This window comes from Streptomyces sp. NPDC001401, from assembly GCF_042895385.1.
GTDB lineage: Bacteria > Actinomycetota > Actinomycetes > Streptomycetales > Streptomycetaceae > Streptomyces.
This window is the reverse complement of sequence record NZ_JBIAWI010000009.1, coordinates 1-56,610: the sequence shown is the minus strand read 5'-3', so window position 1 is coordinate 56,610 and position 56,610 is coordinate 1. Positions and strand designations below refer to the sequence as shown.

The window sequence follows — 56,610 nt, the reverse complement described above, 5'->3', positions numbered from 1 at the left end:
CTGCGGATCAGCGCGGGCCGCGACGAGACGTGGGACGAGACGCGCACGGACATCTTCAGCGAGGAGTTCCTGCTCACCCGCCCCCTGCTCACGGCCATCCGGGGCGACGACCCCAAGGTGCTGCTGATCGACGAGACCGACAAGGCGGACGTCGAGGTGGAGGGCCTGCTCCTGGAGGTGCTGAGCGACTTCCAGGTCACGGTCCCCGAGCTGGGCACCATCACCGCGACCCGCCGCCCCTTCGTCGTGCTCACCTCGAACGCGAGCCGCGAGCTGTCCGAGGCGCTGCGCCGCCGCTGCCTGTTCCTCCACATCGGCTTCCCCGAGCAGGAGCTGGAGCGTCGGATCGTACGGCTGAAGGTGCCCGCCCTGGACGAGGCGCTGGCCGGCTCGGTGGTGCGGGTGGTCGGTGCACTGCGGGCGATGGACCTGCGCAAGGTGCCTTCGGTCGCCGAGACGATCGACTGGGCGCGTACGCTCCTCGCGCTCGGCGCCGACACCCTCGACGAGACCGTCGTACGCGACAGCCTGGGCGTTCTCCTCAAGCACCAGGACGACGTCGTCAAGGCGGCCGCCAAGCTCGACCTGGACGCCGTGTGACCGCGCCCGGAGTGGCGGAGCGCCTCACCTCTCTCGTCGGGGCGCTGCGGGCGCACGGCATGCGGATCGGCACCGGCGAGACCGTGGACGCGGCGCAGGCGGTGGCGGCGCTGGGCCTCGCGGACCGCGAACTGCTGCGGGAGGGGCTGGCCGCGACGCTGCTGCACGGCACGGTGCAGCGGCAGGTGTTCGACCCGGTCTTCGACCTGTACTTCCCGCGGGGCATCGGCGCGCCGGAGACGGAGCCCGCCGACCGGGACGACCTGCGGGAACGGCTCGCCGCCGCACTCGCCGTGGGCGACGTCGTCCTGATGGGGCAGCTGGCGGCGGAGGCGGTCGACGGCTTCGGCGGATACGGTTCGTCGCCGGGAGCGGACGGCTGGTCGTCGCACCAGACGCTCGACCGGCTCCGCCCGCAGACCCTGCTCGCCCGCGTCCGCGAGAACATCCGGGCCCGGAACGGCAGTTCCGGGTTCGCCGACCGGCTGCTCGACGACGAGATCCGGCGACGCATCGAGACGTTCCGCAGGCAGGTGGCCGTCGAGGCGCGGCGCCGGATCGCCGAGCGGCGCGACCGGGACGAGCTCGCCCGGCGCGCGGTGGCCACCACGCCCGACCGGATGGACTTCCTGTACGCCGGCAAGCTCCAACTCGCCGAACTGCGCAGGACGGTTCAGCCGCTCGCCCGTAAGCTCGCCACCCGGCTCGCGGCCCGCCGGCGCCGCGCCTCCCGCGGCAGCATCGATCTGCGGCGCACCCTGCGCGGTTCCCTGTCGACGGGCGGGGTGCCGATGAAGCCGGTGCTGCGCAGGCGCCGTCCGGTACGGCCCGAACTGGTGCTGCTGTGCGATGTGTCGGGGTCGGTGTCCGGGTTCTCGGACTTCACGATGCTGCTGGCGCAAGCGCTGCACGACCAGTTCAGCAAGGTGCGGGTGTTCGCCTTCGTGAACCGGCTCGACGAGGTGACCGGGCTGCTCGAGCACGGCGCGGCGGACCCGGAGGGGCTGGGCGCCCGCATCCGTGCGGAGGCGACGCTCACGGGCTGGCACGGCAGCAGCGACTACGGCGTCGCACTGGGCGAGTTCGCGCAACGGTACGGCGACGCGGTCGGCCCGCGCACCACGGTGTTCGTGCTCGGCGACGCCCGTACGAACATGAGCGACCCGAACCTGGCGGCGGTGCGGCAGGTGGCCGAACGGGCCCGCCGCGTCTACTGGTTGAACCCCGAGCCGCATGCCCAGTGGGGCACGGGCGACTCCGCCGCACCCGAGTACGCCGAGTTGGTGGAGATGCACGAGTGCCGCAACGCCCGGCAGCTCGGCGCGCTCATCGCGCGCCTGCTGCCGGTGTGACTCCTAGCCCTTCGACTTCGCGTACTCCGTTGCCATCTGGCCCGCGAAGTCGTACACGACGCACGGTTCGTCGCTGACGACCCAGGCGTCATGCCCGGGCGACACCACGAACACATCGCCGGGTCCGACCTCCTGCTCCGCGCCGTCGTCCATGCGTATGCGCATACGCCCCTCGACGCAGTACCCGTTGTGATGGACCTGGCAGCTGGTCGTCCCGGCGATGGGCGCCACGGACTCGGACCAGCGCCAGCCCGGTTCGAAGGTGCCCACGGCGAAGTCGAGCCCGGTCATATGGACGGCTTCGAGGTGGCCGCGCGGGAAATCGCGCCGCTCGTCGGGCTTCTCAATGGCCTTGATCTCAATCATGTCGGCTCCCTTCGTTGCGAGCCCGCCCCACCACTCAATCGTCGGCCTGTCTACTCGGCACCGCCATTCGGGAGCGTAGAAGTACGCCCACAATCGGACAATCCCGCCAAGGTGGCGCAGAATGTTGCGCGTAGGCCGCCCATCGCCGAACCACCGGAAAGGTGGCGATCATCGTGGCTGAACACCCGCACGCACAACTCGTCCGCAAGGGCTACGAGGCCTTCACGCGCGGCGACATGGACACCCTGCGCTCGCTGATGTCGGGCGACGCCACGCACCACGTGCCTGGAACCCACCCGCTGTCCGGCGACTTCAAAGGCACGGACGCAGTCATCGACATGTACCGGCGGCTCTTCGAGGAAACGAACGGAACCCTGCAGGTCGAGCTGCGCAACATTCTCGTGGACGGCAGGGGCCACGCTGTCTCCATGCACCACTTCACCGCCCAGCGGGGCGACAAGCGCATCGACGAGAACGGAGGCATAGTCTTCCGGATCGTCGGGGACAAGATCACCGACCTCGACGAGTGCGTCGAGGACATCGACAAGGGCAACGAGTTCTGGTCATGACCCAGTCGCCCGGCCGCACAGCCGGGCGAAGCGATCCGCATCCACGTTGCCGCCGGAGACGATGACCCCGATCCGGCGCGGCAGCGCACTCGCACGCCCGGCGAGCAGGGCGGCCAGCGGGGTGGCCCCGCTCGGCTCGACGACGATCTTCAGACGCTCGAATGCGAACCGCATGGCGTCCCGGATCTCGTCGTCGGACACGAGCGCGATCCCGTCGACGAGCCGCCGGTTCACCGAGAAGGTCAGCTCGCCGGGCGTGTCCAGGGCCTGTCCGTCGGCGATGGTGCGCGGCACGGGGATGCTGACGCGCCGGCCCGCCTCCAGGGACCGCTTGGTGTCGTCCCCGGCCTCCGGCTCGACGCCGATCACCCGGATCCCGGTGTGCAGTCCCTTGGCCGCCGTGGCGGACCCGGCGATCAGCCCGCCGCCGCCGACGGGCACGATCAGTGCGTCCAACTCCCCTGTTTCCTCGAGGAGTTCGAGCGCGGCCGTGCCCTGCCCGGCCATGACGTGCGGGTGCTCGTAGGGCGGGATGAGAGCGAGACCCCGCTCGGCGGCCAGGGCTTCGCCGACGGCTACGCGGTCCTGGGTGTAGCGGTCGTACGTCACGATCTCGGCGCCGTAGCCGACGGTGGCGTCCACCTTCGAGCGCGGGGCGTCCTCGGGCATGACAATGACGGCGGTGGTGCCCAGTTCGCGGGCGGCGAGGGCGACGGCCTGGGCGTGGTTGCCGGAGGAGTAGGCGGCGATGCCCCGGGCCAGCTGCTCGGGGGTGAGCCGGGAGGCCGCGTTGTAAGCGCCGCGGAACTTGAAGGCGCCGACGCGCTGGAAGTTCTCGCACTTGAGGAAGACCTCGGCGCCGACGAGTTCGTCGAGCGTCCGGGAGCGGAGTACGGGGGTGTGGTGGGCGACGCCCTTGAGCCGGTCGGCTGCGTCGCGGACGGTGTCGAGGGTGACCGGCGGGGTGGTGGTCGTCACGCGTGTCCTCCAGCGGGGGTCGGGTCGGTGGTGGCTCGGGCCTGGGAGAGGTAGCTGTAGGCGGAGGCGCGGGAGATGCCGAGACGGGCGGCGACCTGCTCGATCGCGCGGCGCACGGCGAACACGCCCTGTTCGTCGAGTCTGCGGAACAGGTCGAGGCGCTCGGCCCGGTCGAGTGCGGCCCAGGTCCGGGTCTGGCCGAGCCGGTGCGCGTCGAGGATGGCGTCCACGACCGAGTCGATGTCGTTGCCGAAGGCGGTGACCGGCGGCTCGGCGGCCCCGGCGCCGAGGCCGGCCAGTGCGCCGAGCAGGGTGTGGGCCTCGTTCACCGCGGTGATGTCCACGTTGACGCACAGCGCTCCGAACACCGCCCCCGTGGAGTCGCGCAGCACCATCGTGGACGACTTGACCAGCTTTCCGGCCGCGGTGCGGGTGACGTAGTTCAGGTCGTCGGCCGCCTCGTCGCCGCGGGCCAGGACCCTCATGCCGATCTCGCTCATCGCCCCGCCCACGGCCCGCCCGGTCACCTCGCCGGCGACGGCGACGACCGACTTCTCCGGCTGCCGGTAGTCGTGCAGGACCACCTCGCACACCGGGCCGAACGTCGCCGCAATCCCGTCGACGACGGGTCTGAGCGCCGTGAGGATCGCATCCCGCTCGGCGTCGTGGACCTTCTCATCAGCCATGCCGCTTAGACTACTGGTCCAATGTCTGGACGAAAAGTCCAGGAACCCGTGTCGTGGGTCGCGGCGTGCGTCAGCGCCTCCCGTGCGGCATGACGGTCGCCGACCGTCTCCCACCAGGGGTGCGTGTGCATCTCCTCGGCCAGACGCCGGCACCGCTTGCGCGCGTCCGCCAGGCGCTCCCGCTGCTCGCCGGTGATCTCGGCACGCCCGGCCGCGATGTCCGCGCCGCTGGGCAGGCGCGCGGCGATGTCCGCACAGTGCTCCAGCGCCCGGGTGAAGGTCCGCCGGGCGGCGACCAGATCGCCGGGTATGACGAACTCGCCCACGGTGAAGGGCCGCGAGAATTCGGACGATCCCGGCTCGGTGTGCCACAGCGAGGCGTCGATGGGCCGTTCGTCGTCACGCGCCCGGGTGAGCTCACCCCGAAGCCCCGCTTCCAGGTCGCCGCCGGTCTCCCACGCGCCGGCCCGAGGCGCGGGCAGAGGGTCCGCCGTGCCCGCCCGGCCCGCCGCCGACTGCCCCGGCAGGGGTTCGGGACGGCCTTCGAGGAACTCGTCCTTGTCCGTCGGGCTGACCCACATGTGCCATCCACGGCGGCCCGCCGGGTGGGGCAGGTAGAGCGAGACGAGTTCGCCCGTGGCCGTGCGCCGGATGACGTCGTCGTAGTAGAGGCCGCGCACCGGTTCCCACAGGGCGTGCCGTCCGCCGCACCGGCCGGCGCCCTGCTGCGGACAGGGAACCGGATTGCTCCAGTCGCAGCGGGACATGTGCAGTTGCTTGATGCCGCCGCGCACCGGCAGGGCCGCGCGGTCGGTCACGTCCCGCCAGCTCTGCACGTTCAGCCGGGCCCAGGGCGCGCGGTCGATGGGGATCGCGTTCTCGTTGTTGACGAGCCACAGCGGGGTGAGCCCCTCCTGGAATGCGCTGCGGGTGCGCTCGTCGACGGAACCGCCGGCTATGGCCGCGAGCTGTATTTCGTACGCGAGCCGGTGCCTGCCGCCGCCCTCCACGGTCACATCCGTGCGGTGCTTTCCGCGCTCGGCCCTCTCCGCTCCCGTAACCCGGAAACCCTCCCCGGAGGCGACCTTGACGGTGTACTCCCTGAGCGCCTTGTGGAGATCGCTTTCGGCCTTCGTCTCGGGGCGCTCCCCTTTTGCCACGTGCATGGCGTGCGGCCGGCCGTCGACCTTGCGGATGGCCATGAAGCCGGGGCAGATGAACCCCTCGTCCTCATGGGCTTCCAGGCAGTACAGAAGATCCGGCTGGTAATTGCCGTAGATCTCGTCGAGCAGCCGCGGGTATTCGGGGTGCCCGAGATCCACCTCGGTCAGGTCGAGCGTGATGCCGAGGCCCCTGTGCCAGACGCTGTAGGTCATATGGCGAGAGTAGGAGGCACCACTGACAATGGGCCTCGGCCATGATCGGCTACGTTCACACCTGGTGAACGAAATCTTGCGGCTTTCTTAGCGGCCTACCTAAGATGCTTTCGTCACTCCTCGTACCTGACGAAACATCTCCTGTTCGCGGCTATCGAGAGTAGGTGCCTCCATGACGGTTGCTGCTGCGTCGACGATCCATCCGGGCGAGGTGCACGAGAGACTCGGCCGTCATGTGCTGACCGACGGTTTCAAGCTTGTGCTCGACCCGCTCGCCAGTCGGGGCTCGTGGATCGTCGACGCGCGTTCCAGCGAGAAGTTCCTCGACCTCTACTCGTTCTTCGCATCCGCTCCGCTGGGGCTCAACGCCCCGGGCATCGTGGAGGATCCGGAGTTCATGGCGCTGCTTGCGCAGGTGGCGGCCAACAAGCCCGCCAACCCCGACATGTACACCACGCACTATGCCGAGTTCGTCGAGACGTTCGCCCGGGTGCTGGGTGATCCGGACCTGCCGAGGCTGTTCTTCGTCGAGGGCGGGGCGCTCGCCGTCGAGAACGCGCTGAAGACGGCGTTCGACTGGAAGAGCCGCCGCAACGAGGCCGCGGGCCGTTCACCCGAGCTCGGCACCAAGGTGCTGCACCTCCGGCAGGCCTTCCACGGCCGCAGCGGTTACACCCTTTCGCTGACCAACACCGAGCCCAACAAGACGGCCCGCTTCCCCAAGTTCGACTGGCCACGCATCGATGTGCCCGCGGTGCGGTTCCCCCTCGAGCGCCACCTTGCCCAGGTCGAGGAGGCCGAGCGACGGGCCCTCGATCAGGCGCGGCGAGCCTTCGAGGACAACCCGCACGACATCGCCTGCTTCATCGCCGAGCCGATCCAGGGCGAGGGCGGCGACAACCACATGCGCGCACAGTTCCTCCAGGCGATGCAGGCGCTCTGTCACGAGTACGACGCGCTGTTCGTGCTCGACGAGGTGCAGACCGGCGTGGGGATCACCGGCACGACCTGGGCCTACCAGCAGCTCGGCCTCGAGCCGGACATCGTCGCCTTCGCCAAGAAGGTCCAGCTCGGCGGCATCATGGCCGGCCGCCGGGTCGACCAGGTACCCGACAACGTCCTGCGGGTCTCCGGGCGGATCAACTCCACCTGGGGCGGCGGGCTGGTCGACATGGTCCGGGCACGCCGCATCATGGAGATCATCGAACGGGACGACCTGGTGGCCCAGGCCGCTGCCGTGGGATCGTGGTTCCTGGCCGAACTGCGCGATCTGGAAATCCGGCACTCGCCGGTGGCGTCCAACTCGCGGGGGCGCGGACTGATGAGCGCCATCGACCTGCCGGACAGCGGCGCACGCGACGAGGCGGTACGCCGCTTGCGCACCGAGGAGCAGGTGATCGCATTGCCGTGCGGTGAGCGTTCGGTGCGCTTCCGCCCCGCCCTGTCCATCACCCGGGACGAGCTCGGGATTGCCCTGCGAGCCCTCGACCGGGTCCTCGCCGGTCTGCACTGACCCACTGCCCTCTCCCAGCGGACAAGGAGCAATGCCATGGCCCGTTCCGTCGCTTCGGTCGTTGCCGGCCACCTGGTTTCCGGCGCTCCCGGCGGGACTCTTCAGCGCCCCAACCCCGGTCGTACCGCCGAGCTGGTCAGCGAAGTCTCGCTCGGAAACGCCGCGACGTTCGTCGAGGCCGCCGAGGCCGCGAAGGCGGCCCAGCGGTCCTGGGCCGACGTCCCGGCGCCGGTGCGCGGGTCCGCGATCGGAAAGATCGGCCGGCTCGTCGAGGCCAACAAGGACCGGCTCGCGCGCATCGTGACCGAAGAGATCGGCAAGCCGCTCGCGGAGGCTCTCGGCGAGGTCCAGGAGATCATCGACACCTGCGACTTCTTCCTGGGCGAGGGGCGCCGGCTGTACGGGCAGACGGTGCCGTCGGAGATGCCCGACAAGCAGCTGTTCACCTTCCGCAACCCCATGGGCGCGGTCGCGGTGATCACCGCGGGCAACTTCCCGGTGGCCGTGCCGGCCTGGTACCTCGTGCCGGCGCTCGTGACCGGCAACACCGTGGTGTGGAAGCCCGCCGAGTACGCCGCCGCGAGCGCCAAGGCCCTCTTCGAGCTGTTCGTGCACGGAGGCGGCCTGCCCGACGGCGTACTCAACCTCGTACTCTCCGACGGGGAGCAGACGTACGCCGGTCTGGAGGCATCCCTCGAAGCCGGGCTGGTCGACAAGGTCGGCTTCACGGGGTCCACGCTCGTCGGCCAGAAGATCGGCGCCCTGTGCGGAAGCCACCTGCAGACCCCATGTCTGGAGCTGGGCGGCAAGAACCCGCAGGTGGTCGCCCCGAGCGCCAATCTCGATCTGGCGGTCGAGGGGGCGCTGTTCTCCGGTTTCGGCACCGCGGGGCAGCGCTGCACCTCCCTCGGGACGGTCATCGTGCACGAGTCGGTGCACGAGGACTTCCTCGCCCGCTTCGACGCGGCTAGCCGCGCGGCCCGGATCGGCGACGCGTTCGAGGACGTCCTGTACGGCCCGATGCTCGACGAGCGCTTCGCGCGGCGCTACGAGACCTTCCTCGGGTGGATCAAGGACCACCACCGGACTTACGGCTCCGACGGCATCGGGCGGATCACGGCCGGCAACCCGCGCAAGGGCTTCGTCGGGGACCCCGAAGCGGGCATGTTCTACCACCCGGTGATCGTCGACGGCGTGCGCCGCGACGACGACCTGTTCCTCACCGAGACCTTCGGCCCCATCGTCGGAGTGACCACCTACCGGGACTTCGACGAGGCCCTCGAGCTGGCCAACGCCCACGGTTACGGGCTGTCCGCCGCGATCTACACCACCGATCCGCACGAGGTGTGGGCGTACCGGCGCGGCATTTCCGCGGGCATGGTCAGCGTCAACAACACCACCTCCGGGGCCGAGGCACACCTGCCGTTCGGCGGCAACGGCAAGTCGGGCAACGGCAGTCGACAGTCGGGGCAGTGGGTGCTCGACCAGTTCACCCGCTGGCAGTCGATGAACTGGGACCACTCCGGCCGTCTGCAGAAGGCGCAGATGGACGTGGCCGTGCTCGAGCCCGACATGGCGTTCCGTCTGTGAACGGCGTCGAGGACCTGGACCGGCACTTCCGCGAGGCAGTGGCCGGTCTCCGCTCTCCGGACGCGGCGGTCCCCCGGCACGGCGGCGGACTGGACACCCATACCGCACTGGACCTGTTCGACGCCCAGCTGGAGAGCCGGCACACCGACGCCGCGGCGCGCTGGATGCAGCAGCAGGGCCGCGGCTACTACACCATCGGATCGAGCGGGCACGAGGGCAACGCCGCGCTGGCCCTCGCGCTGCGCCCCACCGATCCGGCGCTGCTGCACTACCGGTCCGGCGCCTTCTACTGCGCCCGGGCCCGGCAGGCCGGCGGCGTCGATGCGGTCAGGGACATGCTGCTGGGCGTGGCCGCCGGGGCCGACGAGCCGATCGCCGGCGGACGGCACAAGGTGTACGGCCGCCGCGAACTGGCCGTCATCCCGCAGACGTCGACCATCTCCTCCCACCTGCCCCGGGCGGTCGGGGTGGCGTGGAGCATCGCCCGCGCAAAGCGGCTCGGGACCGAGTGCGCCTGGCCCGGCGACGCCGTCGTCTGCTGTTCCTTCGGCGACGCCTCGGCCAACCACTCCACGGCGGCAGGCGCCATCAACAGCGCCTGCCACGCGGCCTACCAGGGCCTCCCCATGCCGGTGCTGTTCGTCTGCGAGGACAACGGCCTGGGCATCAGCGTGCCGACACCGCACGACTGGGTGCGGCAGGCCTACGGCAACCGGCCCGGCCTCGCCTACTTCGCCGCGGACGGCTGTGATCCGTCAGCCGCCTTCGACACCGCGTGCGAAGCAGTGGCCCACGTACGCAAACACCGCCAACCCGCGTTCCTGCACCTGTCGATGGTGCGCTTCCTCGGCCATGCGGGCTCGGACGCCGAAGCCGCCTACCGGATGCCGTCCGAAGTCGCCGCGGATCTGGAACGCGACCCGCTGCTGGCCACTGCCCGGCTGCTCACAGACGCAGGCGTCCTCACCCACCAGCAGATTCTCGACCGGTACGACGAGGTGGGCGCACGGGTGTCCGCCGTGGCCAAGGAGGCCCTCGAGAGCGAGCCCCTGACCACCGCCACGCACATCGCCGCCCCCATCGCACCCCGCCGTCCCGCCCTCGTAGCCACCACGGCACGCCGTACGACCGAACCACCCACAGCCCCCGTGGGCGAGCCCGTCACCGTCGCCCAGGCCATCACCCACACCCTCGCCGACCTGCTCGGCAGCCACCCGGAGATGGTCGTCTTCGGCGAGGACGTCGGCCGCAAGGGCGGGGTCTACGGACTGACCCGGGGACTGCAGCGGCGCTTCGGTACCGCCCGCGTCTTCGACACCCTGCTCGACGAGCAGGCCATCCTCGGCCTCGCGCTGGGGGCGGGGCTGTCCGGGCTGCTGCCGGTGGCGGAGATCCAATACCTGGCGTACCTGCACAACGCCGAGGACCAACTGCGCGGCGAGGCCGCCACGCTGCAGTTCTTCTCCCAGGGCCAGTACCGCAACCCGCTCGTGGTGCGCATCGCCGGCTACGGCTACCAGCGCGGGTTCGGCGGTCACTTCCACAACGACAACGCGCTGGGCGTCCTGCGTGACATTCCCGGTCTGGTCATCGCCTCCCCGTCCCGCCCCGACGACGCCGCCGCAATGCTTCGCACCTGCGTGGCGGCCGGCAAGGTCGACGGAACGGTCAGCGCCTTCCTCGAGCCGATCGCGCTCTACCACACGCGAGATCTCCATGCGGAGGACGACAACGCCTGGCTCGCCGCCTACCCGCCGCCCGCAGAGCACGTACCCATCGGCCGGGCACGCACCTACGGCACGGGCGCGGACCTGACCCTCGTGACCTTCGGCAACGGACTGCGCATCTCGCTCCGTGCCGCACGCCGGCTGGAGCAGCAGGGCATCGCCTGCCGGGTCGTCGACCTGCGCTGGCTGGCACCCCTGCCGGTCGACGACCTGCTGCGGGAAGCCCGAGCGACGGGACGCGTCCTCGTGGTCGACGAGACCCGCCGGACGGGGGGCGTGTCGGAGGGAGTCGTCACCGCCCTGGTCGATGCCGGATTCACCGGCGCCGTCCGACGGGTCGCCAGTGTGGACAGCTTCATTCCACTGGGGCAGGCGGCGCAGTTGGTGCTCGTGTCCGAGGACGACGTCGCGCGCGCCGCGGCCGAGATGCTCTCAGCAGGCCCGCGTACTGACCGGTGACCGCTCGTCAGGAGCAAGGACCTCCGCAGGGGTCCTCGGCGCACCTCTTTGCGTGCACTGATGCGTTTCTTGGTCTGGACCCGGTGCGTACGACCGCTTCCGTACACGTTCTGCCACTCCCATGTCGTTGCACGGATCGCCGCCGCCCCCCGCGCCGTACAACCGAGGAGCACCGTTGTTCCGACGTCCAGTCCGACCCGCTCGTACCGTCACCGCGGCCGCAGCCGCGCTCGCCGCCGCGGGCGCCCTCACCGCCACGGCCATCGCGCCCGCGGCGGCACACGCCCCGGCGCAGGCACACTCCCGTGCCCGGCACGTCCTGCTGCTGTCCGTCGACGGCCTGCACCAGTCCGACCTGGCCTGGTACATCGACCGCCACCCGCACTCGGCGCTCGCCCGGCTCGCCGGCAGCGGTGTGGAGTACACCCACGCGAGAACCACCGTCCCCTCCGACTCGTTCCCCGGCATGGTCGGCCAGCTCACCGGCGGCGACCCGGGCACGACGGGCGTCTACTACGACGACAGCTACGACACCGCGCTTCTCCCGGCCGCCACCACCGCCTGCGCGGGCGCCAAGCCCGGTGCCGAGGTCGACCTCACCGAGGACCTCGACAAGAACAAGGACTCCCTCGACGCCGGCCAGGGCCTCACGGGGCTGCCGGGCAGCATCCTGCGGATGACCGGCGACGCCGCCTCCCTCATCGACCCGTCCAAGCTGCCGGTCGACCCGAAGACCTGCAGGCCGCTGTACCCGCACAGCTACCTGAAGGTGAACACGGTCTTCGACGTGGCCCGCAAGGCCGGCCTGCGCACCGCCTGGTCCGACAAGCATGTCGCGTACGACATCCTGAACGGCCCGGCCGGCAACGGCATCCAGGACCTGTTCGCCCCCGAACAACAGCAAGGCGACCGGTTACCCGGCCGGTGACTGGACGAAGGACAACGCGGCGACCGAACAGTACGACGGCTACAAGGTGCAGGCCGTGCTGAACGAGATCGACGGCTACGACCACGGCCGCACCCACCAGGTCGGCACCCCCGCGGTCTTCGGCATGAACTTCCAGTCGGTGTCTACCGCCCAGAAGCTGCCCACCTCCGACGGCCTGACGGGCGGCTACCAGGCGAAGGGCGTTCCCGGACCGCTGCTGGCGAAGAACCTCGACTTCGTCGACCAGCAGGTCGGGGCGTTCCTCGCCGAACTCCACAAGCAGCACCTGGACCGCAGCACCACGGTCGTCCTCTCGGCCAAGCACGGGCAGTCGCCGACCGACCCGAAGGCGCTGACCCGCATCGACGACGGCGCCCTCCTGGACGGGCTCAACGCCGCCTGGAAGGCCGCCCACCCCGGTGCCGGCGACCTGGTCGCACACGCCGCGAACGACGATGCGATGCTCCTCTGGCTCACCGACCGCTCCCAGGCCGCCACCGACTTCGCCAAGGCGTACCTGCTCGGCCGGTCCGGCACCGGAAACGGCATCGACGGCACGGCCAAGCCCTTCACGGCGAGCGGCCTCAAGACCGTGTACGCGGGCGCCGAGGCCGCCCGCTACTTCCACACCCGGCCGGGCGACTCCCGCGTCCCCGACCTGTTCGGCATCACCCAGTACGGCGTCGTCTACACCGGCGGCAAGGGCAAGATCGCCGAGCACGGGGGCGCCCACGCCGACGACCTCGACGTCCCGCTCGTCGTCTCCGGCGCCGCCACCCCGCAGGGCGTCAGCATCGGCGCCCGGGTGCGGACCACGCAGATCGCCCCGACGATCCTGCGGCTCCTGGGCCTGAGCTCCCAGTCCCTGGACGCCGTACGCATCGAGCACACGCGGGCGCTCCCCCTGCACTGACACGGACCCGAGACCAGCAGGATGAGCGCTTGGCCGCACGGACGACCGGGCCAGGCGCTCATCCTCCGTGGTGTCAGTAGCCGACGGTGAAGCGCCGGCCCAGATGGCGCGGGTTCCCGATCTCGTCGACGAGCGCGACTGCGTAGTCCTCGTACGAGATGCGGGCCTGTCCGTCGTCCCCGACGACGGGGCTGTCCAGCCCGGTGCGGTAGCGGCCGGTGCGCTCGCCCGGGGCGAAGTGGACCGGCGGCGGGGAGAAGTAGGTCCAGGTGACGTCGTCAGCCAGGGCACGGTACGCGTCGAGAGCCCGGATCTGGCCGATCGCATACGGCTTGAACTCCTCGGGGAAGTCGGGGGCGTCGTAGAACCGCACGCCGTCTGCGTTGAGCAGGCTCGCGCCGCCGCCCATGTGCACGATGCGCGGGCCGGCGGGCCCCAGCTCCCGGACCGCCGCGGCGGCCGTGGCCACGGCGTCGGGGTAGAGGGTGGCGTCGGGCCCGCCGACGGTCAGCACCAGCGCGTCGGCGTCCTTGGCCAGGGCGGCCACCGTCTGCGCGTCGGTCACGTCGCCGGCCACCACCCGTACGCCGTCGGGGAGTTGGCGCAGCCGGGAGATGTCCCGGGCGACGGCGGTGACCTCATGGCCGCGTGCGGCGGCCTCGGCGACGACGCGGGAGCCCGCCTTGCCGGCGGCCCCGAACACCACCATCCTGCTCATCGGTCGCTCACTTTCCTTATGGCGTCGGGCAGTTCAGGCGTTCTGCGTGCCGAAGAGGTACTGGTTGCCGATGTCGATCAGGAACGGGGCACCGTAGGACGGATGGCGCTCCAGGATCGCCTTCTTGTACGCCTCCCCGTCGTCGCCGAGCAGCTCGCGCGCATCGGCCAGGTAGCGGCGCAGCTCTCCGTACACCTCCGGCCCGGCGGGCAGGCCGTGTCCGGCCAGGATCGTGTCGTAGGACGAGTCGGCGGCCAGCTGCTCCACGGCTCGCTGCCAGCCGGCGAGGTCGTTGTTGCCCAGGAACAGGTGGACGGCGTGGTAGACGAGGTCCTGGGCGACCAGCACGCCCTGCTCGGGCAGCTTGATCACCAGTTCGTCGGCGGCCTCGCCGCCCGAGACGGCCTCGAAGACGAACGGGACACCGTCGATGACCTCCGCACCCGGGACGATCTCCACGGTCGGCGTCACGTCCGCGACCGGGATGACCACACCGGTGGGGTCCTGTGCGTCGCCCTGCGCGGCGATCTGCTCGCGCACGGCGGCCAGTGCGTGCACCGGCACGCCGAAGCGGCCGGCGCCGTGGAAGTGGTCGGGGTGGGCGTGGGTGACGATCAGCCGGTCCAGAGGCTTCCCGAGGCCCTTCGCGTACGACACGACCTCGTCGGCATACGCGAGCGCGTACTGCGCGTCGACGGCGATCACCCGGGCCGGGGTCTCGATCAGCTGGGTGGTGACATTCAGACTGTCGGCCGGGGACATGTAGCTGTGAACGCGAACCGCGCCCTTGTCCACGACCGTAACCGTGCCGTGCATGATGGCTGCTCCCTCGCTCGGTCGGACGGCATCCGGTCTGCCGCACCGCTCCTTCCACTCTCACCGGGCGGGGACGCGGAGGCGAGATATCCTGGGGACCCGTGATGGTCGAAAACGGACATGAGCGAGGTTTCCGTGCCGACGCCGGAGGTCACCGACACACTCCGTCCCGCTGACGGCCCGATCCCCGGCTTCGGCTTCAATCCGCCGACCGCTCCGGTGCCCGGCTTCGAGATCACCGACCTCGCCGCCCTGCACGCCCGGATGGCCGACGGCACTCTCGAACGGATCCACCGCGTCGACTTCCACACCATCACGCTGATCACCGACGGGAGCGGGGAGCACGCCGTCGACTTCGTCAGCCACCCGTGCCGCCCCGGCACACTGCTGTGGATCCGCCCCGGCCAGGTCCAGCGCTTCGGCCGCCCCGGTGCGATGAACGGCCGGCACCTGATGTTCACCCCGTCCTTCCCGGCCCACCTGCCCGGCACCGACCGGCTGATCCACGAGTGGTACGGCCCCGTCTGCCGGCAGCTCGGCACCGGCCACGACTACGCCACTCTGGCCACCCTGCTGGCCCAGCTGCGGGCCGAGTTCACCCGGCCGCACGGCTCGGTGTCGCCAGAGATCCTCCAACTCCAGCTCGCCACGCTGCTGTTGCACATCGACCGCCTGCCACAGTCCGGCGCGACGGGCGACCAGCACGCCGGCACCGAGATCTACACGCGCTTCCGCGCCGAACTCGAACGCTCCTACGCCACCACCCGCCGCGCCGAGGACTACGCCCGGCGCCTGGGCTACACCGTCAAGACCCTCACCCGCGCCTGCCTGGCCGCAACCGGACAGCCCGTCAAGCAGGTCATCGACGCACGGGTCGCCCTGGAGGCCCAGCGGCTGCTGGCACACACCGACACACCGGTCGCGCTCATCGCCCGCCGCCTCGGCTTCTCGGAAGCCACCAACTTCGGCAAGTTCTTCGCCCGCCACACCGGCACCGCCCCCGGCGACTTCCGCCGCGCCCATCAAAACCCGCGGTGAGTGCACATTGCCAACCAGCAGCGACAGCACCAAGGCTTGTCAACTCTCCACAAAACAACAGCGCGAGCACCGTCCTCCCGCAACCGAGCGGAAATCGGGTTGTGTCATCCGCGATCCCCCTCTACGGTCCTGATTCAACACCCGCGTCGGCAGCGCACCCCGTCCTTACCGACCGGCGCGCCGAGAGGTGTCTTCTGCGGGCCGACCCCTGCCCGTGTTGCACGCGGGCGATCCGCCGGACCACGGCTGTTCCCTCGTCAGCCCCACCCCTCCCACCGGCACTTTGTGGCCAGGGGATCCTTGTGATCAGTCACCCGCTGCTGCGCCTCCTGCGCGATGCACGCTGCCTCACCTGCGCCCCCCTGTCCTCCGACGACTGCGGCAGCCCGGAGGCTGAACCGACGCCATGACCCACTCCCCCGCCCCGCCCCGCGACCGCTCCTTCGTCGTCATCGGCGAAACCAACCTCGCCCGCCACGTCTGTGCCTCCCTGCGCGACGGCGCACACACCGTCCGGCACCTGACCGGGCCCGGCGACGAGGAACTGCGCGCCGCCATGACACCACCGCCGGACGCGGTGGCCGTGCTGCTGCACGACGACGTCGCCGCCCTGCGCTACGCCCTGGCCGTCGCCCACATGTCCGCCCACACCCCCATCACCGTCACCATCTTCGACCGGACCATGGCCGGTGAACTGCTGCGGCTGCTCCCGCAATGCCACGTGACCTCCCCGGCCGACCTGGCAGCCCCCGCCCTGGCCGGCCCCTGCCTCGACCCCGCCATTGCCGCCCTGTCCCACACCAACGGCCACCCGCACGCCGTCCAGATCGCCGACGGCCGGCCCCCGTCCACCCAGCCCTGGCAACCGGAGCGAGCCGACCGCCGCTTCCAACTCGGGCGAATAGCCGGGCAGTTGCGCCCCCATGACGCCGGAACACGGCTGCTGCTCACCGGCCTGCTGGGCATGCTCGCCGTCCTCCTGGCCGACTTCAGTTGGCTGCTCACGCTCGGACACCACCCCGCGCAGGCTCTGTTCGACGCCGCCCGCGTCGTCGCCACCGTCGGCCCGGCGGCCGCGCCCCACCACTCCACTGTGTATCCGGTGGCGGCCGGCACGTTCATGCTCGCCACGATCGTCTTCAGCGCCATGTTCACCGCCGGCCTCATCGACCGCATGCTCGGCCCCCGACTGGTCGGACTCATCGGACCCCGCACCATCCCCCGCGCAGGTCATGTCATCGTCGTCGGCATCGGCCAGGTCGGCCTGCGCCTGTGCGGTGAACTACGGCGCCTGGGCGTCCCCGTGGTCGGCGTGTAGCGGGACCCCGACGCACCGGGTGTCCGCCTCGCCCGTTCCCTGGGCATCCCGGTCCTGACCGGCCACGGCGGCGACCGGGCCGTCCTGGAAAAGCTCCACCTCGACCGCGCCCGGGCCCTGGCCGCCGTCGGCTCCGACGACCTCGACAACATCGCCGTCGCCATCGCCGCACACGGCGTCTCCCCCGGAACACGCGTCGTCCTGCGCGCAGGCGAGCACGAGGCCATCGCCGAGACCCGCTCCCTGCTGCCCCTGGGCACCATCCGCGACGTCACCAGCCTGTCCGCCGCCTACGTCCTGGCCCGCCTCCTGGACACACCGGCCACCGGCGTCGTCGCCCACCAGCACCGCATGTTCGTCCAACTGCCCGCGGACACCTTCAAGCCCTGGCCGCTCGCGGCCCGTCACGGATGCGCCCATGTGGACATCGCCCTGTCCTCCTGACGAGTGGTACGCCGACAAGCACGGCACCGGTACTCCAGCTCCCGCCGGTTCCCCATCCGGCGCTGAAATGCCGCCTGCGCCAGGGATGTTCGGGGCCTGCGGTTACCAGCCTCCGGCCCAGGTCGCGGCGCACTGCGGTGTTCAGCGGGGTGGTACGGGCGAACAGACACAGATCACCGGCATCGGTATAGCGGCCCAGCAACAGAGTGAGTGGACTCCTCAGCGAGCCCGTCGGACCGGGGCGATGCCGACCATCCAACCCTGACGTGCGCCCGTTGCGTGCGGGTGGGCTGAGCGGGCGATACCGCTGACCGACAGCCGCTCACGGTGGAAGACGTCGACCATGCCCTCGACCTGGTCGCTGCCGGAGCCGATGCTCGCCACACCCACATCGCGCCCCACGCTGGTTCCCGGGCACGCGGCCGAGCCGAAGTGGGACGGCTAGCGGGCTTTGCTGGGCCGGTGGACCGGCGAGGAGATCCTGATCCGTTCGCGCCGCGGCGGGAACCTGATGGGCGCCTTTCCCGAGATCGTCGCCGCGGCTTCGCAGCTGCCCGAGGACACCGCGCTCGACGGCGTTATGTGACCTGCGGGGGTGTCTCAGCCCCAAGGTGCCTCAGGCGGCGCAGCTCCCATGGACGAGACGTGACGGGCGTCGCGGCCACGTGCCGCAGCGGCCGCTCAGAGGTGGCCGTCCAGGAACTTCCGTACCTCGGCGATGGTCATAGGCCCCGCGCCGTGCGCCACCGCCTCTCCCTCCTTCAGCAGGACGTAGGACGGGGCTCCGCTGATTCCGTATCGCTCGGTTGCGGCCGGACAACGCGTGATGTCCGCGCGGACGGCCGTCAGGCGGCCCGTGTAGTCGTCGGCGATGCCACCCATGACGAGGTCCATCACCCGGCAGGGCTCGATTGCCTTGGGCCATGTCCCGGTGAAGTATGCGAGGACCGGAACTGCGCTCATCCCGAGGATGAAATTGAATTCCGCGTCTTCACGGGGTCGGTGAACCCGCTTCGTCATGGAAGCTCCTGACCTCACGTTCCGTCATTCCATCCCCATCATCCCTCGCGCGGTGTGCCAGGCCGGCCCGGTCGGTCGTCCGGTTGACCTGTCGGAAGGGAGGCACGGGGCCGTCGCAGAACCACGGTGGTCCCCGGCGCGAGCCGCCCGGCCCCCCTGGTGACCCGGCCTCGCCGCCCCGCCGGTCACCCAGCTGCAGCACGCCGCACGCCCGTGGGTCGGCTCGTGCCAGGACAGCGCCCTCCACGACGACATGAAAGCCGTTTTCCGGGGCGTAGCGGCCCAGATCATCGACCAGATGCTCGATGAGCGCGCCGACGAGCGGGCCGGTGCGCATCGTCCACCGGATCCAGTCGAGCCGTATCCGTCACCGCGCTTCTCAGAGACAGCGCCCCCGACGGGCTTCCCGAGGCCTTGTCTGGTCTTCACATCAACCCCCGGTCTCAGCTGGCTCATACCGCTCTTCGACGGGCCGCATGAGCCAGCTGATGGCACCCAGAACGAGGGCGATTCCTGGACCGCTCGCGGACGCGGTCGTGGACGGTCGAAGTACGCGTCAGCTGACCCGAAGACCGACCGCCAGCGTCAGTTCAAGGACCCGGTGTGGCGATGCGAGATCCGGAAACAGCTCCCGCAGCTGCGACATCCGGTACCGGACTGTCTGGGGATGGACGAACAACTCAGCCGCCACCTCGTCCCGTCTGCCCTGGTGCAGCAGCCACGCCCGCAACGTCTCCTCCAGCCGCCGTGCGGTCGCGACAGGCAAGGTCCGCAACGGTGCGAGGGCTCGGGCACGCAGGTCTGCGAACGCGTCCACGTCGGCGCTCAGCACCAGCTCGGGCAGGTGGTCCTCGGTGTCGCGAATGTCAGAGGAGAGGGACCGCGCGCGTACGGCTCGTGCGTACGAGGCGGACGCACGAGTCCATGGCCGGGCCGGGCCGACCACGGCGGTGCGGTCGGTCAGCTGCCGCAAGAGATGTGATCGGTCGGCGTCGGGGACGAGCAGCACACCGGTGGAATCGGGCAGATCGTCGAGGACGAGGGCGCTCGGGTCGAGCGCGCGGTAGGCAGGCCGGGCCTGGGCGGCGGGCAGCAGGACGGCGGTCAGTGAAACCGGAGGCTGCCACCCGGCCCGTTGAGCAGAGGCCAGCAGCACGTCCGGGCTCGCGTCGGCGAGGAGGTCGCGGGCCAGGTGTTCCAGGTGGCGCTCCTGGTCCCTGCCCCGGGCGGCCAGTTCGTCGGCGTGGCCCGCGGCGCTCGCGGCGGAGAGCTCGTCGATGTAGGCGAAGGTCAGCTCGGCGAACTTGGCGACCTCGGCGGCGGGCAGACCGGCGGGTACGGCACCCGCTGCCAGGCATCGCCAGGCCACGCGGGCGCCGACGCGGTAGGCGCTGAGCAGGGCGTCCATCGAACGGCCGTCGCGCACCTCGCCGCGGCCCAGCTCGTAGGCTGCGTCACCGGCGTCGCCGCCTGTGGCGTTCCCGCTCGCGAGGTCCAGGTAGTGCCCCAGGGCGGTGCGGACGGCTCGGCGGATGGTGGCGCCCATGTGGCCCGACAGGGCGTTGGCGTAGGGAGGGACCTCGTCGATGATCGCCTGGACGACCTCGTCGGCGGTGGTCTTCAGCGCGGCCCGAAGTGCGGTGACCGTCGTCTCATCCAGGGCCAGTTCGCTGACCCTCCGGATTGCATGGCTCATGTTTTTGTTCCCTGCGAACAATTCAGCCGACCAGATTTACGTCCTGCGGTCAGGACTTTACGCCTTGAGGCGCAGCAGGCTGGAGTCATGACGAGTACAGCCCTCCGCAGTAGGGCGTGGAAACTGCTGGAGATGGTCACGACGCCACTGCTGCCGTCGGACTACCTCGACCTGGTCAGCCCGCTACGTGCGGGCGCTGACCTGCGTGGGCGCATCGAGGCCGTGCACCCCGAGACGGGTGACGCCGCGACCATCGTGATCAGGCCGGGACGGGGCTGGCGCGGCCACACGGCCGGTCAGTACGTGCGGATCGGGGTCGACGTCGACGGGGTGCGCCTGTGGCGTGCGTACTCGCTCACTTCACCGGCAAAGCGCCAGGACGGCCGCGTCACGATCACCGTGAAGGCGATCCCGGACGGCAAGGTCAGCAACCACCTGGTCCGCAGGACCAGACCGGGCACGCTGATCCAGCTCGACCAGCCGACCGGTGACTTCGTGCTGCCGCAGGCCAAGCCCGCCAAGGTGCTCTACCTGACGGCCGGCAGCGGCATCACGCCCGTGATGGGCATGCTGCGCGACACCGAGTTCGACGACGTCGTCATGGTCCACTGCGCGCCACAGCCGCAAGACGTGATCTTCCGCAACGAACTGCACGACCTGGTCGCGGACAAGAAGCTGCGGCTCACCGAGGTGCACACCGACACAGACGGCATGCTCGACATCGCCCGTCTCGACGAACTCGTGCCCGACTGGGCCGAGCGCGAGACCTGGGCCTGCGGGCCCGCGGGCCTGCTCGACGCCGCCGAAGAGCACTGGACCGAGCACGGCGTACAAGAGCGCCTGCACACCGAACGCTTCCGCCCCAGCATCGCCGTCGTCGGCGACGGTGGCGAGGTCACGTTCAGCACCACCGGCAAGACCGTCGACGCGGACGGCGCCACGCCGTTGCTGGACATCGGCGAGGAGGCCGGCGTGCTCATGCCCTCCGGGTGCCGCATGGGCATCTGCTTCGGCTGCGTCACGCCGCTCAAGGCGGGCGCCGTCCGCGACCTGCGCACCGGCGAGATCACCGAAGCCGAGCCGGGCGTCCTCATCCAGACCTGCGTGTCCGCCGCGGCGGGCCCCTGCGACATCGAACGGTAGGAGCACCTTGACCGCCATCGACCCCACCGCCCACCTGACCGCGGAGCAGATCGAGGAACTCGGCCGAGAGCTGGACGCGATCCGCGACGAGGTGATCGCCGGCCGCGGCGAGAAAGACGCCGCCTACATCCGTAAGGTCATCTCGGCGCAGCGCAAGCTCGAGCTGGTCAGCAGGGGCGTGCTGCTGTTCTCGATCTTCCCGCCCGCGTGGCTGCTCGGCACCGCCGGTCTGTCCGTGGCGAAGATCATGGACAACATGGAGATCGGCCACAACATCCTGCACGGCCAGTGGGACTGGATGCGAGACCCGAAGATCCACTCCACGACCTGGGAGTGGGATCACGTCTCGCCGTCCGAGCAGTGGAAGCACTCGCACAACGAGCTGCACCACACGTACACCAACGTGATCGGCAAGGACAACGACCTCGGCTACGGCATCATGCGCGTCGACGAGGACCAGAAGTGGCACCCGTTCCACCTCGGCCAGCCGCTGTGGAACTTCATCAACGCCTGCTTCTTCGAGTACGGCATCGCAGCGTACGACCTGGAGCTCGGCAAGAACCTGCACAAGCGCCGCCGCAACAACCCGGAGTTCCGCGCGCGGGCCAGGGCCGTGGGCCGCAAGATCCGCAAGCAGGTGCTCAAGGACTACGTGATCCACCCGCTGCTGTCGGGCCCGTCGTTCCTGCCCACGCTCGCCGCCACGTTCACCGCGAACCTGGTCCGCAACATCTGGTCCCACTCGGTGATCATGTGCGGGCACTTCCCCGAGGGCGTGCAGGTCTTCGAGCGCCGGTCGATCAAGGGCGAGACTCGCGGCCAGTGGTACCTGCGCCAGATGATGGGCTCGGCGAACATCAGCGGCAGCAAGGCCATGCACTTCATGACCGGCAACCTCTCCCACCAGATCGAGCACCACCTCTTCCCGGACCTGCCGAGCAACCGGTACGCCGAGGTCGCGGTGAAGGTGCGCGCGCTGTTCGAGAAGTACGAGCTGGAGTACGTCACCGGGCCGCTGCCCAAGCAGGTGTTCTCCGCGTGGCACAAGGTCTTCCGGCTCTCGCTGCCGAACAAGAAGCCCACAGTCAAGGTCAAGACGCCGGACCGCGAACAGGAACTCGTCGCGGCCTGATTGCCGGTATTGGTTCAGATCTTTGGGCCGTACCGGCGGCAGCGCCGGGTTCGGTGAGATCCGTTGCGGACGGGGGCGGCCGCGACATCAGACCGTACGACACGGGATCCGGGCAGCCCGGTGTCCGGCTGCGCTGCCTGGACGTGCGCCAGGAGCTCAGCACACAGCGCCCGGCGAGGTGTTGTAGTGCACTGACCTGCCGTGGTCGGGCCGGTAGTCGGGTGCGTACGCGCACTCGGTTTGCCGACGGGCGGGCTGAGTGGAGGGCATGGGCTGTGACGTGGACACTGCCGGAACCGATGTTCGCCGCCCCTGTGTCCGACCCTGCGCTGCTGCCGGGTTATGGATGGGGTTTCGTTCTGTCCGTTGTCCACTTCGGGCATGGGTCAGGGCCCTCCGGTGTGAAGGGCCCTGGCCCCGTGGCGGCGTCGGTTCTGCCAGCCGCACCCCGACGCGGTCGCGAACGCGTCCTCCAAGCTTTCGATGCTGCCCTGCGCGGCGACGCGCAGGGCACCGTGTCCGGGATCGCCCGCGCCGCGAGCGCCGCCCGTCGCGGCCTCAAGTTCTTCTCTCAGCTGCCGGTTCTTCAAGGTGATCCACCGGATGCGGCAGGCGGCGAGTGCCGCCACCAGGCACATAGGTCAGGACCAGAGGACTTCGGTGGCCTGACGCGCCGCGTCTTGCCTCCGCACTCGCCGGCGATGACCCTTTTCAGTTCACGCGCTGTCGGCGGGCAGCGTCGGGTAGTCGGTGTAGCCGCGGTGGTCGCCGCCGTAGAAGGTGGCCGCATCGGGGGTGTTGTAGGGGCCGCCGTCTGCGAGGCGGGCGGGCAGGTCCGGGTTGGCCAGGAACAGCGCGCCGAAGGCGATGATGTCCGCGGTGCCGTCCTCGATGTGGTTGAGAGCGCCGGGGCCGGTGGTCTCGGGGTGGGTGAAGGGGTTGAGGATGAACGCCGTCGGCCACTCCTTGCGCAGCCGGGCGGTCAGGACGCGGTCCGGGCTCTCGACCAGGTGCAGGTAGGCGAGGTCCAGCCGGGCGAGACCGGCGATCAGGGTGGTGTAGGTCTCCAGCACGTTGGCCGGGTCGGTCTCGGCGATGTCGTTGTAGGGGTTGCCGGGAGAGATACGGAAGCCGGTCCGGTGGCCGCCGATCGCCTCCGCGACGGCCGTGGCGACCTCGATGCCGAAGCGGGCCCGGTCCGCGGCGCCGCCTCCCCACCTGTCGGTGCGCAGATTGGTGTTGGGGGCGAGGAACTGGTGGATAAGGTAGCCGTTCGCCCCGTGGATCTCCACGCCGTCGAAACCGGCGGCGATCGCGTTGCGCGCGGCGTCGGCGTAGTCGGCGATCGTCTGGGCGATGCCGTCGGGGTCCAGTTCCTTCGGCGTGACGTAGTCCTGGGGGCCCTGGTAGGTGAACACCTGACCCGCCGCCGCGACGGAGGAGGGGGCGACGGGGAGGAGTCCGTCGGGCAGCAGGCTGGGGTGGCTGATCCGGCCGGTGTGCATCAGCTGCGCGAAGATCGTGCCGCCCTGGGCATGGACGGCGTCGGTCACCTTCCGCCAGGCGTCGACCTGCTGGGCGGAGTGCAGGCCGGGGGTGTTGGTGTAGCCCTGGCCGCCGACCGACGGCTGTATGCCCTCGGTGATGATCAGGCCGGCGCTCGCGCGCTGGGCGTAATAGGTCGCCATCAGCTCCGTCGCCGTGGCGGCAGGAGCATCCGCGCGGCTGCGGGTCATCGGCGCCATAGCGATGCGGTTGGCGAGCGTCTTGCCGCTCAGGTCGATCGGGTCGAACGCGGTGGTCATGGCAGCTTCCTTCGAAGAATGGGTCGAGTGAAAGAGACAGGCGGCAGCACGGTCCTGCGGGATGTCGGGGAACTGGTGATCGACAGAACAGAGACCTCAGCAATCCCCATGCCGCTGGTCAGAGGCGCTTTCTGCTTTGCCGATCAACAGTCGGACAGCCTGCTTCACGAAAGGCGCGGGCTCAGCTGAGCGGCACGTCCGCGACAGCCTTGAGGTGGCTGAATGCCTCCAGGGAGTACCGGCCGTGGTACCGGCCCATGCCGCTTTCGCCGACGCCCCCGAAAGGCAGGCCGGGCATGAGCAGCTGCATCACCGGCTGGCCCCAGGCGACGCCGCCGGAGGACGTCTCCTTCACCAGGCGCGACTTGATGGCCTCGGAGGTGGTGAAGGCGTAGAGCGCGAGGGGCTTGTCGCGTTCGTTGATGAAGGCGATAGCGGCATCGAGGTCTTCGACTTCGACGACGGCGAGGATCGGACCGAAGATCTCCTCCTGCATGACCGGCGATGCGGGGTCGACATCGGTGAGCACCGTCGGTGCGATGAACAGGTCGTCACGGTCGTGCTGGCCTCCCACCGCCGCCCGGCCGGAATCCAGCAGACGCGTGAGCCGGTCGAAATGCCGCTCGTTGATGATCCGGCCGAAGTCGGCTGCGGTCTGCGGAGCGGAGCCGAACTGGGCTTCGACCGCCGCGCGCAGGGCGGGAACCAGCGCGGCGGCAGTGGCAGGATCAGCCAGAACGTAGTCAGGGGCTATGCACTGCTGCCCCGCGTTGCCGAACTTGGCACCGACCAGCCGCTTCGCGGTCTCGTCCACATCGGCGTCGGGCGCCACGAAGACCGGCGACTTGCCCCCGAGCTCAAGCGTGACCGGGGTGAGGTTCTTGGCTGCCGCGGCCATGACGATCCGGCCGACCGTACCATTGCCCGTGTAGAAGATCTGGTCGAAACGCTGCGCCAGCAGGTCCGTGGTCTCCTCGGCGCCCCCCTCGACCACGGTGAGCACGTCGGCGTCGAAGTACTCACGCAGCAGGCGTGAAGCGACCGCCGAGGTGTGCACCGACATCTCGCTCGGCTTGGCCACCACGGTGTTCCCGGCGGCCAGCGCGCCGATGATGGGGTCGATGAGAAGGTGTAGCGGGAAATTCCACGGAGCGATCACCAGGACGACCCCGAGCGGGTCGTACGTGGTGTAGGCCGTGGTCGTGGGACCGAAGTGGGCGGGAACCTCCACCGGGCGAGGCTGAAGCCAGTTCTCAAGATTCGCCAGTGCCTCGTCGATGTCGGCGACGGTGAAGTCGATCTCCTGAGTCTTGGCCTCGGCGGCGTTCTTCCTCAGGTCCGCCCAGAGGGCTTCGATCAGTTCCTGCTCGTTCTCGACCAGCAGCGCCCGCAGCCGCTGCAGCTGGTTGACGCGCCAGTCCAGCCCGCGGGTGACGCCGGTGTTGAACGTCGCACGAAGGCGGCCGACCACCTCCGCAGCCGTTTCCGTCCGGTGCGTCCTCGACTCGATCCCCTGGGTTGCGCTCATGGGATGTGCTCCGTTCTTGATGCAAGCCACGCCCCGGCCGCCTTCCGGCCGGGCACGGTGGCCAGCGTCCTGGACGGGCCGGTATCCACCCAGGCCACGGCATTGCGTACGTGCGCGGTGCCTACCACTGGTTGGGTCAGGATGGTGTGCGTGCGACCGTGGATACTCGAGGCATGGACGAATACCCCGAACCGGTGCACGAGCCCGCCGCCGGCGCTCTGGACCCGCGTGCCGAGCTCAGTGAGTTCCTGCGCACCCGGCGGGCCCGGCTGAAACCGGAGGACGTGGGGCTGCGGGGCTTCGGACGGTACCGGCGGGTGCCGGGACTGCGCCGCGAGGAGCTGGCGCAGCTGGCCGGGGTGTCGGTGGCGTACTACACGCGGCTGGAGCAGGGCAACGGGCGGACCGTGTCGGCGGAGGTCCTCGACGCCATCGCCCGCGCGCTCAGGCTGAGCGACGCCGAGCACGCCCACCTCACGCACCTGGCGAAGCCGAAGCAGCACAAGAAGAAGCCGGCCGGCCGCGCCCAGCAGGTGCGGGGCCCCCTGCGGACGCTGCTGGACACCATGGACGGCGTCCCGGCGATCCTTGTGGGGCGGCGCTCGGACATCCTCGTCTGGAACCGGATGGCCGCGGCGGTCTTCGGCGACTGGGCCGAGCTGCCGGCGCGGGAGCAGAACTGGGCGCGGCTGGTGTTCCTGAGGCCCGAGTACCGCGACCTGTTCGTGGACTGGGAGCACAAAGCCAGCGACGTCGTCTCTCAGCTGCGCATGGACGCCGGCTCCCATCCGGACGACCCCCTGCTGTCCGCGCTGGTGGGCGAACTCTCCGTGAAGAGCGAGGAGTTCCGGCGGCTGTGGGCCACCCACGACGTCAAGGAGAAGTGCCACGGTATCCAGCGCCTGCACCACCCGCTCGTCGGCGAACTCGATCTCCGCCTCGAGTCGTTCCACCAGGCCGACGCCCACGAGCAGATGCTGGTGACCTACCACGCCGAACCGAACTCCCCGTCGGCGGAGGCTCTGCGACTGCTGGCCAGCTGGGGCGCGGATGCGACCCGGGCGGGAACGAGCACGCCGTCGGCACGCACGGCTTGACGAACTTTCCTTGATCATCGGTAGTCGGCTGCGCGCCACGCCCAGCGTCCTATCGCACGCCAGGCGCCTGCGGGGGTGTCGGATTCAGGAGGACCACAAGGCCCGCTTCAGGGCCCTTTGCTCACTCGGCATCGCAGAGTGACAGGCCCGTGAGTGGGCTGGCAGCGGCAGGGCTACGGGCGGATCGCGGGCTCCGCCGTCCTCCAGCGGGGTTTGCCCAACGTCTACTGCGACGTTGGCCCGCAGATACTCAAGCCGACCTGGCAACGGTTGAGATCAGCTCGGTGAACCGCCGGATGCGTGGTCCGCATGTCCGGTGGTGTGGAGGAGGGCCGGGCGACCCGGGCCGTCCTACCTGATTGCGTCAGTGGTGCGGGCCGCTACTTGAGCTCGAACAGCAGCGAGCGGACCTCGGTGCTTCCGGTGTTGCGCGTGGAGTGGTCCACGGCGGGGCTCCACATCGTCTCGCCAGCCGCGAGCGAGACCCTGGTGGTTTCACCAGACTCGTCGGTGAAGGCGACCTCCGCATCCGCGAGGTTGTAGACGAGGTTGTCGGCGTGGTGGTGCATGGTTGACGTGGCACCAGGCTGAAGCCGGGTCTCGAGCAGCCGTACCCGATCGTTCTCGAAGAGGATCTTGTATACATCGGGTGCCACCTGCACAGCGTCAGCTGCCATGGGAACCTCCTGGCTGAGGGACGAAGCGTCGTTGACCTGTTGGCGACGCCAGCTCCGGGCATACGGCCGTACACGGCGGGACAGCGAGGCCAGTGACCCCGGCCCTCGATCGTGATCCGCACCGCCAGGTCCTGCCGGCCCGCCACATAGCCACGGCCCAACCGCTCCCGCAGCAGCCGCTCGCGGGGGTTCCAGTGCGCGCCCTCGCGTCACCTTCGCCAAAACAGGTGGTGCGTCACTCCACTCGGGCTGGGCACGATCTCCAGGTGGAACCGGTCGAGCAGCTCCTCGGGGGACTCCCAGAGCCGCAGTCCGGACCCGAGCTTTACCGGCGAGACCGCCACATGCAGGGTGTCGACGAGGCCGGCATCAAGGAACTGCCGGATGGTGGTGACCCCGCCGCCGAGCCGGACGTCCTTGCCCTGCGCCGCTTCCCGCGCCCGTTCGAGGACCGTGCCCGGGCTGCCGTCGACGAAGTGGAACGTGGTGTCGGAGAGCGTGAACGACGGACGCGTGTGGTGGGTCATGACGAACACCGGGGTGCGGAACGGGGGCTGCTCGCCCCACCAGCCGCGCCACTCATGGTCCTGCCAGGGCCCGCGCTGGGGCCCGAACTTGTTGCGGCCCATGATCTCGGCGCCGATGTTGCGTGCGAAGTCCCGCGTGAAGTAGTCGTCGAGGCCCCTGCTCCCCCCGGGATCCGTGCGCATGGGCCAGCTCGCCGTGGCTCCGGCCCAGGCGAACAGTCTCTCGGGATGATCCTGGCCGAACGGCCGCTCGAGACTCTGGTGCTCACCGGCACCGATTCCGTCGCTCGAGACGTTGAAGTTCATGACTCTCAGCAGTTGATCCACGTGTGTCCTCGTCAGGTCCTGTCGCGTCATCGTGTGGCGAGGCGCCGCACATCATGACGTCGAACGGGACGTGGCCAGATCGACAGCGGCCCACGACTTTTCTCCGAGGCGTGTCAGAAAACGGCCCAGGCGTCGCACCGGACTTCACCGCCCGTCCAACCGCTCGGACCGCCAACCCGGCGAACCTACGCGGTCAGAGCAATAGAGAGGTAGAAGCAACGCAGCCGACTTAGGACTCCTAACAAAAGTGGTGGGCTTGACCTGGTCAGAGGTCGGTGTCGTGCACGAGGCCGCCGGGTAGCGGGACGCGGTCAGCCGCGCAATCGCACGCGATAAACCTGGCGACGTCGGCGATCATCCCCGGGATACTGGTCGCCCATGGATGAGGTCAAAGTCGTCGTCGCCCATTCCGAGCGCGCGACTCTGCGCGTCGGTGACGTGTTCTTGAAGGTGGACGCTGATCAGGCGCGCATCGACGTCGAGGTCGAGGCGATGTCCCTCGCGCCGGTCCCGACCCCGGAGGTCCTGTGGCGCAAGCCGCCCGTGCTCGCGATCGCCGCACTCCCGGGGACGACGCTCGGGCGCCTCGGCGGGCCGTCGACCGGGTCGCCGGCGGCGTGGGCCGCGGCGGGCGCCGCCATCCGGAAGCTGCACGAAGCGCCCCTGCCGCCCCGGACGGGCCGGGCCGGCCGGAGCATCGTCGCGCTGGCGGCGGAACTCGACGACGAGTGCGAGTTGCTCGTGACGAACGGCCTCCTGCCCGCCGGCCTGGTCACCCGCAACCGCCAGGTCGCCGAGGCCGCGCTCCGGCCGTGGACTGCGGCGTTCACACACGGCGACCTGCAGATCGCGCACCTCTTCGTCGACGGCGACGAGGTCACCGGCATCATCGACTGGTCCGAGGCGGGCCAGGGTGATGCCCTGTACGACCTCGCCACCTTCACGCTCGGCCACGAGGAGCACCTCGACCACGTCCTCGCCGGCTATGGCACCGACATCGACCTCGACGTGATCCACGCGTGGTGGTCGTTGCGAAGCCTGCTGATCATTCGCTGGCTGATCGAGCACGGCTTCGACCCCTTCGCGCCGGGCTGTGAGGTCGACGTGCTGAGATCCCGGATGTGAGGCTGCGCGGGCCCGACTGCTACGTATGCGTTCTGACGCATCGAGCAGGCCATCCCCTGGGGCGATCGCCCGCCCTCACTCTCAACAAAGTGCGGTGCGCAGTCGTCGCCAGCAGATGACGGCGCAGCCAAGGGTGACGAACGCGTGGTGAATGTCCTCGCGGATCTCCCAGCGGATACGCAGGCGGCGGAACCAGTGCAGCAGCGCGATCGCTCCTTCCACGACCCAGCGGTACACACCCAGGCCGGAGCCGTGCCCGGTGCCGCGCCGGGCGAGGCGCGGGGTGATCTGGAACCGGCGGACCTTGTCCCGGTAGACCTCGTGGTCATAGCCGCGGTCGGCGTACAGATACCTGGGGCGGCGCAGTGGCTGGCCGCGCTTGCCGCGGATCGGGGGGACGGCCTGGATCAGCGGGATCAGTTGGGTGATGTCGTTGCGGTTGCCGCCGGTGGTGATTGCCGCGAGCGGGATGCCGTGCGCTTCGACGATCAGGTGGTGCTTGCTGCCGGTCTTGCCCCGGTCCACCGGGGACGGACCGGTGGCCGGCCCGCCCTTCATCGCGCGGATGTGGCTGGAGTCGACAGCTGCGCGGGAGAAGTCCAGCAGGTCTGCGGCCCGCAGCTCGGAGAGCAGCAGCTCGTGCAACTGCTGCCAGACCCCGGCCTCGTTCCAGTCCCGCAGCCGTCGCCAGCAGGTCATCCCCGAGCCGAAGCCCAGCTCCTGGGGCAGAAACTCCCAGCGGATCCCGGTGTACAGCACGAATAGGATCCCGCACAGCACCCTGCGACCATCCAGACGCTTACGACCTGGACGCCGCGGATTACGTGGAACGACCGGCAGCAGCGGCTCGATCCGCGCCCACAACTCGTCGTCGATCTCCCAAGGTCTGGCAGCGGTCTTCCTCGTCTCGACTGGCTTGCACCCCCTTCGGCCAGCATCAACGAGAACTGACACACCGTCATTCCCAGAGGTCCAGAAGCCTCTTTTTGTTAGGAGTCGTTAGCCCTGCGCACTGACAGGTCACGCTGACGCAGACGCACGGGAGTGCTGATCAAGGACGCCGCAGGCACCCCTCGGGCAGCGCGGCTCCAGTGCTGCGCAGGTGCTCGATGGCCGCGGCGAGCGCCGGGGGATTATCGTCTGCTCCGCCGGTCACCGGGGAGACGAGCCGTACGAGGACGAGGCCCACACTCCCCCACCACGAGCCCCAACTCCGACCGCTCACAGCTGGGTTCACCGAAGGCGCCAACGCTCACCGCGACCAGGCACGAGCGCGTTGGCGTAAAGAGGGTGGGAACTGTCCCGCCAACACCACTGGCCCCCAGAGCGAAGGTGCACGCACACGCGAACCCACCATCACCCCATCCGCACCGAGCAATGTTGCCGGGACATGCGGAGCCAGAACATCATCCCAACCGGTCCCGGCAGAGCAACGAACAGGGCCGGTCTTGGACACGGGCCCATCCGACACTCACCGCAAAGTCATCCAGATGCCTTGCCCTGTCGCCAGCTGCCGACGCCCAGCTCAGACGTAATCTGCTGAGCGCGTCACCAACATCGCACAACCCCAGTCGGCCCGGGGCCCCTGCCCTCATCCATCAGGAGGCCCCGGCGCTCGCCCCTCGTCCTTGCAGCCGGTTCGGGATGGGGCGTAGCTCCCCCCATGCCCCAAAGGCCGTAAGGACGATGCCATGCGAGCCACCCACACCTGGTGACGGTGGGTCCTCGCGTCGGCGGCCGTCGCCCCCACCGCCGCTCAGGCGACGGCCGCCGCCCACCCTTCCAGACGCCTGTTCACCAAGGACACCACCGCCGCTCACCGTGGCACACAGCGCCATGACGAACATGGTTGCGGGCATTGGTACCAGGGGCGCTACGTCGCATCCCTGGACCCCGCCCAGTGCGGCGACCTCACGCGCGAAGGCGGGTTTCGCCGTGGTCGAGATCCGTGCGCGCGTGAAGTCACCACGCACGTTGACCAGCCACTTTCCGCCGTCGAGGGTGCTGAACCGACTTCTCACCATGTGTCGGCACATGCCCGCCCCAGCCACCTTTTCCGCTAGGGCGTGTTCGATGAGTCCGTTGCTGACGGCGCGGTTTCAGGCAGTGCTCGATTCAGGCACCTGCCGCCGTAACGACGGCGTCCGTCGCGAAGCCGAGCAGCAGGCCGAGGAGGATGCACCAGGTGGTGAGTGTCTTCAGCCCGGCCTTGCGGGCGACTGCCAGCAGTTCGATGACGACGTAGAGGATCGAGCCGGCGGCGAGGCCGAGGAAGGCGATCGACAGGGTGTCGTTGACCAGGTGCTGGCCGACGAGTGTGCCGAGGAACGTGGGGCCGCCGCCGATCACGCCGAGCAGCAACAGCGTCGGCCAGGACGGGCGTTCACCCTCGGCGGCCAGGGGCGCGACGATGCCGAAGCCCTCGGTCGCGTTGTGCAGGCCGAACCCGATGATCAGCAGGACGGCGAGGGACAGCTCCCCCTGGGCGGCGGAGTTGCCGATGGCGAGGCCCTCGGCGAAGTTGTGCAGGCCGATGCCGGTGGCGATCATCAGCGCCAGCGAGGCAGCCTGACTGCGGGTCTTCGGGGCCAGCTCGACGCTGGCTGCGGCACCGGGCCCGGCAGGCCGCGAGGAGGCGGCACGCCGACGGGCGATCCAGCTGTCGTAGTGCACGAGTCCGGCCAGTCCGATCGTCAGGCCGGCGATCAGTGTGATCCCGCCCGAGGCGACGGTTCCCCAGTCGTGCTCGGTCAGCGCCCCGTCGATCGGCTCCCAGGCATGGGTCAGTACGTCCCAGACGAGGAAGACCAGGATGCCGATGGCCACGGCGTTGAGTCCCGCCCTGAGGCGGGGAGTGGGTGTGCGAAGGCGACCGAGGGGGAGGCCGAGGTAGATGGTGAAGCCTGCGATGGCGCCGAGCAGGGCGACGTTCGCGCTGGACATGGGGACTCTCCGGTCTGTCGTGCACAGGAAGCGCCCAGAACCTAAGGGAGGCAAGGCTTGCCTAACAAGCCCCGAAGGGGGTCCTCGACAAAGCTTGGCGAAGTCATTACGTCAAGGTCGACCCCCAGCTCCCGGGCGGTCGTACGGCGTTGCCCCAGCGCCCGCCCACCGAGCAGTGCGGGCGAGGGGTAGTCGAACGGGTCCTCGTCGTAGCGGGCCTCGCGTTCGTGCGGTGGTCATGCCGTCCAACCACTCCCCCTTACATACCCCGGAAAAAAATCTCTCCGATTTTGCGTAATCCCTCCCACCCCGCCGGCCTCTCCTTGGACGAGCCCCCGACCGGGCCCCGAACCCACAGGAGACACACGTCCATGCACACCGACTTCCTCGTTGTCGGCAGCCGCGACCGGCTGGACGAGAGACGCACCCTCGTCAGGAACTGCATCCGAAGCGCCACGCTCAGCACCGACATCGCCGAGCGCGCAGGCATCCCAGCTGGGAGGCGCACCTCGTGAGCACCCACCGCCTGGACGTCCCCCAACTCCACCGCCGTCTCGACACCCGACGCCGGGAACTCGGCCTCACCTGGCGCGGTGTCGCCCAGCAGACACGGCTCGCTCCGGCCACGTTCAGCCGGATCACCAACGGCCATTCACTCGAAGCCGACGCGCTGGTCACCCTCTTGGTCTGGCTCGACCTCGACACCGACATCGCGGCCTTGATCGAACCCGGCGACAATCCGCTCCCCTGCCCAGGCTGCGGACGGGCCTTCCAGCCCAAGCGCGACGGCAGCATGCGCACCCACCCCTGTCAAAAGGCCGCCGAATAACCGCAGTTCGCCTCCTTCTCGCCGCAGGCGCCACTGCCCCGCTCGCCCGTCCCCCATGCGCCGCGAACATCACCGGAGCAAAGCCATGATCCCGTCCCTGCTCATCGTCAGCCTGCTGTGCCTGTCCACCGGCTACACCATCGTTTACCGCATGAGTCCCCGCGACCGCGCCACCGTGAGCGGCACCCCCGCTCAGGACGAGGCCGCGTTTCTCGCCGCCGAACGCGACCGCTTCGACGAGCTTGTCGCAGATCTCGACCTCCAAACCCCCAGACCCCACCAGGACCAGCACACCCTGACCCACCGCCACAGCATCAACACGATCACCAGTGACGCCCTCGACGCCCTGTACGCCGAACGTGACCGGCTGCACGAGCAACTCGACCAGGCGCACCACCGCTACGGCTCCCACGACGCCAGACAGCACGCCCGCACCGCGCCCCACCAGTCCACCGATCCTGCCGACGACCTGGTGGCCGCGCTTGTAGAGCAAGCCGCCAGGCAGGCCGCCGAACTCCATGTGCGACTCGCAGACGTCGAGACCAAGCGGGTCGGCGTATACCGCGAACGCGCCCATCTCCTCGGCTGGCTCGCCTCCCTTCACCACCACAACGCCTTCCTGACCGCGGCAACCGGCGTCGACGAACCCGGCTGGAAGCTGCTGCACCTCAACATCGCGGGACATAAGCTCTCCTGGCACATCGCACCACGTGACATCGAGCTGTTCGATCATGTGATGACTGTGCCGTTCACCGAGCCACGCGGCGAGTGGGACGGCAGCACCACCGACGAGAAGTACCAGCACATCCGCTTGCTGACATTCAGTCAGAAGAGCATGGCCGTCCACGCCCCGGCCCCGGCCCCGCCCGACCATGCTCGAAGTTCGAAAGCCGCCTCGGCCCCCGCGACCGCCCACAGCAGTACCCGCACCATGGCCACCCAGCCGAACGTCGACGCCCTCCTCGACGCCTACGCCCACCGAGGAACGGTCATCCAGCAAGCCGTGCGCCTGGTCGACACCGTCATCGACGCCCCATCCGTCCACGACGCCGAACAGCGATCTATGCAGGACTTCGCCCACAAGATCCGAAACACTCTCCTGTCTGCCGCACCGAAGACCGACACCTGAACAGGGCAACTGGCCATGCCAACCGGTCGAACGCCTCGGGACGGCAGAAGGAGCAGTCGCACTTCTTCGAGACGCTCGCGGAGGACCTGTGGACGCGAGCGAGATCGAGCTGTTCGAGGCCCTTCAAGGGCCCGGGTGGTGTGGGCGGCGTGTCTCATCGCGGCACTCGTGGGCAGCCTCGCAGCAGTGACTCGTCGCAGCTGCCGGCAGCCGTCCCCTACACATGGGCGCCGCCCGGCCCACCCCCTGATCGGCGCGTGCGCTGGGGAGAATTTGGGGAGTACGAGCGGTCCTGGGGAGCCCCTGGGGAGAATCGACTGCGTAGCGCCGCACGATCCCGAAAGACGATGAAAGACTCATTTACGCAGCTCAGGGGCGAGGATGCATGCATCGCGGCCGGTCAGCGCCACCCGGTAGACAACTTCAGCCGGGCCAGGCGGCCGGTGAACGGTGCCTTGGCCAGATACCCACTCACCGTACGGCCCAGCGCGGATGCTAGGTTCTCGCCGACGTGACAGTCTGAGGCGCTCCGCGCCAACCCTATGCAGGTCGGCGGGAAGTGCCGCTCGAGCAGCTGGGACAGACACCGCTGGAGCTCCCGGATCTGTACAGTCAACTGCTCGATACGCTCGGCCAGCAAGCACAGCGTGAACCGCGTGGCCCGCAGCAGCGGATCCTCGCCCTCATCGAGGTCGAGTTGTGCTTCACCCCGACCTACGCCTCGTGGGCCAACCCCATCGAAGCCCACTTCGGACCGCTGAGGCAGTTCACCATCGCCAACTCGAACTACCCCAACCACACCGTGCAGACCCAGGCGTTGCACGCCTACCTGCGGTGGCGGAACGCCAACGCCCGCCACCGGGACGTTCTGGCAGCCGAACCCAAGGAACGCGCCCGCATCCGCAGCGAGGAGGGCATCCGCTGGGACGGTCGGCCCCTCGCCACGGCGGTGTGACCGCCAGCGATATGTGGCCAGGGGCGGTCGCAGGACCCCTGGTGACCAGCCCGTGCTCACGGGTGGTTGGCCATTTTGCTCAGCGGTAGCTGGTCAGTACGGTAGCGATTCGTCGCATGCTGGGCCGAGGCATGCTTCGTGGGGCGCAGCAGTCGGCTACTCGCCGGTGGCGCCATCGATGGCCTCGCGGAGGAGATCCGCATGGCCGACGTGCCGGGCGTACTCCTCGATCACGTGCTCAAGGACGAACCGCACATCGGTGTCTCCGAACTCCGGATTCGGCACGATACGCGCGAGGTCGACGGTCACCTTCGCGAATACCTGCCGCGACTCCTCGCACGCCTTCAGGTAGTCCTCGTAGACGTCCCTGGCCGGCGTAGCGTCCGACTCGTCGTACCACTCGCCACCGTCAGCGGTGACGTAGGTCCGATAGCGGAAGAAGCGAGGCGTCGTGCCCGCCAACGTCCGCTGGAACCAGGCACGCTCAACCCCCTGCAGATGGCGCATGAGCCCCAGCAGGGTCAACGCCGACGACCGCACAGGACGTAGCCGCAGTTGTGCATCCGAGAGGCCCTCGCACTTCCACAAGAAGGTCGCTCGGTGGTAATCGAGATTCGAGGCGATCACCTCCAGCCACGGGCCCGATACTGCGCGCTCAGGCCGGACGATCTTCTGGACCACAATGTCGCTCACGCTGGAGCCTCCTTAGCGGTCATCAAGCTTGGTCGAGTTTGTACGTGCCCACGATCCGAGGACTGGGCGGCGCCTCTACCGGCGCCTCACGAGCACGTCCGCCCAAGAAGACCTCTGTTCGTATCGGAACTCATCGCTCGATGCCGCAACGAGAGTGGCCATCCACGCCCGCGAGTGGCCAGGTAGGCCAGGGCCAGTGCGCGGGAGTTGACCCAGGCGCCATGGTGGTCACGGTTGGGGAGGAAGACCGGCCGATCGGGCACGACCTTGTCCAGCAGCGCGGCGGTGGGCAGCCCGCCGGGGAACGCCTCCAGCGACCAGCCGCCGCCCGTGATCCACTCCACGGAGGGGTGCGCCTCGGCGTAGGCACCGATGCGCCGCAGATACTCCCCCACGTCGGTCGACCCGGTCAGGTCGCACTTGGCCAGTTCGAGACCCCCGTGCACGGCGTGGATGTGGGCGTCCTGGAAACCCGGGATCAGGGTGCCGCCGTTCAGGTCGACCATCTCGGTGCGGGCGTCGACGAGTTCGTCGGTGTCGGCGCACCCCAGGCCGACGATCCGGCCGTTCCGTACGGCGACCGTGTCCGTACGGGGGAGGGCCGGGTCCATGGTGCGGACGGTCCCGTTGACGAAGACGAGGTCGGCGGAGATGGTCATCGTGCTCCTGACGTGGAGGGGGTGCGGGTGCTGAGGAGGAATCAGCCGGCCTGGGCGAGCGCGGCCGCCGGGTCGAGGCCGGCAGGGTTTTCGCCGATGGCACCGCGGAAGAAGGCGGCGCGGCGGCCCCATTTCCCCCAGGCCGAGAAGCACAGGCCCGCCACGACGATCGCCACCGGCACCGAGGCCAGGAACCGGCCGTTGGTGGCGTCGAGGGCGTACGACGGGCTGGTGGTCCAGTTTTGAACGGCGTAAGGGGTAGGCGACAGGGAGCACCTTGCCCGATAGTCGTGCAAGTCCAGACGCCCCCTCATTCCTCCGGGCGTCTCCCTTCGGTGCACTGGCGCTCCGCGTCGCGGATGACATCGAGGCCGTGTGTCTCCACCTGGAGTTGCCGGCCCACGGGGTGTTCCTGGGAGCGTCCGCCATCGTCGACCTGCCCGTCCAGATGCGTCCGGGGGACGCCGAGTCCCATGACGGAGGACTGTCAAGACCACCTGCCTTTCATCGGTGGTGCCCACTTTTGTGTTATCGCCCGCTCCGTATCACGTCTCCCTACGCAGGCACTGTCCCCACAAGAGCCCGAGGAACGACACGGTGACACTTCAGATCAGCCGACGCACCATGCTCAAGGCCGCGGGAGCGGCGACCGGCGCGGTCGGTATCGGCACGGGCGTGGCCGCTTCCCCCGCGACGGCGGCGCGCACATCCTTCGCGCACCCCGGGATGCTCCACACCCAGGCCGATCTCGAGCGCATGGCCGCCAAGGTGAAGGCGGGCGCCGCCCCCTACACGGCGGGTTTCGCCAGGCTCACCGCCAACCGTCACTCGCAGAGCACATGGCGGCCCAACCCGCTGACGACCGCGATCCGGGGAGGGAGCGGCGTCCAGAACTACTGGGTTCTCTACAACGACATCCACGCCGCCTACCAGAACGCGCTGCGCTGGAAGATCACCGGCGACACCGCACACGCCGACACCGCACGGGACATCTGCAACGCCTGGTCGGGGACGCTGAAGGGCATCGGCGGAGGTTCCGAAGTCGTGCTCATGGCGGGCATCCAGGGGTACCAGTTCGCCAACGTCGGCGAGCTCATGCGCGGCTACCCCGGCTTCGACCTGGCCCGTTTCCAGGACATGATGGTCAACTGCTTCTATCCGACGAACCGCGACTTCATATACCGCAAGACCAATTGCATCGGCCACTACTGGGCGAACTGGGACCTGTGCTCGATGGCCTCGATCATGGCCATCGGGATCCTCTGCGACGACCGGGCCAAGTTCAACGAGACGGTCGACTACTTCCACCACGGCGCAGGCAACGGCGCGCTGGACAAGGCGATCCCCCACGTCTACGGCAACGGCCTGGCCCAGTGGCAGGAGAGCGGGCGCGACCAGGGCCACAGCCTGTTGGGCATCGGCCTGATGGGCACCATCTGCGAGATGGCCTGGAACCAGGGCGTCGACCTCTACGGCGCGGAGGACTCCAAGTTCCGCAAGGCGTGCGAGTACGTCGCCCGGTACAACCTCGGCCACGAGGTGCCCTACACCACCTACACCTGGACAAACGGCGTGCACTGCTTGAACACGGAGGAGACCGTCATCTCCGAAGGCGGCCGTGGCGGTGGGCGCCCGGTCTGGGCGCGGGTCTACAACCACTACGCCAACAGGCGCGGCATGGCCATGCCGAACACCGGCGAGATGGTGGCCCGCAGCGGGCCCGAGGGAGGCGGCGGCGACTACGGCCCGAACAGCGGCGGATTCGACGAACTCGGCTTCGGCACACTGGCGTACACCCGGGACAAGGCCACCGCGGCCGAGGCGTCGGCCTCACCGTCCCCCTCGAAGTCGGCCGCCGCCAAGTCCGGAACTTCCGGTTCATCCAAGTCCCCGGCCGGGCAGTCCTCCGGGGACGTCAGCACCCGGGGCGGAAAGAGCGGCAAGGACCTGGCCGCCACCGGTACCTCGGACCTCGCTCTGTGGACGGCCGCGACCGGCGTCACCGCGATAGCCGGCGGCCTCCTGCTGCTCCGCCGCCGCGGCCAGGCCCGCCACGACGCCGAGTGACACCCGCGGTGACGCAAAAATCCGGTGACTGACCGCAGTCGGGCTCACTGCACGCGCCGTGCGCTGCCGCGAGATCCAGTGCCCAGCGGGAACGGAACAGAGAACCGGTACAGCTGTCAAAAACTCTTGACCGGGTGTGAGCGGGGCTGCCGGGGTGGGGCCCGGCAGCCCCGCCGATCCGTCGCAAAGCCGCATCCAGACGGGCGGTGATTGTGGGCAGCGCCTTGTCCCACACGGGGATCACCACGCGAAAACGGGACCAGGCCGGCCACGCGCATCACAGCGTGGTCTTGCGGCCCTTGATCAGCGGCCCGTCGCCCCAGTGGTACTGCAACCACAAGCCCGGCTCGGTCACCCACGGCCGGTAGATACGACGCCGTCCGGCCCGGTACTGGGGTTTCGCCTCGGCGACCGTGCGGCGGGTGGTGCGTTCCCCGCCCGCGAAGCCCATCGCGACGATCCTCTTGTGCACCACGTCCGCACGGATCTTGCCCTGCGAGCGAACCACCGACTCCTCTCAGTGCCACGTGGTCGATCAGTCTGACGCCGACGAGTATCCAGGTCGCCCCGATGGTCACCTCCCCCTGCCGTTCACGGCGAAGGTTGTTGTGATCGTTGAAGGCTCCGGAGGGTGACGGACTGGGCATTCGTCTCCTGCTCATTCCGCGCGGTGGAGCCATCAGTCCTTCGGTGGCGCCATGCTCTCCGTACGGTGAGGGACGCGATCTCCAGCCCGGTCCGGGGTGCCTGCTCACCGCGGCCGAGGGTCAGCGCGAGTTCGGTCGCCGCGATGGCCATCTCGGTCAGCGGCTGGTGGACGGTGGTCAATGGCGGGTCCACCCAGGAGACCGCCGTCAGGTCGTCGAAACCGACCACGCTCAGGTCCTCGGGGATGCGCAGGCCGGCTTCGCGCGCGGCCTGGCAGACCCCGAGCGCCAGGAGGTCGTTCGCGGCGAAGAGCGCCGCGGGGCGGTTGGGCCGGGACAGCAGGTCGTGCGCCGCGGCACAGCCGTCCTCCCGGGTGAGCTTGGCGTGGACCACGAGGTCCGGATCGGCCGGCAGACCGGCAGCCTGCAGCGCCGAGCGGTAGCCGTCCAGCCGGGCAGCGCAGCACAGCAGGTCCTGACCAGTTGGTGGCGCCGACGAGGGGGACGTCGTCCGGCAGTTCACAGGCCGGATCGAAGACGACGAACGGAATGCCCTTCGCCTGGAGCTGCTCGCGCTCGGCCTCGGAGAGCTGCGCCACCGACAGACAGTACGCAGTTCGGGCGGCGGGCCACGGTGTCGTCCCGGACCGTCCGGCAGCACTCCCCATGCGCCTTACCGGCATCAACTCCGCTTCCGTGGACAGGTGCCCACGCCATGGCCCAGCTCGTGCGCCGCATGCAGACGAGCGGCTCCCTGAAACGGCCACAGTTCGGGATGTACGACCTCACACCGCTCGGCTGCGACACGCAACACGTCTGCGGTTCGCTCTCGGCCTGGCACCGTACCCACCTCGCCGGCGCAGCCGCGTCGCTCGCTGAGGCGGATGACATGAGGGTGCGGGAGCTGTCCCACTCCCATCTCAACCGGACTGCAGGAGTCCGTTCAATGTTTGACAAGATGCGCGGCCTGGCGCGTTTTCCGGCTTCTGGAGTTGAAGGCACCGGCCTCGATCTGCCGTGGGCTCGCCGGTTCATCCGGCGGCCTGTTTCGGCTTGTCGGGCGAGGTGTGGGCAACCGGCGGCCTCGCTGTCGCGTCGGGTGCGTGCCGGGTTCCACGGCTCGGGCGTGCGGGCTCTGGTCGTAGGTGGGTCGCTGCTGCTGGTCAGCCGGGGTCCGGGAGAACCGGAGGTTGCTCTCTGCCTCGGCGAAGATGCAGGCCGACAAGCCGATCGTCTCCGTCCGCGCGGTCTGCGAACCCGCCTTCGCGCCTGCCGGACAACCGGTCCCGCCCAGCACCAGCACGATCAATCGGGCCTTCATTGATTGAGCGGCTCGGAATTTGATCATCTCGTGGAGTAATTGATTACTCCCTGGATTTGACTGTCTGATCAACCGCGCGTCCCCGAGATTCGGTTGTGCCTGAACCCAACCGGACAGAAGGGAGCGGGGCCATGTCCCGTTCACTCCGTAAGAGAATCGCCGGCGCCCTGGCCGTGACCGCCCTCGCGGGAGGGTCGCTGACCCTGTCCGCCGGTGAGGCCAGTGCCGTCCCCGTCCCCGGCCCCCACTGCAACTCCCCCGTCTTCACCGCCTGCGTCGCGATCTCCAACCACAGCGTGGACGCGCACAGCTGGCGTATCAGCGTCACCGAGCCCAACGGCCACCGGTGGAACCGCTGCCTCACGGGCAGCGAGCCCCACAACACGAGCTACTACCCGAGCGTGTGGTTCTCCAACAGCGACCAGGTCTCGCTGACGGCCTACCGCGCCGGCAACTGCGAGGGCTGGAGCCAGAACGACGACTGGTGGGGCGACTGGAACTCGACCCAGGACCAGTACCACCTGATCGTCGTCAACCGGCACTGACCGCCGCACACCGCTCGCACCACCGGACCCTCTCCCCCCTTCATTCCCCGCAAGGAGCCACCCAAGTGCGCCCCCACGCTCTGACGACCCCCGAAGCAGCGCCCACAGTGACCAAGAAGAGCAAGCACCGCCGCTGGCTGGCGCCGGTGCTGAGCCTGGGTCTCGCCCCGCTCCTCCTGCTGGCCTCGCCCGGCTCCGCCTCGGCGGACACCTGGTGCTGGAAGCCGGACGGCTACGACATCCGCAAGGGCGACACCACCTGGGCCAAGGGACAGACCCAGGCCGCCAACACCTTCCAGGACTGGGTGTGGCGCGGACCCACCTTCCGCTGCCCCCCGAACGCACCCAACTGCGGCTACCGCTGGGACCACTCGAACACCACGGGCTGGCAGTGGTCGGTCGGCGTCAGCGTCAGCAACCCCGTCCCGTGGCTCAACCAGGTGCTGGCCAGCATCACCCCCTCCTACGGGCGCAACGGCTCCACGTCCACCACCTTCAGCTTCAGCACGGACCTGAGGCCGGGGCAGTACGCCCAGCCGATCCAGGTCGTGGAGCGCCGCTGGACGAAGGGCACCTTCGTCGGCGCCTTCCGCACCGACCACTCCAGCTGCGGCGGTGGCCAGGAGCGGTACTGGTGGGACGGCAACTACGAGTGGGGCTCGTGGACGGCCAACCTCAGGGTCAACGACTACGGCACGTACAACATCTGGAACTGACGCCCCCAAGCCGGCCCGGCCCCGGTGTTTCTGCACCTTCACCGGGGCCGGGCCCCCTTCCCGTTCGACCTCCGACCTCGTGAGGAACCCCGGCCATGGACCCGCGCCCTCTCCGCCGTCTCCCCCGCACCGTCGCTCCCGCGGCCGCCGCCCTCCTGTGCGCTCTGCTGGCCTCCTGCTCCCCGGGCAGCGCATCCCCTGCCGCCTCCGGAGCCTCCCACGCCGGTGCGGCTCAGGTGACGACCGCCTCGCCCGGCCCCGCCGTCGCCCCTTCCGTCACGTCCTCGCCCAAGACCCTGCCGCCTTCCCGCCTGTGCGCCGTCCTCGACCGGTCCGCCGCCCGGCAGATGCTGACCGACCCGAAGCAGGCTCCCCGCCTCGCACCCGGCAACGGCACCGCTCCGGACTCATGCAGCTACGCCTCCGGCGACGGGATGAACCTGCTGACCCTCACCCCGTCCGCACGCTCCTACAACGCCGAGGTCTCCGCCTCGCACAACCTGGTCCGCGACCCCGCGTCGGCGGGCATGCGCGACGTGAAGGTCACCGAGGTCACCGGACTGGGACAGGCCGCCTTCCGCGAGACGGTGGTGGTGCTGCAGCCACGGCAGAACGTCGCCTACGTGGTGTGGCGCGTGGGTTCCAAGACCTGGGTGCTCACCCTCGCGGAGACAGGCGGGGCGAAGGCCGCCGACCGTCTCGTGGCGCTGGCCCGGAAGATCACCCCCCGGCTCCCCCACTGACCCCGCACGCCCGCCGATAAGGCGCTTGCGGCACATACGTCCGCCACTGTTCCCGCGTCAGGTCGGTGCCCGCCCGGGCGCAGACCCGCGCGATCGCCCGTCCGGGATCGACGGCGTACCGCTGGAGCGGGACGTGTGCACCGCCCGCGTACAGGGTCGTGCCGTCGGGTGAGAAGGCCAGGGACGCGGTGGCGTCGCCGGGTGTGGTCAGCGGGGTGCCGAGGGGCTGGCGGGTCGCCACGTCCCACAGCTGCAGGCTGCCGGCGTCGCCGCCCACCGCCAGCGTCCGGCCGTCGGGACTGAACGCCAGCGCGTTCACGGCCTCCGGGCGGTCACCGAGCGGCGCCGGGAAGACGTCGCGCAGCACACCCGCACGCCGGTGTGCTGTCCTGTCCCACAGGGCGACCCGCCCCATGTCGTCGCCGACCGCGAGCACGGAGCCGTCGGCCGAGAACCCCACCGCGCCCACGTGCTCGCCCTGCACCAGGTCGCGGCTGGTGACCTTGGCCGACGGCAGCCGGGCGAGCCGTCCGTCACCGACCAGCAGCCCGCCGTCCGGGCGGACGGCCAGGTGGACGCTGGCCAGGCCGGGCAGCACAGCATTCCTGCGGCGAGCCGCCGTGTCCCACACCTCGCCGTACAGGTCGCCGCCGGGCCGGAGAGGGGAGCGGGCGGCGTACAGGGTGCGTCCACCGGGTCCTAGAGCGATCTTCACCACCGGGTCGCCGGCCAAAACCATGGTGGAGCGGACGCGGTGGCGGGCGATGTCCCACACCGTGAAGGACTGTGAGACGACCTCCTGGCCGGGCGCCGAGACACCGTACGCGAGCGCCGTGCCGTCCGGGCTGAACGCCAGCAGGGGCAGAGGGGCGACGGGGATCACCGGGGCGGGATCGCGGAAGACGGGCACGTCGACCGGGGGCAGGGTGCTTGTCAGCCGGTCGTCGGCGGTGGCGCGCAGCCGGAAGATGTACCGGTCGCCGGATCGCTCGGCCGTGGCATAGGTACGGCCGTCAGGGCTGAAGCCGACGGCGTCCAGCGGGATGCCGTGCCAGGCCCGGGTGACCGCCGGGCCGAGGTCGAGGGTGTGGACGGTGGTGCCCTCCAGGTAGCGCAAGGTGCGGCCGTCCGGGTCCCAGGCCAGGCCGCTGTAGGGGCGCTGGTTGTTCAGGGAGTGCCGGAAGACTGGCACTTCGGGGGCCGCCAGCCGCCACACCCGGATCTCCTCGTGGTCGGCCGTCGCCAGGAAGGCGCCGTCCGGACTGAAGGAGGCGTGGTTCACGCCGTTGTCGGCGAAGTCGGCGATCCGCTTGCCGGTCCCGGTGTCCCAGACCCGCAGCCCGGTGCCGGTGGCGGCGGCCAGCCGGTCCTCGCCGAGCGCAAGAACGGTCGTGTTCGTGTCCTCGTCGCAGATGTGGTCCTTCTGCCAGGTCCCGGACAGGGCACGGTGACCGGGTATGTCCCACAGCTGCGGGGCCTGTCCGCCGGAGCAGACGGCCGCGCGCCGTCCGTCCGCGCTGAGCGCCGTGACCGTCACACCCGGTGCCGGGGCCTCGAACAGCACGCGGCCGTCCGTGACCGAGCGCAGCCGCACCCGGTCGCCCTCGGTGCTCAGGAAGGCGCGGTCGTCGCGGGTGAAGCGGACATCGGTGAACTGCGGCAGCGGGTCGGGGCCGCCGGTCCAGTGCCCGGTGGCGGTGTCCCACAGCCGTATCCCGTCGTGGCCGCTGACCACGAGCACCCGGGTGTCCGGGCTCGCCCCGAGGACCATGCCGTCCGGCAGCCGGCCCGAGCCGGTGCGCCGGTGCGTTCTGACGTCCCAGGTGCGCCAGGTGCGGTCGACGGGGCTCAGCAGGGTGCGGCCGGAGGCGGAGAGGGAACGCCAGGCGGAATCGCCGGGCACGGGGTCGGTGAAGGCGTCCGTCTCCTGCTGGGCGAGGGAGCCGAGCAGGGCGCGGCGGGTCTCGGGCAGCTCGGCGACGCGCCAGGCAGCCGCGCCCAGCAGCAGCGCGGTGTGTGGGTCGGTGGTGCGCAGCGCGTCTGCCACGTCGGCGACCTGACGGGCCGCTTCCTGGGTGCGCCGGCGCTCGTTGTCGGCATAGGCCTGCCAGACGGCGAGGGCCGTCAGCAGCGCCACCGCCAGGACAGCGGACAGCGACACGGTCAGGATGCGGTGCCTGCGGACGGTCCGGGCGGTGGCCCGGCGCTCCGCCGCCCGGGCGTCCAGCGCGGCGGTCAGAAAGTCCCGCTCCGTCGCCGTCAGCGCGAGATCGGCCGCAGGGTCCGGGAACAGCTCCTCCGCGCGGGCCAGCCGGTTGCCCCGGTACAGGTCGCCCGGGTCGCGGTCGTGCTCCAGCCAGGTGCGGGCCGCGTCCGCGAGCATCCGCTGGTCCCGCAACCGCTCCCGGTCCTCCTCGACCCAGCCGTGCAGCCGGGGCCAGCAGGTGATCAGGGCCTCGTGGGCGAGCTGGACGCCGTCCTCGTCGGCGGTCAGCAGCCGGGCCCGGGTCAGCCGCTCCACCACCACCCGCACATCCGCGTCCGCCCACTCCTCCAGCTCGATCCGGCCGAGCGGGCGGCGGGTGTCGGGGGTGCCCTGACCCGGCTCGATCATCCGCAGCAGCAGACGCCGGGCGGCACCCGCCTGGGCCGGGGACAGGCCGCCGTACACCTCCTCCGCGGTCGCCGCGATGGCGCCGCGCACCCCGCCGGCGGCCTCGTAACCGGCGAGAGTGAGCAGCCGGCTCTTGCGGCGGCGCCAGGTCTCCAGCAGCACGTGCGAGAGCATCGGCAGCCCGCCGGGTTCGCCCTGGACCTCCTCCAGCAGACGGGCGGTCAGCGTCCGCTCCACGCGGTACCCGGCCGCCTGCGCCGGTCCGACCACCGCCTCCCGCAGCTCCTCCGCCGTCATCGGGCCGAGCAGCAGCCCGGCGCCGCGCAGCGCGTCCGCCAGGCCCCGGTGCTCGGCGCAGCGGGCGTAGAAGTCGGCGCGTACGGCGATGAGCACGCGCAGCCTGCTGTCCGGGTCGCGGGCGGCGAGCAGCAGATCGACGAAGCGGGAACGTTCCTGCGGGTCGCGGCAGAGGGTGAAGACCTCCTCGAACTGGTCCACCACCACCCATCCCTCCGGCTCGTCCTCGGCGGGGCTCAGCAGCTGTCCGTACGTCGTGGCCGGCAGGGCTCCCGGAGTGAGGATCCGCAGCGTGGCCGGGCAACCGCGCGCCGCGATCTCCTCCCGCAGCCGCGGGATCAGCCCCGCCCGCAGCAAGGACGACTTCCCGCTCCCCGAGGCTCCGAACAGCACCGCGAACCGGTGCTCGCACACCAGGTGCCCGACTTCGTCGACCATCCGGTCCCGGCCGAAGAACACATGCCGGTCGTCCGGCTCGAACCGGGCCAGCCCGCGATACGGCGACGGCGCGCCCTCCATGTCCTCCGCCGGGGCCGCCTGGTTCGCCTCCGCCTCGGCAGCCTTCCAGCGCACCTCCCACCCGGCGGGATCGCCCCCGCAGGCGCGCACATAACCCTGGACCACGGCGAGAGACGGAAGCCGTTCACCGGCGGCAGCCACTGACAGAGCGGTCGCCGAGAAACCCGCCGCCTTCGCCATCGACCGGTACGAGGGACTCCCGGCAGCCTTCCGCAGCTCCCGCAACTCGTGCGCGAGCCGCTGCACGGGACCGGACTGCGGGTCCACCGGTCTCTCGGGCCGCCCCATGACAACGCACCTCCGTACACCTGACGCGGATGTCATCGTTGACATTCCCATGACGACCCTACGGATACCCGGATGACATCCAGGTTTCCTGTGAACGACGGACAGGTGACCGCCGCCTGACGGCCGAGGGCTTGGAGACCCGAGCCGGAGGCAGTGGTCCCATGCCTCCGACCCGTGTGCGAAGCCCCTTCTCCTCGTCCTCGACTCAGCCGAGGACGAGGAGGAGACGGCCGGGTGGGGAGGTCATCGCCGCGCGCGGTTTCCTGTGCCGTCGACACCGACCTCCGGCGCAGCAGGGGTTCACCTGGCGTGCGAGCCCCTGCTGCGGCGCCTGCGAAGCACCAGTACGGAGCCGGCGGCGACGGCCAGCAGGCCACCGAGGGCGCTGTAGGTGACGGTGCTGCCCAACCCGGTGGAAGCCAGGCCGCCGGCCGGGTCGCTCCGGTCCGTCCGGCCGACGGGCACCCCGGCCGCCGACGCCTGCGCTCGGGTGCCGATGCTGCCGGAGGCGGAGGCGACCGGCGCAGCGGTGGTCGCAGTGGGGGCGGGAGACGGGGCTTCGGCGCGGGAGGCCGCCGACGCGGGCTTCAGCCGGAGAGTCGTGATCGAGTACGGGGGCAGCGTCTGTGCGGCCGCCGTACCCCGCGTCGCCGTGGCCAGGGCGGTGCCGCCCTGGGTGTACGAAACGGTCCTGACCGTTCCCGGGGCCGGGGTGTATCCCCTGTAGGAGAGCGACACCTGCGCCGTGTTCTGCGGGTTCTTGTTGATCAGCATGACGTTCAGGCCGGCGTTGGCGGCGCGTACCGCGTGCACGGCGACCGACGGGTTGGCCGAGGACGCCTTGACCATGGTGTCGCCGGGCTGCGCGAGTGCGGTCAGCGAGCGGATGCCCCAGTAGGTGGGGAAGGGCGTCTCGCGGGCCGGTTCGCAGGTCCCGCCGGAGCAGCCTCCGACGGAGAGCACGCCCCCGTCCTGGTAGTCGGTCTGGCCGTTGACAGTCGTGGCCTTGTCCGGCCCGTTGTGCAGATCCCACCAGTCGACGTTGACGGCCCCCTGCTCGAGCCAGTTCATGTACGTGTCCGGCGCGAACAGCGCCGCGGCCTGGCTGGTCTGGGACGGCGACTGGGCGCTGGAGGTCTCGGTGACCGCGATCTTCACCGAGGCGGCGTGCGAGCCTGCGTATTTGCTGATCAGCGAGCGCGCTGCGGAGGTGACGCCGGCGATCCTGGCGGGGCTGTTCAGGAGGGCGGCCGTGCTGGAACCGCCCGGGTACCAGTGGATGATCACGAAGTCGATCGACTTGCCCGCGATGGAGAGCACGGTGTTGTTCCAGTCGGCGTCGTCGCCGGAAGCCTTCACCCCGTCCGGCCAGGAACCCGGAGTGTTGAGCACCGCCCCGATCTTCACCTTCGGGTCCACGGCCTTCATCGCCCTCGCGTAGGCGAGGAGGTTCTTCGCGTACTCCCTCGGGCTTTTGTCGGCGTGGTTGTCGACCTCCCATTTGCTGCCGTAGTACCCGTTGCCGGAGACCTCGTTGCCAATCTCCCAGTACTTCACGCCGTAGCCCTTGTCGACATTGGCGTACTTGACCCAGTCGGCGGCCTCCTGGGCCGTGCCGGAACCGTAGTTGGCGGTGATGATCGGCTGGGCGCCGACCTTCTTCGCGGTGGCCATGAAGTGGTCGAAGTCGGTACCGGGGGCCGCCCAGCTGCCGCCGGTGACGGTGTGGGACTTCCAGTGGTAGGCGTCCGCGACCGAGCCGCCGGGGAAGCGCAGCTGCCGGACCCCGGCCGCCTTCATCAGCGACGCCGCCGAGGGGTCGTTCATGTAGGTGTCGTAGACCGCGGTGTTGAGGCCGACCCCGGTGCTGGGCACCGTGCCCAGCGAGGTTCCTGCATCGACGGTGACGGCGACAGCCGGCGCTGCGTGCGCGCTGAGCGCCAGGGAGCCCGCGCCGGCCACGGACACCAGGGCCGCCACCGCCCCCGCCACGATGCGGCGGCGCGTTCGGCTACGGCGGTGCGCACGGTCCCGAGGCGTCGGCTGCTCGGTGGTTGTCGGGTCGTCAGGTGACACGTGGGGCTCCCGATCGGAGGGCGTTGATACGTATGGCGTGGCGCCGCTGACTGCGGCTCGCCGTGGTGGGTGCACCCCGAAGTGGCCGTTCGGGACGGAAAGGTTGCCGCCGAATCCGATGTTCTTCAGATTCCCTTCGTGCGTGCGGCGGTCGCCCGGAAATCAGCGTCGGGGCGGCACCTTCTCGTCCTGCGGCATGAGGGCGCCGAAGCACGCCGTGCCGCAACCGCGCAGCCGCCGACTGGTCACGGGCATTCCCTTGGGGCGGCTGGGGAGCAGTTGACCGTCGACGGCGCCGCCGTGCAGCCGGACGTCGCGCAGCCGACGGGCGTCCGGTTCGCCCGGCATTGACCAGCCCGCCGGACAGCCTTCACCGGTCCGCAACCGAGCACGACCGCCGTTCGAATCCCGGGCCGGGCACTGTTAGGCTGCGCCCCCTGTTGTTAAATATGCAACTAACGTGCACATCATCGCCAGGAGAGGGCGACGGAGGGATGCTCCTCGACGACGCGTCCGCGGAGTTCCACGAATTCTTCGAACGCCACTATGCCGAACTCGCACGTCTGGCACACCTCCTGACCGGCGAGACCGACGCGGCGGACGACCTCGCGGCGGATGCCCTGGTCGCCCTGTGGCAGCGCTGGGACCGGTTGCGGCAGGCCGACCACCCGCTCGCCTACGCCCGCGGTGTGGTGGCCAACCTGGCGCGGGGACGGATCCGCAGCGCGGTGCGCGAGCGACGCCGGATCACGCTGTTCTGGTCCCGCAGCCCCGAGAAGGTGGAGGGGCCGGACATGGCGGCCGTACTGGACGTCCGCGCGGCGCTCGCCCGGCTGCCCTTCCGCAAGCGTGCCTGCGTGGTGCTGCGGCACGCCTTCGACCTGTCGGAGAAGGACACGGCGGCAGCGCTGGGCATCTCGGTCGGCACGGTGAAGAGCCAGACCTCGAAGGGAATGGCCGAGCTGGAAAGGATACTGGGCGCACGAGCGGCCGGGGACCTGGTGGCAGGGAGGAGGAACCGGTGAACGACGAGATCGCCCGTCAGCTGCGCGAGGCCGCCGAGGCCCACCGGCCCGACCGCGCGCGGATGCTGGCCCGGGTGCAACGCGGCATGGCCGGCCCCGCCGTCCGTCACCGCGCGCGGCCGTTCGCGAGGTCCGGGACCAGGGTCGCACTCGCCGGGCTCGCCGCCACCGGCATGCTGGCGACCGGCGGCCTGGCCGTCGCCGCCATCGTCGCGCACTCGTCGCCGCCGGCCACCGTGACCGCGCCTGCCACCCCGTCCCCGACCGTCAGCTCCCCGCACCCGACATCGGCCCGCCCCACCCCCGTCGCGCCGGCCCCGGCCACCACCCCGGGCAGCGCGCGCCCGACTCCGCCGGCCACCAGTCCCTCGCCGACCGCCGGCGAGAGCCAGAACGGGCCGCTGTGGTCGGCCGGCTCGTTGGACCCGGGCAGCACCGTCTACTGGACGCAGAGCAACCTCGCCCTCAAGACGACCCAGCCGCTCACCTCGCTCACGATCGAGATCCGGATCGTGCAGACCGGCGGGGTGAAGATCACCGGCACCTGGCAGACCCTGCCGAGCGATGACTTCACCATCACCACCCGGGAGGCCGACGGCATGCTGGTCTACCGCTGGGTCCTCAAGCCGGGCCTGACCGTGCCGGCCGCGAGCTATGAGTTTGCCGCCCAGTTCAACAACGGCACCGGCGTGCGCCGTGCCTCAGGCGACGCCTACCGCGTCGACGCGCAGGGCTCGGGCGGCTCCGCGTCCGTCCGGGGAGGATTCGTCCCGACCCGGTGAACGCCGCTGTGCGGCAAGGGGACGAGTCCCCTTGCCGCACAGCTCGATGGGAGAACAAGTACCCGCACTGCTGGTACGGGGTCCAGTCGGCCGGGCCGACGTCGGTCCCGTCGGCGTAGGTGGCCTCCATGGTGGCCGGCGGGTCGCCGTGGAACTGGGTGCGGACGGTGACAGCGGCCGTGAAGACTCTTCCCCCGATCGCGGCAACCTTTGTGTGCGTGGCGGCAACTGGCAGGTAACCGGGTCCGGATCAAGGCCCGCTGTGCCAGAAGGACATGCCGTTGTCAGATCAGAACCGCTCTCATCGCCGCCGTCCGGCTACCCGCCGCGTGCTCGCCGCCGCCGTGGTCCTCGCCGCCGCGGGTGCCGCCGTACCGCTGGTCGCGCTGGCCGCACGCACGCCGGAGGCCCGCACACCGACCCTGGCCGCCGCGGCGACCGGCAGCGGCCGCTACTTCGGCACGGCAGTGTCCTCGGGCAGGCTCGGCGACTCGACGTACTCCACCATTCTCGACCGGGAGTTCAACATGATCACCCCGGAGAACGAGATGAAGTGGGACACCGTCGAACCCTCCCGCGGGAACTTCAACTTCAGCCCGGCCGACGCGATCGTGGGCCACGCCGCCGCGCACGGCCAGCGCATGCGCGGCCACACCCTGGTCTGGCACTCCCAACTGCCCGGCTGGGTCAAGTCCATCACCGACGCCAACACCCTGCGCAGTGTGATGGACAACCACATCACCACCGAGATGACCCACTACAAGGGCAAGATCTACGCCTGGGACGTGGTCAACGAGGCGTTCGCCGACGGCGGCAGCGGTCAGCACCGCAGCTCGGTCTTCCAGGACGTGCTGGGCAACGGCTTCATCGAGGAAGCCTTCCGCACGGCCCGGAACGCCGACCCCTCCGCCAAGCTCTGCTACAACGACTACAACATCGAGAACTGGACCGACGCCAAGACGCAGGGCGTCTACGCGATGGTCAAGGACTTCAAGTCCCGCGGTGTGCCCATCGACTGCGTCGGCTTCCAGAGCCACTTCGGCGCCGGCGGCCCGCCGGCCGGCTTCCAGACCACGCTGTCCAAGTTCGCCGCGCTCGGCGTGGACGTACAGATCACCGAACTCGACATCGCCCAGGCGTCCGCCACCGCGTACGCCAACACCGTGCAGGACTGCCTCAACGTCGCTCGCTGCACCGGCATCACGGTGTGGGGCATCCGCGACAGCGACTCCTGGCGCACCGGTGAGAACCCGCTGCTGTTCGACAACAGTGGTAACAAGAAGCCCGCCTACGACGCGGTACTCACCACCCTGGGCGGCAGCAGCGGCGGGGGCACGGCGGGCGGCGGTACGACGGCCGGGGACATCACCTCCGGCACCGTCTACACGCTCTCCAACGCGGCCGCCGGACGCGTTCTCGACGAGCCCGCGGGATACAACGGCAACGGCACCCCGCTCCAGGTGTGGGACGCCAGCGGTGCCGCCAACCAGCAGTGGCGGGCCACCAAGAACGGCGACGGCTCCTACACGCTGACCAACATCGCCAGCGGCCGGGTCCTGGACGAGCCGGGGAACCAGACCGGCAACGGTACGAAGACGCAGGTCTGGGACTCCAACGGCGGCGCCAACCAGCACTGGAAGGCCGCCCGGAACAGCGACGGCTCCTACACCCTGACCAACGTCGCCGGCGGCCGAGCCCTGGAGACCCCCGGCGGCAAGACCGCCAACGGCACCCCCGTCCAGATCTGGGACTCCAACGGCGGCGGCGCCAACCAGCGCTGGAACTTCAGGACGTCGACGTCGGCCTCGACAACGCCCACGCGGACGGGCGCCACGTGTGCTCTTCCGTCGACGTACCGGTGGAGCTCGACCGGTCCGCTGGCGCAGCCGGCGAACGGGTGGGACGCGGTGAAGGACTTCACCACCGTGACGTACAACGGCAAGCACCTGGTCTACGCGTCGAGCGTGTCGGGATCGTCGTACGGCTCGATGATGTTCAAGCCCTTCACGAACTGGGCGGACATGGTGTCGGCCGGCCAGACCGGCATGGGCCAGAAAGCGGTGGCGCCCACACTGTTCTACTTCGCGCCCAAGAACATCTGGGTGCTGGCGTCCCAGTGGGGCGCGTCGCCCTTCGTCTACCGCACGTCGAGCGACCCCACCAACCCCAACGGCTGGTCCGCGCCGCAGCCGCTGTTCACCGGCAGCATCCCCCGCACCGAATCCGCCACCGGCCCGATCGACCAGACCCTGATCGCCGACGGCCAGAACATGTACCTGTTCTTCGCCGGCGACAACGGCAAGATCTACCGGGCGAGCATGCCGATCGGGAACTTCCCGGGCAACTTCGGCTCGTCGTACACGACGGTCATGAGCGATTCGACGAAGAACCTGTTCGAGGCGCCGCAGGTCTACAAGGTCCAGGGCCAGAACCAGTACCTCATGATCGTCGAGGCTCGGGGTGCGAACGAGCAGCGCTACTTCCGCTCGTTCACCGCCTCCAGCCTGAGTGGTTCCTGGACCCCGCAGGCCGCCGGCGAGAGCAACCCCTTCGCGGGCAAGGCCAACAGCGGTGCCACCTGGACCAATGACATCAGCCACGGTGACCTGGTCCGCGACAACCCCGACCAGACCATGACCATCGACCCCTGCCACCTGCAGTTCCTCTACCAGGGCAAGTCCCCCACCGCGACCGGCCCCTACGACCGACTGCCGTGGCGGCCGGGTGTCCTCACCCTGCAGCGCTGACCCGCCTGATCCACGGTGATGGCGATCGGGTGCACCGGCGCGTAGACGAGCGGTCTACGGCGTGGGCACCTCCACCCGCTGACCGCTGCTCACCGCCTCGAGGAACCCCAGCCGTGCGCCGGCTGGGGTTCCCATCGTTTGGGGACCAGGCGGAGGCTCGGCGAGGCTTGTCGGGCTGATGGGTGGGCTCCTGGTCCTGCGTCAGCACGATCATCCCCTTCGCCAAGGCTGCCTCGATCGGCGCCCGCACCGACGGCGGCATGGCCGGCGCCGACCGGAGAAGGCCTCAGCCCGACGAAGATGACGAAATGCGCCCCCACCGAAGAGATGGGGGCGCATTCGTCAGCTTCGTCTACTTGAGTGCTGTACCGCCCGAGTTGTGGTACGCGATCGTCTTGTTGATCAGGTTTCCGCCGTCGGTCTCGACCGAGGTCTGTTCCTGCTGCCCTGGACCGAAGAACAGGCCGGCGACATGGGCGTTCGCCACCTGGTCCATGTGTGCGAAGAACCAGTCGACCTTGTCGTCCTTGTAATGGTTGAGGGTGTTGTTCTGCGCCATGTTGCCCACGGGGATCTGCCACAGGACGACTGGCTTGCCCACAGACTCGGACATCGTCTTGTAGAACTGCAGCGCGGCGGCGGCCTTCTGGTCGTTCCAGAAGTGGTCACTGCCGCCGTGGGCCGGCTGTGCGTACCAGCCCGCGTCGCGGTCCGAGACATCGGTGGCCAGGAAGTCGGCGTTCTTCGCCCCGAAGCTCTCGTAGGACTTGACGCAGGCCTGCGTGTTGGTCTGCCAGTCGAAGCAGGAGAGGTGCATCCCCGCCTCGGCGTTCGGCGCGTACTTGTGCGCCATCGAGATCAGGCACTGGGCGAGCCCGGTGGCGCTGTTCTCCTGCGATCCGCAGTCCGTCGGATTGGCGCTCTTCACCTGTGCGGGAACCTGGTGCGGATCGCCGAGCGAGCGGACGTAGCCCCAGAAGTCGGGCTCGAGGTCGATCGCGGCCTGCGTCTTGCCGATCTTCTGGAGGAAGAAGCGGTAGTCGTTCAGGTAGCGGGTGAGCAGGTCGGTCCGGTTGATGGCCTTGACCTCACCCGGACCGTCGCCCTCGCCCGCCGCATCGCCGAGGTCGCGCAACGAGTACCAGGTCCACAGCATCTTCTGCGGACGCGAGCTGCCCTTGTACGTCGCCTGGGACACCACGTCGTCCCGCCAGGTCACGTACGTGCCGGGCGCCGTGGTGCTGCCGTTCCAGCAGCCCCACCAACCCGACCAGTCGTCGTGGCACTTCGCTGCCGTGTAGTAGTCCGACGAGGGCGCGGGCTGGCTGTGCACATAGGCGTACCGCACGTCGAACGGCGCGGCGGCCGCCGAGGCGTCGGACATCGAGCCGCCGATGAGCACCGTGCTGCTGCCCATGAATCGTGTCGTCGAGCTGCCGCCACCGGCCACGGGAGACGGCGTGGACGACGGCGTCGACGACGGGTGCGAGCTGCTAGGAGCCGGGCTGGTGGGAACGCTGCCGCTCGGCGCGGTGGGCGTACCGGAGCTGCCGACGCTCCCGGCCGGGACGAGTTGCCACTGCTGATCGGCGCCGCCCCGGTCGCGGTTCTGGACGACACCGCTCCCGTTGGCTTTGGCGGCGTTGTGGACATCGACGGCCATGCCACTGAAGCGATTGACCAAACGCACGTAGCCGTCCGGCGACTTGGCCAGTTTGAACTGCTGGTTGGTGCCGTTCAGGTCTTTCCACTGCACGATGGCGGAGCCGGCGGTCTTCGACCAGCCGAGGTCGTCCAGCACCTTGCCGGAGTTCCGGTTCTGCAGCCGGTAGTACCCGTCACCCGAGTCGATGAACCGCCACTGCTGGTTGGCGCCGCCATGACGGCTCCACTGCACCACCGCCGCGCCGTCGTTCTTGGCGGAGGCGCGGTCGTCCAGCACCTTGCCGCTGTTGCGGTTGACCAGCACGTACCACTTCTTCAGATCCAGGCTTTTTTGCTGCGCCGAAGCCTGGTTGACCACAACGGCCGAGCCGGCCACGACCACCACGGCGAGACCCGCCCACAGACCCCGACGCGCGAGCAACCGACGGCCCCGATGCTTCGGGCGATCACCGCGCGCGCCGCCGTCGGCACGGTGCCCGCCGACGGGGGACGCCACCGATGACGTGGGTGGGCCGGGGACATGTCTGTGCTCTCGTTCCAGGGACATGCCTGTGCTCTCTTTCAGCCGTTGCATCTGACCGGACCACTTGGCCGGACGACACTGAGTGGTCACAGAGGCCGCAAAGGTTGCCGCGAAGATCCACAGATTTTTTTCGCCTTGACCGCTTCCCGTTCGCCGCGGAGCACGGCACGGCTGACGCCGGCGGCGGCGAACGCCTGATGGCTGGTCGGGGAAGGTGCGGGACGGCAGCGAGATCCCGACCCGGCAAGGCCGCTCCGAGCGCCTCGCCGACCTTGCGGCAGGGCATTCCCGTGCTGCCCTTCCACACCCCTGTGGATGACCCACTCCGGCAGGGGGCTCGCCGATCCAGCAGCCTGTGGCCCTGAGCGAGATCGGGTCCGATGCGCTTGCGGACCACCTGGCCGCCCAACGAGAAGCCCACCATCCTGGACCCCACCCGTGACCGCCGGCATCTCCGACACCCTCGCCCTGGGCATCCTGTGCGAGGGGTACGGCATGTACTGGAAACGCGACCGCTGATCACCCCACACAGCAAAAAGGCCCGGGTCTCTGACCTGGGCCTTAATCATGGAGCGGGTGACGAGAATCGAACTCGCGCTCTCAGCTTGGGAAGCGACGGCGCTTGCCTAGCTGGATAGCTTCTGGCCTGGGCATATGCGCTCTGGGGTTGCGCCCGAGGGGGCGGGATCGCACCTCTGTTGACCGTGGTTGACCGGTCTTAAGGGCACGCTATGGGCACGCCGGCGACTCAGAGGCGCTGGGAGGTCCTCCGGGCGGTTGAAGAGCAGGCGACTTCTGGAAGCGAGAGCCGGCCGGAAGGGCGCGATTGCAGGAGCACATGGAGTGCGGTTCAGCGGCGGCCGAAGTATTCGGGGCGGAGGCGGGTCGGACGGGCTTGCGCAATGCGGGCCTGTTTCGGCGTCACAACAGACCCGGTTTGCGCGCCGTGCCTACGGCCTGCTCTGTCGTTTCGACGGGCGGCGCCGGTACAGGCCGTGCAGGCTGAGGACGACCATCGCGCCCGCCGTCAGCGGCCACCACCACGAGCTCCCGTTCTGGGCCATCTGTATGCCCTTCCACAGGAGAGCGATCGAGAGCAGCATTCCGAGCAGTCCCATGGCGATGTCGAGCGGACCGCCATCCCTGAACGGATTCTGCATCTTCGTGTTCCTCTACTCTGTGGGCTCGCGCGATCACGGCGCCGGCGAGTGTAGTCACTAAGAGGTCCTAACAGAAGCGGTTGATCATGTGACTGTTGGCTTGTCCGCTCGTTGGTCTGGTCGTGGGGAAACGTCAGTCGCGGCCCTGGATCGTGTCGGACGAACTGTGGTCGCTGATCGAGCCGTTGCTGCCCGAGCC

Annotated in this window: 52 protein-coding genes and 2 pseudogenes (1 of these 54 only partly in view); 27 read left to right on the top strand and 27 right to left on the bottom strand. The window is 69.7% G+C overall.

All coding sequences use genetic code 11. From position 1 onward, the window contains the following. Window positions 1-600, top strand: the 3' portion of a protein-coding gene (locus ACFY10_RS27860) for an AAA family ATPase (RefSeq protein WP_390668240.1). Its footprint begins 258 nt before the window's first position; only the last 600 of its 858 coding nucleotides appear in the window; its start codon lies beyond the left edge, outside the window; it ends in the stop codon at window positions 598-600. A 59-nt stretch (window positions 601-659) separates the two neighbouring features. Further along, window positions 660-1,952: a VWA domain-containing protein gene (locus tag ACFY10_RS27855; RefSeq protein ID WP_390668239.1), complete on the top strand. Its 1,293-nt coding sequence runs from the start codon at window positions 660-662 to the stop codon at window positions 1,950-1,952. 3 nt (window positions 1,953-1,955) lie between these two features. Here ACFY10_RS27855 and ACFY10_RS27850 read toward each other — a convergent pair whose 3' ends face one another. Then, window positions 1,956-2,318 carry a cupin domain-containing protein gene (locus ACFY10_RS27850; RefSeq protein ID WP_275772092.1) on the bottom strand — a complete coding sequence of 121 codons (363 nt, stop codon included), beginning with the start codon at window positions 2,316-2,318 and terminating at the stop codon, window positions 1,956-1,958. A gap of 173 nt (window positions 2,319-2,491) precedes the next feature. Here ACFY10_RS27850 and ACFY10_RS27845 point away from each other — a divergent pair, with 173 nt between their 5' ends. Beyond that, window positions 2,492-2,887: a nuclear transport factor 2 family protein gene (locus tag ACFY10_RS27845; protein WP_390667935.1), complete on the top strand. Its 396-nt coding sequence runs from the start codon at window positions 2,492-2,494 to the stop codon at window positions 2,885-2,887. On the opposite strand, the gene ACFY10_RS27840 is transcribed toward ACFY10_RS27845, so the two are convergent. Genes ACFY10_RS27840 through ACFY10_RS27830 form a run of 3 tightly spaced genes read right to left on the bottom strand, consistent with a single transcriptional unit; the run spans window position 2,882 to window position 5,927 of the window. Next, complete coding sequence (locus ACFY10_RS27840) at window positions 2,882-3,865, bottom strand: threo-3-hydroxy-L-aspartate ammonia-lyase (RefSeq protein ID WP_390667934.1); 984 nt, start codon at window positions 3,863-3,865, stop codon at window positions 2,882-2,884. The two genes, ACFY10_RS27845 and ACFY10_RS27840, sit on opposite strands and share 6 nt — an antisense overlap. Further along, window positions 3,862-4,551: a transcriptional regulator gene (locus ACFY10_RS27835; RefSeq protein ID WP_390667933.1), complete on the bottom strand. Its 690-nt coding sequence runs from the start codon at window positions 4,549-4,551 to the stop codon at window positions 3,862-3,864. The genes ACFY10_RS27840 and ACFY10_RS27835 overlap by 4 nt, the downstream gene beginning before the upstream one ends. A 5-nt stretch (window positions 4,552-4,556) precedes the next feature. Continuing rightward, window positions 4,557-5,927, bottom strand: a complete 1,371-nt coding sequence (locus ACFY10_RS27830) for a hypothetical protein (RefSeq protein WP_390667932.1) — start codon at window positions 5,925-5,927, stop codon at window positions 4,557-4,559. Between the two features lie 172 nt (window positions 5,928-6,099). Between ACFY10_RS27830 and lat the strand changes: the two genes are divergently transcribed. The 5 genes from lat to ACFY10_RS27805 all read left to right on the top strand — a co-directional run bounded on the left by lat (window position 6,100) and on the right by ACFY10_RS27805 (window position 13,057). Further along, a complete protein-coding gene (gene lat / locus ACFY10_RS27825) occupies window positions 6,100-7,440 on the top strand; it encodes an L-lysine 6-transaminase (protein ID WP_390667931.1) in 1,341 nt (446 codons plus the stop codon). Window positions 7,441-7,476: 36 nt separating this feature from the next. Further along, window positions 7,477-9,030: an aldehyde dehydrogenase family protein gene (locus ACFY10_RS27820; protein WP_390667930.1), complete on the top strand. Its 1,554-nt coding sequence runs from the start codon at window positions 7,477-7,479 to the stop codon at window positions 9,028-9,030. Beyond that, window positions 9,027-11,216: a thiamine pyrophosphate-dependent enzyme gene (locus ACFY10_RS27815; RefSeq protein WP_390667929.1), complete on the top strand. Its 2,190-nt coding sequence runs from the start codon at window positions 9,027-9,029 to the stop codon at window positions 11,214-11,216. The genes ACFY10_RS27820 and ACFY10_RS27815 overlap by 4 nt, the downstream gene beginning before the upstream one ends. Before the next feature lie 175 nt (window positions 11,217-11,391). Beyond that, on the top strand, window positions 11,392-12,144 hold the full coding sequence (locus ACFY10_RS27810) for an alkaline phosphatase family protein (protein WP_390667928.1): 753 nt from the start codon (window positions 11,392-11,394) through the stop codon (window positions 12,142-12,144). A gap of 55 nt (window positions 12,145-12,199) precedes the next feature. Then, entirely contained in the window at window positions 12,200-13,057 is an 858-nt protein-coding gene (locus ACFY10_RS27805) for an alkaline phosphatase family protein (protein ID WP_390667927.1), read from the top strand. Between the two features lie 73 nt (window positions 13,058-13,130). Here the strand turns inward: ACFY10_RS27805 and ACFY10_RS27800 are convergent, their stop codons facing one another. Both ACFY10_RS27800 and ACFY10_RS27795 read right to left on the bottom strand, forming a co-directional pair. Continuing rightward, window positions 13,131-13,775, bottom strand: a complete 645-nt coding sequence (locus ACFY10_RS27800) for an NAD(P)-dependent oxidoreductase (RefSeq protein WP_390667926.1) — start codon at window positions 13,773-13,775, stop codon at window positions 13,131-13,133. 33 nt (window positions 13,776-13,808) lie between these two features. Further along, the gene (locus ACFY10_RS27795) at window positions 13,809-14,591 is read right to left on the bottom strand and encodes an MBL fold metallo-hydrolase (RefSeq protein ID WP_390667925.1); all 783 of its coding nucleotides are present in this window, start codon (window positions 14,589-14,591) and stop codon (window positions 13,809-13,811) included. A gap of 120 nt (window positions 14,592-14,711) precedes the next feature. On the opposite strand from ACFY10_RS27795, the gene ACFY10_RS27790 reads away from it, so the two are divergent. From ACFY10_RS27790 to ACFY10_RS27780, 3 genes are all read left to right on the top strand, one after another. After that, window positions 14,712-15,629: a helix-turn-helix domain-containing protein gene (locus ACFY10_RS27790; RefSeq protein ID WP_390667924.1), complete on the top strand. Its 918-nt coding sequence runs from the start codon at window positions 14,712-14,714 to the stop codon at window positions 15,627-15,629. A gap of 406 nt (window positions 15,630-16,035) precedes the next feature. Further along, window positions 16,036-16,947 carry a hypothetical protein gene (locus ACFY10_RS27785; protein ID WP_390667923.1) on the top strand — a complete coding sequence of 304 codons (912 nt, stop codon included), beginning with the start codon at window positions 16,036-16,038 and terminating at the stop codon, window positions 16,945-16,947. Window positions 16,948-16,986: 39 nt separating this feature from the next. After that, window positions 16,987-17,391 (top strand): NAD-binding protein, encoded by a 405-nt coding sequence (locus tag ACFY10_RS27780; protein ID WP_390668238.1) that lies wholly within the window; start codon window positions 16,987-16,989, stop codon window positions 17,389-17,391. 219 nt (window positions 17,392-17,610) lie between these two features. Here the strand turns inward: ACFY10_RS27780 and ACFY10_RS27775 are convergent, their stop codons facing one another. Beyond that, window positions 17,611-17,793 (bottom strand): hypothetical protein, encoded by a 183-nt coding sequence (locus ACFY10_RS27775; RefSeq protein ID WP_390667922.1) that lies wholly within the window; start codon window positions 17,791-17,793, stop codon window positions 17,611-17,613. Between the two features lie 49 nt (window positions 17,794-17,842). Here ACFY10_RS27775 and ACFY10_RS27770 point away from each other — a divergent pair, with 49 nt between their 5' ends. Further along, complete coding sequence (locus ACFY10_RS27770; protein ID WP_390667921.1) at window positions 17,843-17,977, top strand: hypothetical protein; 135 nt, start codon at window positions 17,843-17,845, stop codon at window positions 17,975-17,977. A 95-nt stretch (window positions 17,978-18,072) separates the two neighbouring features. On the opposite strand, the gene ACFY10_RS27765 is transcribed toward ACFY10_RS27770, so the two are convergent. Both ACFY10_RS27765 and ACFY10_RS27760 read right to left on the bottom strand, forming a co-directional pair. Further along, window positions 18,073-18,411, bottom strand: a complete 339-nt coding sequence (locus tag ACFY10_RS27765) for a thioredoxin family protein (protein WP_390667920.1) — start codon at window positions 18,409-18,411, stop codon at window positions 18,073-18,075. Window positions 18,412-18,967: 556 nt separating this feature from the next. Continuing rightward, the gene (locus tag ACFY10_RS27760) at window positions 18,968-20,107 is read right to left on the bottom strand and encodes a PucR family transcriptional regulator (protein ID WP_390667919.1); all 1,140 of its coding nucleotides are present in this window, start codon (window positions 20,105-20,107) and stop codon (window positions 18,968-18,970) included. Between the two features lie 87 nt (window positions 20,108-20,194). Here ACFY10_RS27760 and ACFY10_RS27755 point away from each other — a divergent pair, with 87 nt between their 5' ends. Continuing rightward, the gene (locus ACFY10_RS27755; protein WP_390667918.1) at window positions 20,195-21,250 is read left to right on the top strand and encodes a ferredoxin reductase; all 1,056 of its coding nucleotides are present in this window, start codon (window positions 20,195-20,197) and stop codon (window positions 21,248-21,250) included. A gap of 7 nt (window positions 21,251-21,257) precedes the next feature. Beyond that, on the top strand, window positions 21,258-22,382 hold the full coding sequence (locus ACFY10_RS27750; RefSeq protein ID WP_390667917.1) for a fatty acid desaturase family protein: 1,125 nt from the start codon (window positions 21,258-21,260) through the stop codon (window positions 22,380-22,382). Between the two features lie 716 nt (window positions 22,383-23,098). On the opposite strand, the gene ACFY10_RS27745 is transcribed toward ACFY10_RS27750, so the two are convergent. Both ACFY10_RS27745 and ACFY10_RS27740 read right to left on the bottom strand, forming a co-directional pair. Further along, window positions 23,099-24,187, bottom strand: a complete 1,089-nt coding sequence (locus tag ACFY10_RS27745) for an alkene reductase (RefSeq protein WP_390667916.1) — start codon at window positions 24,185-24,187, stop codon at window positions 23,099-23,101. A 181-nt stretch (window positions 24,188-24,368) separates the two neighbouring features. Further along, entirely contained in the window at window positions 24,369-25,715 is a 1,347-nt protein-coding gene (locus tag ACFY10_RS27740) for an aldehyde dehydrogenase family protein (RefSeq protein ID WP_390667915.1), read from the bottom strand. A 173-nt stretch (window positions 25,716-25,888) separates the two neighbouring features. On the opposite strand from ACFY10_RS27740, the gene ACFY10_RS27735 reads away from it, so the two are divergent. Beyond that, a complete protein-coding gene (locus tag ACFY10_RS27735; protein WP_390667914.1) occupies window positions 25,889-26,812 on the top strand; it encodes a helix-turn-helix domain-containing protein in 924 nt (307 codons plus the stop codon). A 380-nt stretch (window positions 26,813-27,192) separates the two neighbouring features. On the opposite strand, the gene ACFY10_RS27730 is transcribed toward ACFY10_RS27735, so the two are convergent. Together ACFY10_RS27730 and ACFY10_RS27725 are read right to left on the bottom strand one after the other, a co-directional pair. Further along, on the bottom strand, window positions 27,193-27,489 hold the full coding sequence (locus ACFY10_RS27730) for a hypothetical protein (protein ID WP_390667913.1): 297 nt from the start codon (window positions 27,487-27,489) through the stop codon (window positions 27,193-27,195). Between the two features lie 209 nt (window positions 27,490-27,698). Beyond that, window positions 27,699-28,343: a dihydrofolate reductase family protein gene (locus tag ACFY10_RS27725; protein WP_390667912.1), complete on the bottom strand. Its 645-nt coding sequence runs from the start codon at window positions 28,341-28,343 to the stop codon at window positions 27,699-27,701. Window positions 28,344-28,721: 378 nt separating this feature from the next. On the opposite strand from ACFY10_RS27725, the gene ACFY10_RS27720 reads away from it, so the two are divergent. Next, window positions 28,722-29,468, top strand: coding sequence for a phosphotransferase family protein (locus ACFY10_RS27720; protein WP_390667911.1), 747 nt, complete (start codon window positions 28,722-28,724; stop codon window positions 29,466-29,468). Window positions 29,469-29,549: 81 nt separating this feature from the next. Here ACFY10_RS27720 and ACFY10_RS27715 read toward each other — a convergent pair whose 3' ends face one another. Beyond that, complete coding sequence (locus ACFY10_RS27715) at window positions 29,550-30,344, bottom strand: IS5 family transposase (protein ID WP_390668237.1); 795 nt, start codon at window positions 30,342-30,344, stop codon at window positions 29,550-29,552. A gap of 1,239 nt (window positions 30,345-31,583) precedes the next feature. Next, window positions 31,584-32,411: a ZIP family metal transporter gene (locus ACFY10_RS27710; RefSeq protein WP_390667909.1), complete on the bottom strand. Its 828-nt coding sequence runs from the start codon at window positions 32,409-32,411 to the stop codon at window positions 31,584-31,586. Between the two features lie 371 nt (window positions 32,412-32,782). Between ACFY10_RS27710 and ACFY10_RS27705 the strand changes: the two genes are divergently transcribed. The 4 genes and pseudogenes from ACFY10_RS27705 to ACFY10_RS27690 form a co-directional block, all read left to right on the top strand. Continuing rightward, entirely contained in the window at window positions 32,783-32,926 is a 144-nt protein-coding gene (locus tag ACFY10_RS27705; protein ID WP_390667908.1) for a hypothetical protein, read from the top strand. Further along, window positions 32,923-33,240, top strand: a complete 318-nt coding sequence (locus tag ACFY10_RS27700) for a hypothetical protein (RefSeq protein ID WP_390667907.1) — start codon at window positions 32,923-32,925, stop codon at window positions 33,238-33,240. The genes ACFY10_RS27705 and ACFY10_RS27700 overlap by 4 nt, the downstream gene beginning before the upstream one ends. A gap of 85 nt (window positions 33,241-33,325) precedes the next feature. Next, a complete protein-coding gene (locus ACFY10_RS27695; RefSeq protein WP_390667906.1) occupies window positions 33,326-34,369 on the top strand; it encodes a hypothetical protein in 1,044 nt (347 codons plus the stop codon). Window positions 34,370-35,057: 688 nt separating this feature from the next. After that, window positions 35,058-35,324, top strand: a pseudogene (locus tag ACFY10_RS27690) (IS630 family transposase); the annotation flags it as partial. 156 nt (window positions 35,325-35,480) lie between these two features. On the opposite strand, the gene ACFY10_RS27685 reads toward ACFY10_RS27690, so the two are convergent. The 4 genes from ACFY10_RS27685 to ACFY10_RS27670 all read right to left on the bottom strand — a co-directional run bounded on the left by ACFY10_RS27685 (window position 35,481) and on the right by ACFY10_RS27670 (window position 37,151). After that, complete coding sequence (locus tag ACFY10_RS27685; protein ID WP_390667905.1) at window positions 35,481-36,017, bottom strand: DinB family protein; 537 nt, start codon at window positions 36,015-36,017, stop codon at window positions 35,481-35,483. Between the two features lie 86 nt (window positions 36,018-36,103). Further along, window positions 36,104-36,676, bottom strand: a complete 573-nt coding sequence (locus tag ACFY10_RS27680) for an amidohydrolase family protein (protein WP_390667904.1) — start codon at window positions 36,674-36,676, stop codon at window positions 36,104-36,106. Between the two features lie 41 nt (window positions 36,677-36,717). Continuing rightward, window positions 36,718-36,990, bottom strand: coding sequence for a hypothetical protein (locus ACFY10_RS27675; protein WP_390667903.1), 273 nt, complete (start codon window positions 36,988-36,990; stop codon window positions 36,718-36,720). Continuing rightward, window positions 36,987-37,151, bottom strand: coding sequence for a hypothetical protein (locus ACFY10_RS27670; protein WP_390667902.1), 165 nt, complete (start codon window positions 37,149-37,151; stop codon window positions 36,987-36,989). The genes ACFY10_RS27675 and ACFY10_RS27670 overlap by 4 nt, the downstream gene beginning before the upstream one ends. Before the next feature lie 122 nt (window positions 37,152-37,273). Between ACFY10_RS27670 and ACFY10_RS27665 the strand changes: the two genes are divergently transcribed. Beyond that, window positions 37,274-38,743, top strand: a complete 1,470-nt coding sequence (locus tag ACFY10_RS27665) for an alginate lyase family protein (RefSeq protein ID WP_390667901.1) — start codon at window positions 37,274-37,276, stop codon at window positions 38,741-38,743. Between the two features lie 166 nt (window positions 38,744-38,909). Here ACFY10_RS27665 and ACFY10_RS27660 read toward each other — a convergent pair. Both ACFY10_RS27660 and ACFY10_RS27655 read right to left on the bottom strand, forming a co-directional pair. Then, window positions 38,910-39,260, bottom strand: a pseudogene (locus ACFY10_RS27660) (IS21 family transposase); the annotation flags it as partial. A gap of 74 nt (window positions 39,261-39,334) precedes the next feature. Then, window positions 39,335-39,913 carry a substrate-binding domain-containing protein gene (locus tag ACFY10_RS27655; RefSeq protein WP_390667900.1) on the bottom strand — a complete coding sequence of 193 codons (579 nt, stop codon included), beginning with the start codon at window positions 39,911-39,913 and terminating at the stop codon, window positions 39,335-39,337. A 929-nt stretch (window positions 39,914-40,842) separates the two neighbouring features. On the opposite strand from ACFY10_RS27655, the gene ACFY10_RS27650 reads away from it, so the two are divergent. From ACFY10_RS27650 to ACFY10_RS27640, 3 genes are all read left to right on the top strand, one after another. After that, complete coding sequence (locus ACFY10_RS27650; RefSeq protein WP_390667899.1) at window positions 40,843-41,256, top strand: hypothetical protein; 414 nt, start codon at window positions 40,843-40,845, stop codon at window positions 41,254-41,256. A gap of 65 nt (window positions 41,257-41,321) precedes the next feature. After that, complete coding sequence (locus tag ACFY10_RS27645; RefSeq protein ID WP_390667898.1) at window positions 41,322-41,972, top strand: hypothetical protein; 651 nt, start codon at window positions 41,322-41,324, stop codon at window positions 41,970-41,972. Between the two features lie 95 nt (window positions 41,973-42,067). Then, the gene (locus tag ACFY10_RS27640; RefSeq protein WP_390667897.1) at window positions 42,068-42,715 is read left to right on the top strand and encodes a hypothetical protein; all 648 of its coding nucleotides are present in this window, start codon (window positions 42,068-42,070) and stop codon (window positions 42,713-42,715) included. Here the strand turns inward: ACFY10_RS27640 and ACFY10_RS27635 are convergent. The 3 genes from ACFY10_RS27635 to ACFY10_RS27625 all read right to left on the bottom strand — a co-directional run bounded on the left by ACFY10_RS27635 (window position 42,693) and on the right by ACFY10_RS27625 (window position 48,857). Further along, a complete protein-coding gene (locus ACFY10_RS27635) occupies window positions 42,693-46,433 on the bottom strand; it encodes a hypothetical protein (protein ID WP_390667896.1) in 3,741 nt (1,246 codons plus the stop codon). The genes ACFY10_RS27640 and ACFY10_RS27635 overlap by 23 nt on opposite strands. A 300-nt stretch (window positions 46,434-46,733) precedes the next feature. After that, a complete protein-coding gene (locus ACFY10_RS27630; protein WP_390667895.1) occupies window positions 46,734-48,509 on the bottom strand; it encodes an LPXTG cell wall anchor domain-containing protein in 1,776 nt (591 codons plus the stop codon). Between the two features lie 162 nt (window positions 48,510-48,671). Beyond that, on the bottom strand, window positions 48,672-48,857 hold the full coding sequence (locus ACFY10_RS27625) for a hypothetical protein (protein ID WP_390667894.1): 186 nt from the start codon (window positions 48,855-48,857) through the stop codon (window positions 48,672-48,674). A 146-nt stretch (window positions 48,858-49,003) separates the two neighbouring features. Between ACFY10_RS27625 and ACFY10_RS27620 the strand changes: the two genes are divergently transcribed. Both ACFY10_RS27620 and ACFY10_RS27615 read left to right on the top strand, forming a co-directional pair. Then, the gene (locus tag ACFY10_RS27620) at window positions 49,004-49,534 is read left to right on the top strand and encodes a SigE family RNA polymerase sigma factor (protein ID WP_390667893.1); all 531 of its coding nucleotides are present in this window, start codon (window positions 49,004-49,006) and stop codon (window positions 49,532-49,534) included. Further along, a complete protein-coding gene (locus tag ACFY10_RS27615) occupies window positions 49,531-50,316 on the top strand; it encodes a hypothetical protein (RefSeq protein ID WP_390667892.1) in 786 nt (261 codons plus the stop codon). Before ACFY10_RS27620 ends, ACFY10_RS27615 begins: the two co-directional genes overlap by 4 nt. Here ACFY10_RS27615 and ACFY10_RS27610 read toward each other — a convergent pair. Next, window positions 50,207-50,515: a hypothetical protein gene (locus ACFY10_RS27610; protein WP_390668236.1), complete on the bottom strand. Its 309-nt coding sequence runs from the start codon at window positions 50,513-50,515 to the stop codon at window positions 50,207-50,209. The two genes, ACFY10_RS27615 and ACFY10_RS27610, sit on opposite strands and share 110 nt — an antisense overlap. 76 nt (window positions 50,516-50,591) lie before the next feature. Here ACFY10_RS27610 and ACFY10_RS27605 point away from each other — a divergent pair, with 76 nt between their 5' ends. After that, window positions 50,592-53,063 carry a non-reducing end alpha-L-arabinofuranosidase family hydrolase gene (locus tag ACFY10_RS27605; protein ID WP_390667891.1) on the top strand — a complete coding sequence of 824 codons (2,472 nt, stop codon included), beginning with the start codon at window positions 50,592-50,594 and terminating at the stop codon, window positions 53,061-53,063. Between the two features lie 352 nt (window positions 53,064-53,415). On the opposite strand, the gene ACFY10_RS27600 is transcribed toward ACFY10_RS27605, so the two are convergent. Next, window positions 53,416-55,149: an RICIN domain-containing protein gene (locus ACFY10_RS27600; RefSeq protein ID WP_390667890.1), complete on the bottom strand. Its 1,734-nt coding sequence runs from the start codon at window positions 55,147-55,149 to the stop codon at window positions 53,416-53,418. A gap of 1,052 nt (window positions 55,150-56,201) precedes the next feature. Next, entirely contained in the window at window positions 56,202-56,411 is a 210-nt protein-coding gene (locus tag ACFY10_RS27595) for a hypothetical protein (protein ID WP_390667889.1), read from the bottom strand. Between the last annotated feature and the right edge of the window lie 199 nt (window positions 56,412-56,610).

Excerpts from the sequence above, each read along its gene's own strand:
- ACFY10_RS27595 (WP_390667889.1), bottom strand. The coding sequence starts at position 56,411 with ATGCAGAATCCGTTCAGGGATGGCGGTCCGCTCGACATCGCCATGGGA.
- lat (WP_390667931.1), top strand. The coding sequence starts at position 6,100 with ATGACGGTTGCTGCTGCGTCGACGATCCATCCGGGCGAGGTGCACGAG.
- ACFY10_RS27650 (WP_390667899.1), top strand. The coding sequence starts at position 40,843 with ATGTCCCGTTCACTCCGTAAGAGAATCGCCGGCGCCCTGGCCGTGACC.
- ACFY10_RS27800 (WP_390667926.1), bottom strand. The coding sequence starts at position 13,775 with ATGAGCAGGATGGTGGTGTTCGGGGCCGCCGGCAAGGCGGGCTCCCGC.
- ACFY10_RS27710 (WP_390667909.1), bottom strand. The coding sequence starts at position 32,411 with ATGTCCAGCGCGAACGTCGCCCTGCTCGGCGCCATCGCAGGCTTCACC.
- ACFY10_RS27730 (WP_390667913.1), bottom strand. The coding sequence starts at position 27,489 with ATGGCAGCTGACGCTGTGCAGGTGGCACCCGATGTATACAAGATCCTC.
- ACFY10_RS27755 (WP_390667918.1), top strand. The coding sequence starts at position 20,195 with ATGACGAGTACAGCCCTCCGCAGTAGGGCGTGGAAACTGCTGGAGATG.
- ACFY10_RS27625 (WP_390667894.1), bottom strand. The coding sequence starts at position 48,857 with ATGCCGGGCGAACCGGACGCCCGTCGGCTGCGCGACGTCCGGCTGCAC.
- ACFY10_RS27740 (WP_390667915.1), bottom strand. The coding sequence starts at position 25,715 with ATGAGCGCAACCCAGGGGATCGAGTCGAGGACGCACCGGACGGAAACG.
- ACFY10_RS27705 (WP_390667908.1), top strand. The coding sequence starts at position 32,783 with ATGCACACCGACTTCCTCGTTGTCGGCAGCCGCGACCGGCTGGACGAG.
- ACFY10_RS27720 (WP_390667911.1), top strand. The coding sequence starts at position 28,722 with ATGGATGAGGTCAAAGTCGTCGTCGCCCATTCCGAGCGCGCGACTCTG.
- ACFY10_RS27670 (WP_390667902.1), bottom strand. The coding sequence starts at position 37,151 with ATGGGACTCGGCGTCCCCCGGACGCATCTGGACGGGCAGGTCGACGAT.
- ACFY10_RS27830 (WP_390667932.1), bottom strand. The coding sequence starts at position 5,927 with ATGACCTACAGCGTCTGGCACAGGGGCCTCGGCATCACGCTCGACCTG.
- ACFY10_RS27795 (WP_390667925.1), bottom strand. The coding sequence starts at position 14,591 with ATGCACGGCACGGTTACGGTCGTGGACAAGGGCGCGGTTCGCGTTCAC.
- ACFY10_RS27620 (WP_390667893.1), top strand. The coding sequence starts at position 49,004 with ATGCTCCTCGACGACGCGTCCGCGGAGTTCCACGAATTCTTCGAACGC.
- ACFY10_RS27605 (WP_390667891.1), top strand. The coding sequence starts at position 50,592 with ATGCCGTTGTCAGATCAGAACCGCTCTCATCGCCGCCGTCCGGCTACC.
- ACFY10_RS27640 (WP_390667897.1), top strand. The coding sequence starts at position 42,068 with ATGGACCCGCGCCCTCTCCGCCGTCTCCCCCGCACCGTCGCTCCCGCG.
- ACFY10_RS27765 (WP_390667920.1), bottom strand. The coding sequence starts at position 18,411 with ATGACGAAGCGGGTTCACCGACCCCGTGAAGACGCGGAATTCAATTTC.
- ACFY10_RS27695 (WP_390667906.1), top strand. The coding sequence starts at position 33,326 with ATGATCCCGTCCCTGCTCATCGTCAGCCTGCTGTGCCTGTCCACCGGC.
- ACFY10_RS27675 (WP_390667903.1), bottom strand. The coding sequence starts at position 36,990 with ATGAGGGGGCGTCTGGACTTGCACGACTATCGGGCAAGGTGCTCCCTG.
- ACFY10_RS27785 (WP_390667923.1), top strand. The coding sequence starts at position 16,036 with ATGACCCACTCCCCCGCCCCGCCCCGCGACCGCTCCTTCGTCGTCATC.
- ACFY10_RS27850 (WP_275772092.1), bottom strand. The coding sequence starts at position 2,318 with ATGATTGAGATCAAGGCCATTGAGAAGCCCGACGAGCGGCGCGATTTC.
- ACFY10_RS27760 (WP_390667919.1), bottom strand. The coding sequence starts at position 20,107 with ATGAGCCATGCAATCCGGAGGGTCAGCGAACTGGCCCTGGATGAGACG.
- ACFY10_RS27635 (WP_390667896.1), bottom strand. The coding sequence starts at position 46,433 with ATGGGGCGGCCCGAGAGACCGGTGGACCCGCAGTCCGGTCCCGTGCAG.
- ACFY10_RS27835 (WP_390667933.1), bottom strand. The coding sequence starts at position 4,551 with ATGGCTGATGAGAAGGTCCACGACGCCGAGCGGGATGCGATCCTCACG.
- ACFY10_RS27680 (WP_390667904.1), bottom strand. The coding sequence starts at position 36,676 with ATGACCATCTCCGCCGACCTCGTCTTCGTCAACGGGACCGTCCGCACC.
- ACFY10_RS27820 (WP_390667930.1), top strand. The coding sequence starts at position 7,477 with ATGGCCCGTTCCGTCGCTTCGGTCGTTGCCGGCCACCTGGTTTCCGGC.
- ACFY10_RS27790 (WP_390667924.1), top strand. The coding sequence starts at position 14,712 with ATGAGCGAGGTTTCCGTGCCGACGCCGGAGGTCACCGACACACTCCGT.
- ACFY10_RS27735 (WP_390667914.1), top strand. The coding sequence starts at position 25,889 with ATGGACGAATACCCCGAACCGGTGCACGAGCCCGCCGCCGGCGCTCTG.
- ACFY10_RS27745 (WP_390667916.1), bottom strand. The coding sequence starts at position 24,187 with ATGACCACCGCGTTCGACCCGATCGACCTGAGCGGCAAGACGCTCGCC.
- ACFY10_RS27855 (WP_390668239.1), top strand. The coding sequence starts at position 660 with ATGCGGATCGGCACCGGCGAGACCGTGGACGCGGCGCAGGCGGTGGCG.